43 protein-coding genes are annotated in these 51,915 nt (G+C 52.5%); 21 read left to right on the top strand and 22 right to left on the bottom strand.

Annotated features, from left to right (window positions below; genetic code table 11):
• Window positions 1-329 precede the first annotated feature (329 nt).
• Together O6944_01340 and O6944_01335 are read right to left on the bottom strand one after the other, a co-directional pair.
• Window positions 330-572 carry a hypothetical protein gene (locus tag O6944_01340; protein ID MCZ6717793.1) on the bottom strand — a complete coding sequence of 81 codons (243 nt, stop codon included), beginning with the start codon at window positions 570-572 and terminating at the stop codon, window positions 330-332.
• Between the two features lie 36 nt (window positions 573-608).
• Complete coding sequence (locus O6944_01335) at window positions 609-800, bottom strand: hypothetical protein (GenBank protein MCZ6717792.1); 192 nt, start codon at window positions 798-800, stop codon at window positions 609-611.
• 324 nt (window positions 801-1,124) lie between these two features.
• On the opposite strand from O6944_01335, the gene O6944_01330 reads away from it, so the two are divergent.
• The 4 genes from O6944_01330 to O6944_01315 all read left to right on the top strand — a co-directional run bounded on the left by O6944_01330 (window position 1,125) and on the right by O6944_01315 (window position 4,222).
• Window positions 1,125-1,778, top strand: coding sequence for a site-2 protease family protein (locus O6944_01330; protein MCZ6717791.1), 654 nt, complete (start codon window positions 1,125-1,127; stop codon window positions 1,776-1,778).
• A 258-nt stretch (window positions 1,779-2,036) separates the two neighbouring features.
• Window positions 2,037-2,618: a tetratricopeptide repeat protein gene (locus tag O6944_01325; protein ID MCZ6717790.1), complete on the top strand. Its 582-nt coding sequence runs from the start codon at window positions 2,037-2,039 to the stop codon at window positions 2,616-2,618.
• A 765-nt stretch (window positions 2,619-3,383) separates the two neighbouring features.
• Window positions 3,384-3,620: an FAD-binding protein gene (locus tag O6944_01320; protein ID MCZ6717789.1), complete on the top strand. Its 237-nt coding sequence runs from the start codon at window positions 3,384-3,386 to the stop codon at window positions 3,618-3,620.
• Window positions 3,617-4,222, top strand: coding sequence for a hypothetical protein (locus O6944_01315; protein MCZ6717788.1), 606 nt, complete (start codon window positions 3,617-3,619; stop codon window positions 4,220-4,222). Before O6944_01320 ends, O6944_01315 begins: the two co-directional genes overlap by 4 nt.
• On the opposite strand, the gene egtD is transcribed toward O6944_01315, so the two are convergent.
• Window positions 4,201-5,220, bottom strand: a complete 1,020-nt coding sequence (egtD, locus tag O6944_01310; GenBank protein ID MCZ6717787.1) for an L-histidine N(alpha)-methyltransferase — start codon at window positions 5,218-5,220, stop codon at window positions 4,201-4,203. The genes O6944_01315 and egtD overlap by 22 nt on opposite strands.
• 233 nt (window positions 5,221-5,453) lie before the next feature.
• Window positions 5,454-6,167 (bottom strand): hypothetical protein, encoded by a 714-nt coding sequence (locus O6944_01305; GenBank protein MCZ6717786.1) that lies wholly within the window; start codon window positions 6,165-6,167, stop codon window positions 5,454-5,456.
• Between the two features lie 235 nt (window positions 6,168-6,402).
• On the opposite strand from O6944_01305, the gene O6944_01300 reads away from it, so the two are divergent.
• The 6 genes from O6944_01300 (at window position 6,403) to O6944_01275 (ending at window position 17,577) form a co-directional block, all read left to right on the top strand.
• Entirely contained in the window at window positions 6,403-6,849 is a 447-nt protein-coding gene (locus tag O6944_01300; protein ID MCZ6717785.1) for an Hsp20/alpha crystallin family protein, read from the top strand.
• A gap of 171 nt (window positions 6,850-7,020) precedes the next feature.
• Complete coding sequence (locus O6944_01295; protein MCZ6717784.1) at window positions 7,021-9,744, top strand: PD-(D/E)XK nuclease family protein; 2,724 nt, start codon at window positions 7,021-7,023, stop codon at window positions 9,742-9,744.
• The gene (locus tag O6944_01290; protein ID MCZ6717783.1) at window positions 9,734-13,165 is read left to right on the top strand and encodes a UvrD-helicase domain-containing protein; all 3,432 of its coding nucleotides are present in this window, start codon (window positions 9,734-9,736) and stop codon (window positions 13,163-13,165) included. Before O6944_01295 ends, O6944_01290 begins: the two co-directional genes overlap by 11 nt.
• Before the next feature lie 155 nt (window positions 13,166-13,320).
• Window positions 13,321-15,261, top strand: coding sequence for an acetate--CoA ligase (gene acs / locus O6944_01285; protein MCZ6717782.1), 1,941 nt, complete (start codon window positions 13,321-13,323; stop codon window positions 15,259-15,261).
• 133 nt (window positions 15,262-15,394) lie between these two features.
• On the top strand, window positions 15,395-16,513 hold the full coding sequence (gene phaE / locus O6944_01280) for a class III poly(R)-hydroxyalkanoic acid synthase subunit PhaE (GenBank protein MCZ6717781.1): 1,119 nt from the start codon (window positions 15,395-15,397) through the stop codon (window positions 16,511-16,513).
• Window positions 16,510-17,577, top strand: a complete 1,068-nt coding sequence (locus O6944_01275; protein ID MCZ6717780.1) for a class III poly(R)-hydroxyalkanoic acid synthase subunit PhaC — start codon at window positions 16,510-16,512, stop codon at window positions 17,575-17,577. Before phaE ends, O6944_01275 begins: the two co-directional genes overlap by 4 nt.
• 59 nt (window positions 17,578-17,636) lie before the next feature.
• Here the strand turns inward: O6944_01275 and O6944_01270 are convergent, their stop codons facing one another.
• Window positions 17,637-18,431, bottom strand: coding sequence for an SPOR domain-containing protein (locus O6944_01270; protein MCZ6717779.1), 795 nt, complete (start codon window positions 18,429-18,431; stop codon window positions 17,637-17,639).
• Window positions 18,432-18,797: 366 nt separating this feature from the next.
• Here O6944_01270 and O6944_01265 point away from each other — a divergent pair, with 366 nt between their 5' ends.
• Window positions 18,798-21,206, top strand: a complete 2,409-nt coding sequence (locus tag O6944_01265; GenBank protein MCZ6717778.1) for a DUF1631 domain-containing protein — start codon at window positions 18,798-18,800, stop codon at window positions 21,204-21,206.
• A 145-nt stretch (window positions 21,207-21,351) separates the two neighbouring features.
• Here the strand turns inward: O6944_01265 and O6944_01260 are convergent, their stop codons facing one another.
• The 7 genes from O6944_01260 to O6944_01230 form a co-directional block, all read right to left on the bottom strand.
• Complete coding sequence (locus tag O6944_01260) at window positions 21,352-21,726, bottom strand: phasin family protein (GenBank protein ID MCZ6717777.1); 375 nt, start codon at window positions 21,724-21,726, stop codon at window positions 21,352-21,354.
• A gap of 146 nt (window positions 21,727-21,872) precedes the next feature.
• Window positions 21,873-22,673: an acetoacetyl-CoA reductase gene (phbB, locus tag O6944_01255; GenBank protein MCZ6717776.1), complete on the bottom strand. Its 801-nt coding sequence runs from the start codon at window positions 22,671-22,673 to the stop codon at window positions 21,873-21,875.
• Between the two features lie 72 nt (window positions 22,674-22,745).
• Entirely contained in the window at window positions 22,746-23,261 is a 516-nt protein-coding gene (phaR, locus tag O6944_01250) for a polyhydroxyalkanoate synthesis repressor PhaR (GenBank protein MCZ6717775.1), read from the bottom strand.
• A 33-nt stretch (window positions 23,262-23,294) separates the two neighbouring features.
• The gene (phbB, locus tag O6944_01245; GenBank protein MCZ6717774.1) at window positions 23,295-24,032 is read right to left on the bottom strand and encodes an acetoacetyl-CoA reductase; all 738 of its coding nucleotides are present in this window, start codon (window positions 24,030-24,032) and stop codon (window positions 23,295-23,297) included.
• A 17-nt stretch (window positions 24,033-24,049) separates the two neighbouring features.
• Entirely contained in the window at window positions 24,050-25,231 is a 1,182-nt protein-coding gene (locus O6944_01240) for an acetyl-CoA C-acetyltransferase (GenBank protein MCZ6717773.1), read from the bottom strand.
• Between the two features lie 249 nt (window positions 25,232-25,480).
• Window positions 25,481-26,683 carry a 2-oxoglutarate dehydrogenase complex dihydrolipoyllysine-residue succinyltransferase gene (gene odhB, locus O6944_01235; GenBank protein ID MCZ6717772.1) on the bottom strand — a complete coding sequence of 401 codons (1,203 nt, stop codon included), beginning with the start codon at window positions 26,681-26,683 and terminating at the stop codon, window positions 25,481-25,483.
• Window positions 26,684-26,800: 117 nt separating this feature from the next.
• The gene (locus tag O6944_01230) at window positions 26,801-29,638 is read right to left on the bottom strand and encodes a 2-oxoglutarate dehydrogenase E1 component (protein ID MCZ6717771.1); all 2,838 of its coding nucleotides are present in this window, start codon (window positions 29,636-29,638) and stop codon (window positions 26,801-26,803) included.
• A gap of 331 nt (window positions 29,639-29,969) precedes the next feature.
• On the opposite strand from O6944_01230, the gene O6944_01225 reads away from it, so the two are divergent.
• Both O6944_01225 and O6944_01220 read left to right on the top strand, forming a co-directional pair.
• Window positions 29,970-31,304 carry a citrate synthase gene (locus O6944_01225; GenBank protein ID MCZ6717770.1) on the top strand — a complete coding sequence of 445 codons (1,335 nt, stop codon included), beginning with the start codon at window positions 29,970-29,972 and terminating at the stop codon, window positions 31,302-31,304.
• 13 nt (window positions 31,305-31,317) lie between these two features.
• Complete coding sequence (locus tag O6944_01220) at window positions 31,318-32,298, top strand: malate dehydrogenase (protein ID MCZ6717769.1); 981 nt, start codon at window positions 31,318-31,320, stop codon at window positions 32,296-32,298.
• An 89-nt stretch (window positions 32,299-32,387) separates the two neighbouring features.
• On the opposite strand, the gene O6944_01215 is transcribed toward O6944_01220, so the two are convergent.
• Window positions 32,388-33,041 carry an HAD-IB family hydrolase gene (locus O6944_01215; protein ID MCZ6717768.1) on the bottom strand — a complete coding sequence of 218 codons (654 nt, stop codon included), beginning with the start codon at window positions 33,039-33,041 and terminating at the stop codon, window positions 32,388-32,390.
• A 142-nt stretch (window positions 33,042-33,183) separates the two neighbouring features.
• Between O6944_01215 and O6944_01210 the strand changes: the two genes are divergently transcribed.
• Complete coding sequence (locus tag O6944_01210; protein ID MCZ6717767.1) at window positions 33,184-33,690, top strand: RNA pyrophosphohydrolase; 507 nt, start codon at window positions 33,184-33,186, stop codon at window positions 33,688-33,690.
• Window positions 33,691-33,714: 24 nt separating this feature from the next.
• Here the strand turns inward: O6944_01210 and O6944_01205 are convergent, their stop codons facing one another.
• From O6944_01205 to O6944_01185, 5 genes are all read right to left on the bottom strand, one after another.
• A complete protein-coding gene (locus O6944_01205; protein MCZ6717766.1) occupies window positions 33,715-34,101 on the bottom strand; it encodes a hypothetical protein in 387 nt (128 codons plus the stop codon).
• A 143-nt stretch (window positions 34,102-34,244) separates the two neighbouring features.
• Complete coding sequence (locus tag O6944_01200) at window positions 34,245-35,222, bottom strand: quinoprotein relay system zinc metallohydrolase 2 (GenBank protein MCZ6717765.1); 978 nt, start codon at window positions 35,220-35,222, stop codon at window positions 34,245-34,247.
• 194 nt (window positions 35,223-35,416) lie between these two features.
• On the bottom strand, window positions 35,417-38,641 hold the full coding sequence (locus O6944_01195) for a BTAD domain-containing putative transcriptional regulator (protein MCZ6717764.1): 3,225 nt from the start codon (window positions 38,639-38,641) through the stop codon (window positions 35,417-35,419).
• Window positions 38,642-39,071: 430 nt separating this feature from the next.
• Window positions 39,072-40,142 (bottom strand): PP2C family protein-serine/threonine phosphatase, encoded by a 1,071-nt coding sequence (locus tag O6944_01190; protein MCZ6717763.1) that lies wholly within the window; start codon window positions 40,140-40,142, stop codon window positions 39,072-39,074.
• A gap of 501 nt (window positions 40,143-40,643) precedes the next feature.
• Window positions 40,644-41,054: a CBS domain-containing protein gene (locus O6944_01185; GenBank protein MCZ6717762.1), complete on the bottom strand. Its 411-nt coding sequence runs from the start codon at window positions 41,052-41,054 to the stop codon at window positions 40,644-40,646.
• A 370-nt stretch (window positions 41,055-41,424) separates the two neighbouring features.
• Between O6944_01185 and O6944_01180 the strand changes: the two genes are divergently transcribed.
• Window positions 41,425-43,191 carry a tetratricopeptide repeat protein gene (locus O6944_01180; GenBank protein ID MCZ6717761.1) on the top strand — a complete coding sequence of 589 codons (1,767 nt, stop codon included), beginning with the start codon at window positions 41,425-41,427 and terminating at the stop codon, window positions 43,189-43,191.
• A 99-nt stretch (window positions 43,192-43,290) separates the two neighbouring features.
• Window positions 43,291-44,412 (top strand): AI-2E family transporter, encoded by a 1,122-nt coding sequence (locus tag O6944_01175; GenBank protein ID MCZ6717760.1) that lies wholly within the window; start codon window positions 43,291-43,293, stop codon window positions 44,410-44,412.
• A 13-nt stretch (window positions 44,413-44,425) separates the two neighbouring features.
• On the opposite strand, the gene O6944_01170 is transcribed toward O6944_01175, so the two are convergent.
• Both O6944_01170 and O6944_01165 read right to left on the bottom strand, forming a co-directional pair.
• The gene (locus tag O6944_01170) at window positions 44,426-45,163 is read right to left on the bottom strand and encodes a transporter substrate-binding domain-containing protein (GenBank protein ID MCZ6717759.1); all 738 of its coding nucleotides are present in this window, start codon (window positions 45,161-45,163) and stop codon (window positions 44,426-44,428) included.
• A 183-nt stretch (window positions 45,164-45,346) separates the two neighbouring features.
• A complete protein-coding gene (locus O6944_01165; GenBank protein MCZ6717758.1) occupies window positions 45,347-46,252 on the bottom strand; it encodes a LysR family transcriptional regulator in 906 nt (301 codons plus the stop codon).
• A gap of 237 nt (window positions 46,253-46,489) precedes the next feature.
• On the opposite strand from O6944_01165, the gene O6944_01160 reads away from it, so the two are divergent.
• From O6944_01160 to msrA, 4 genes are all read left to right on the top strand, one after another.
• On the top strand, window positions 46,490-46,933 hold the full coding sequence (locus O6944_01160) for an SgcJ/EcaC family oxidoreductase (GenBank protein ID MCZ6717757.1): 444 nt from the start codon (window positions 46,490-46,492) through the stop codon (window positions 46,931-46,933).
• A gap of 346 nt (window positions 46,934-47,279) precedes the next feature.
• Window positions 47,280-47,450 (top strand): hypothetical protein, encoded by a 171-nt coding sequence (locus O6944_01155; GenBank protein ID MCZ6717756.1) that lies wholly within the window; start codon window positions 47,280-47,282, stop codon window positions 47,448-47,450.
• Window positions 47,451-47,507: 57 nt separating this feature from the next.
• The gene (locus O6944_01150; GenBank protein MCZ6717755.1) at window positions 47,508-48,209 is read left to right on the top strand and encodes an SDR family NAD(P)-dependent oxidoreductase; all 702 of its coding nucleotides are present in this window, start codon (window positions 47,508-47,510) and stop codon (window positions 48,207-48,209) included.
• Between the two features lie 161 nt (window positions 48,210-48,370).
• The gene (gene msrA / locus O6944_01145) at window positions 48,371-48,937 is read left to right on the top strand and encodes a peptide-methionine (S)-S-oxide reductase MsrA (GenBank protein ID MCZ6717754.1); all 567 of its coding nucleotides are present in this window, start codon (window positions 48,371-48,373) and stop codon (window positions 48,935-48,937) included.
• 96 nt (window positions 48,938-49,033) lie between these two features.
• Here msrA and hpnR read toward each other — a convergent pair whose 3' ends face one another.
• Window positions 49,034-50,578 carry a hopanoid C-3 methylase HpnR gene (gene hpnR / locus O6944_01140; protein ID MCZ6717753.1) on the bottom strand — a complete coding sequence of 515 codons (1,545 nt, stop codon included), beginning with the start codon at window positions 50,576-50,578 and terminating at the stop codon, window positions 49,034-49,036.
• Between the two features lie 211 nt (window positions 50,579-50,789).
• The gene (locus O6944_01135) at window positions 50,790-51,326 is read right to left on the bottom strand and encodes an NTPase (GenBank protein MCZ6717752.1); all 537 of its coding nucleotides are present in this window, start codon (window positions 51,324-51,326) and stop codon (window positions 50,790-50,792) included.
• A gap of 231 nt (window positions 51,327-51,557) precedes the next feature.
• Here O6944_01135 and O6944_01130 point away from each other — a divergent pair, with 231 nt between their 5' ends.
• Window positions 51,558-51,788, top strand: coding sequence for a DUF2798 domain-containing protein (locus O6944_01130; GenBank protein MCZ6717751.1), 231 nt, complete (start codon window positions 51,558-51,560; stop codon window positions 51,786-51,788).
• The last annotated feature ends 127 nt before the right edge of the window (window positions 51,789-51,915 follow it).

Below are 51,915 nucleotides of genomic sequence, written 5' to 3'. Positions count from 1 at the left end.
GTACGGCCCTACCATAAAAGCGCACGGCCTAATCTACCAATTTTTTAATAACTCTAGTTTTCTTAAATGCCGATTTGCCAATCGCCACTCCGACTTATCTATAACCTCGTCCAAACTAATCCCCAGCCCATGCCGCACTAGGTACAGCATGGGAATCATCCTCTCACACCAACCCTTCGTTTTAATCAATTCTGGGGCTGCTCTACTTTTCCTAAATGTCGTGGCACCAGGCAAGTTATTGCCTAATTCGAAAAATTGGGACAGATTTATTTTTGGGTGCGGGCGGTGCCTGGGTTATCTCTGACTATCCCGCTTGATGTGATGGAAGATTACTCGCTCGGGCTTACGTCCTGTCTTGATGTGCGATGAAGTAGCTCATCCAGCTTTGTTTCCAGTACGTCGAGACGCGGGGCCAGTGACGCTTCCAGGTCGGCCATGACGCAGGTCGTGGAGTGCACATCATTTTCCATATCGCCGACGCGCTTCATTAGCCCCGTCAACTTTTGATGCAACCATCGCCAGCGGTCATTCTCGGTAATGGGCTGTGGGATTTCTTTTGTTGTGTCGTGCATAGTTGAGTCCTCGTTAGTGATTAAGTGTGTGAATGGTTATGCGGACCAAGTGTAGGTTTTGCCGAGGTGCCGCCAGGGTTCGGTGTAGTCCGTTTCTATCTCATCCGGTGGTGCCGGTGCGTCCGAGGTTTTGAAGACAACGTAAAGAGCACTCACCAATATCGCCACGACCACCAAGCGCAACATCCAAGCGATACAGAATTCCATGAATTTTATGTAGGCTTGCACGGGTTCACCTCGCGATGCCTGTGACGCATGTGAGACAACCGCGCATGCTTTTGTGTGCTTTCAGATGCTTTAGGCACCTGTAAGGCATTGGATATGCTGTTGATTTAACAGCGATTAGCCATAGTGCGGCTGCTGAATTATAAGCAGTACCTACCAGGTTTTCTGAGAAAGTAGCCGCTCAGCCGTGCGAAAGAACCAAACGGAATTTGAAGAACGTTTCGATTGACGGCGGGGGAATTGATCGGTCTCCTTTTTTCGTGTTGGGTGCAGAACGCTCTGTCCGACTAACATCGTCTATGCGGTGAGCGGCGGTATAATGACTCTGTGAACGAGCTCAGCCTCCTTCAGAAGATCCTCGTTTGGGCGCCCCCGGTGCTATTTGCCATTACTTTTCATGAATTGGCCCATGGTTGGATGGCCCGTCGGCTCGGGGACCCAACGGCTGAGATGCTTGGTCGCCTGACGTTGAACCCGATTAAACACGTGGACCCCATTGGCACGGTTTTGGTACCGACGGTACTGCTCCTAGCGGGCGGTTTTATTTTTGGGTGGGCAAAACCGGTCCCGGTGACCTGGGAAAACCTCAAAAACCCAAAGCGCGATATGGCGTTGGTGGCAATAGCTGGGCCTGCCGCGAATCTCTTGATGATCATTTTCTGGGCAGCACTCGTGAAACTCGCAGTCATCCTGGCAGGTTCCCTGGACTGGGTAGCTCAGCCGTTGGCCTATATGGGACGGGCTGGCGTTTTCATCAACAGCATTCTCTTGATCCTGAATCTGTTTCCCCTGCCGCCGCTCGATGGCTCTCGCGTGTTGTCGGCCATGCTACCGGGCCCAATGGCCTGGCAGCTCAGCCGTATTGAGCCGTATGGCTTGATTATTCTGCTCGTCCTGCTGATCTCCGGCCTGCTGGGCAAGTGGCTGTGGCCACTCATCCTGGGCTTTCAGCAGCTTGTCTACCATTTTGTGGGCCTCTGAGGCGCGGGGTGCGGGCGGCTGCCCCAGCCGCCCCTGAACTGGGGATTCCTTGACGGCTTTGGGACCCATTGCATTGTTCTTCCCCGCGGGGCAGGGGATCTTCCGACAGCGATATCCTAAGCATTTGTTTTTGCGTGATAATTTTGGTACAAGCCCACTGACGATGCAGCCGCCTTAGCTGGCCTCGGATAAAAAAATTGTGCTAAAATACGCTGCTCAGCCTCGGGGGAACAAACCCGAGCTGATGGAACGCCAAGAATGACCAAGCTTTTGCTTTCAACGATTTTACTCTTTGTACTAGCCGCCGGCTCGTCGGCAAACTATGACACCGCCATTGCCGCGTATGAGAAAGGCGACTACGCTGCTGCCATTGAGACCTTCAGGGGATTGGCCGAGGAAGGCGATCCACGGGCCCAATGCATACTTGGCCTTGCCTATGCCTACGGCGAGGGTGTCCCACAGGACCATGCCGAGGCAGGTCGATGGTACTGGAAGTCTGCTGAACAGGGGTATGCCGAGGCCCAATACAATCTCGGCGTTGCCTATACCTTTGGTGAAGGCGTCTTACAGGACTACGCGATGGCCGTCGAATGGTTTCGAAAAGCGGCTGTGCAAGGGGTCCCCGAGGCCCAACAGGCGCTGGGATATATGTACAGCGCAGGCCGCGGGGTAGAGAAGAACCCGGTATACGCTTACGCATGGTTCCATGTCGCCGCAGAAGCCGGAAACCAGGCGGCACAACAAGATCGAGACATCGCCGCAAGAGACCTGACCCCCACCCAACGCCATGAAGCTGAACAACTCTCCCAAGAACTCTTAAAGAACTACGCAATAAAATAACCCACACTCATCACCCCACCACTCTCTACCCAAACAACTAAATTACCCCGCCTCGCCGCACGCATCTAAGACGTTAGCGAACGGCCCAAGCCCGTCACTGAACACCTCGTCGACCATCAGGTCCCCGATTGGCGTGATGGCTCAATCGACCGTTCATCACGCAGTGGTGAAACGGGTCCAAACGAGCTCCCTCGATGCCCGTGCCCTGCCCTTGGTGCCCCACCCCTCACCACCGCCCGATAGGCGTATAAAATGATTGTAAAACAATAAGATATGATGATTTCTTGATAATATCTATTAGATAGACTATATTAGGAAACTAGCCTAAGCTATTAATTTTAATCTATTAAAATAAGTATTCACTGTGTCAGGGGGTACGCGACCATGGATTCGAATGGGATGGAAAAACTGAACATAGCCATACGGATGGTGTGGATCCTGTTAACGCTGTACGGGTTGATGCAGGTACTCAGCGTGCTCTAAGGGGTGCTGTTGGGCCCGATCTGCCCCCCCGCCCGACGCCTCGATCACCGAAGCGCCCACCCATCAAAATCACCTGCCCCGTGAGAGGGCGTCTGGGAAGGACGTTGCGTCGATAACTCCCTTCCTTGGCATCCGCGACGGTGGCCAGCGGCTGTTGCCCGACCTATCCTTGCGTTGATCGGACACCCAGGTCTGAACCGGTCAATGTCTGGGGGTTATTATCACGTGAGCGTGATGGACATTCGCACGCTGAGGCGCTGTTCGAAGAGGTTCGAAATCACTATGAAGATCTCGTCCCGCCTGCTTGAGGCGCTTCAGAAAGAGCTTGATGGGGAAGTACTCACTGACTCTGTGTCCCGCGCCCTATTTGCCACTGACGCCTCACCATATCAGCAACTCCCAATTGGCGTGGTACGACCCTTTCACCGGCAGGATTGTGTTCGCATCATGCAATTTGCTGCGAGACACCGGGTGCCGCTCATTCCTCGGGGCGCTGGCACCAGTTTGGCAGGGCAATGATTCGAGATGCCGTAGTCGCGATTTATCCATACGCCAAAGAAGGTATGTCCATTGTTGGACTAGAACCGTCAGAGAGCCTGACCTTTCGAGGTGAAGCGATTGATTTACTAAATAACGATTTAATGCATGCGAAAGCTAGGTTGGTTGCAAAGCAAAGTCTGTTATTTGAAGAATTCATGCTTGATCAAGCCAAGGCTGGAACGCTAGACGTTAGCATTTTTGACAACATGCCACGCCGGATCTTGCTACATGGACATTGTCATCAAAAAGCGCTGGGCGGAATGCAACCAAGCATCGACGTGCTCAGGATGATCCCCAACACGAATGTGATCCCGTCAGGCTGCTGCGGGATGGCAGGGGCCTTCGGTTATGAGGCTGAACACTATGACATCTCCCGGCAGATCGGCGAGTTGGTGCTTTTCCCTGAAATTCGGGCGGCCGCAGCAGATACTCTCATTGTTGCAACGGGGACAAGTTGCCGGCATCAGATTGTCGATGGGACGGGCGTATCCGCGCTACATCCCGCGGAGCTAATGCAGGTCGCGCTGAAATCGACAGATAGAATTGGAGGGGGCGCCGATCAGTTCGGCCCAGGGTCATGAAGAAGTTGTGCCAGTATCAGCGAGAAGTAGCGGTTTTCAGGTTCATAGTGCTTGATAACGCAGAGCCCGGCAGCTTCAATCATCTCGTGTAAACCTTTGGAAGTGAACTTCCGACTGATTTCAGTCAGAATTTTTTCCCCTTTTTCAAAGGTAACTTCTTTGGCTAAATCCTTGAACTGAACGCACTGTGACTTGTTTGCAACAAGGAACATTTCCACTTGTTCAAGGACATCATTGTAGACGGCGTCATGCGAAAAGCCTTTCAGATCAAAGTTTGCGTTCAATTCACGATTCAACACCCTTAATACATTGAGGTTGAATTCCGCTGTAATTCCCTGTTGGTCGTTATAGGCCGCATGTAATACGCGCGGGTCCTTTACTCGATCAGCACCGAGCAGCAACCAGTCGCCGGGGCGCATGCACTCGCGAATTTCCGTAAGGAATTGAATTGCAGCATCTCCCTCAAAGTTGCCGATTGTACTTCCCAAGAATGTGAAGATCCGTGTCCCGATAGCTCGAGGTAGGTTTGCAAGGCCTGCGTGGTAGTCGCCCAATAGTGGTGTGACTTCGAGCCAACTGTATTCTGACCGCAAAGCATCGGCCGCCTGAAGCAATACTTCCTCACAGACGTCAAATGGCGCATATGAACAAATGTGCTGTTGCTTTTCGCAGGCGTCAAACAAATGCCGGGTTTTCCGGCAGTTACCACTTCCCAGCTCGAGAATCTCGTCGCCCTTTATCATGGAGACTATTGGTTCCGCGAAGCGGACCAAGAGCTCTTCTTCCGTGCGCGTCAGGTAATATTCAGACGTGCCGCAGATGCGTTCAAACAATAGCGATCCGTAGCCATCATAGAAATACTTAGGTGGAAGTGATCTGGGAGGTGTCAGAATGCCACAAAGAACATCCTCGGCTAGCTCCGGCACCTCTCGAGTGGGTGGAACAACGACGCAACCAGGATAGCCGACATCCCCGGCGTAGTGCTGAGATACTTGCATAACCTCCCTCGTAGGCCGCTTCAGCTTTTTCGTTAGGCTAACATCGACGTCGCAGAATTCCAACGGCCAATTATCAGATGCGTTTTGATCGCGAGGCTAGGGGACTGCCGTACTACCGTGCGCCTACCTGTTTGATAGTCAGCAAAAATGGAACAGTGTGTCAGAGGGCGGCCGACGTGATTATCGCCGGTGTAAGTACTCACCTTTTAGTCGTTGCGCCTGCGGCTCCCTTTTCAGGCTTGAACCAAGGACTCTTTCGGGGCAAACAGGTAGTTCCTGGCAATATCGTTTAGCGTCGCTTTGTATGATTCGAACATCATTGCAAGACGCAAGAAAACATCGTCCAAGTGGAACTGGCGTGCCATTGGGTGTTTGGCGGCAAGCCCGTAGTAGGTACGACCAAAATCGATATAGTATTTCGAATTGATCGGTCGCTTCTTATAACGGTGCCGGTATTCAATCCATTCCGGAAAGAGTCCTGAGATGAACAGCGAATAATTACCGATATGTGAATAGATCAAGAACTGCCGCCGTGACTCCGATAATCGCGCCTCCTGGATCATATCAACGAGGTATTCATACGTGGCTTCGTCGTGTGGTCGTATGCGATGGACCCGGTCTGCATGGACAAAAATGCTCAGTAGGTTGGCAATGTAATTAACGATTTTTCTGTCGTTTGATGTGCGATGGCCGGACAAAGTATGGCGCAACAATACATTAAATAACAGGAATGGTGAGATATCCAAAAGAACCACGCTTTTATCACAGACCTTCTGATAAAGAAACTCGCTGTTTAGGAGCGATTCAAACGTTGTGGGAAGCTCGTGCATCACCCGGGCAACCTCCTCATAACTTCGTCCTGGTTCAGGGAAGTTCTCGATGATGAACTTGAGATCCCGATCTCCAAGTCGGCTGAGGTCAGTTACAGCGAAATCCAAATGTTGCATCGTTAGTGCCTAGTCGTTCAATACTGCCTATTTCAGTGTAGCGGAATCTTTGGAATTCAACAGGTTAATCTTGTCAACATGTGCACAAATCTGGACCGGAAGATGGACGTACGATATGTGCCCCGTGGCCTGCTCTCGGTGAGGTGATCACGAATTTGCACTTGAAAATGGCGAACAGTGGCCCCATTTTGGAAACAAAGTGGTTCAATTTAACTTGGATAGGAGGAAAGTTTCCATGAATCTGTTAGTTAAACGGCCCTGGACACTGTGGAATGATGCCAGCAGCGACTTTGATAAACTGTTCGAGGGACTCTTTGGTAAGTATCCGGAAGATAACGGAAACGTAATTACCAGCAGCTGGAGCCCGGCTGTGGATATCAAGGAAGAAGAAACCCAATATGTCGTAGTGGCGGACATCCCGGGGGTCGACCCCCGTGAGATCGACGTTACGACAAAAGATGGTGTGCTGACCATCAAGGGGGAGCGCGTCAAGGAAACGCGGGATGAGGAGAAGGGTTACACTCGCGTTGAACGTGCCCATGGCATGTTCCATCGTCGCTTCACCTTGCCAGAGAGCGCCGATGCCGAGAAGATCAGTGCGAAGGGTAAGGATGGCGTCTTGGAAGTCGTGATCCCGAAGCGGGAGGAATCACAACCGCGTCGGATTACAGTAAGTCACTAAAATAGCCGCAACCGGTCCCGTAGACGGGACCGGTTGCGGGCCCGTCTACGCGTCGTAGCACGACGCCTTGCGTTTGGGAGGTCCTTTGGTGACCGTAATACGGGTCGCTGGGATCAGTCCTCAGTCCTCAGTCGTATTACAGCAGCGTCGCCGATGAGGGATAATCGTCGCATGCGATCGGAGCTGATGCATGCATTGGAAGATGGCGCGACTCTGGTCACCGTGAATCGGCGCTTGGCGCGTCATTTTCACTCCCGCTTTATTACCGCGATGCTCGCCAGGGGGCACGTCGTGTGGGAGACGCCGGACATTCTTCCTTGGTCGACGTGGCTTGTGCGATGCTGGTCCCAGATTCTGCCGGCCGGGGAACAGGATGCTTCTCGGGTCCAGACGCTGCTGAATTCATTTCAGGAGCAAGCGCTCTGGGAAAGGATCATTAGCGAATCCTCTGAAGCCGAGTTGCTTTTGCAGGTTCCAGCCACAGCCAAGGCTGCGCGCGAAGCTTGGAAGCTCTTGAATGAATGGCAAATACAATGGCCTTTCCCTGACTCCTTGATGAATGAGGATACGCGCGCCTTTACTCGATGGGCGCGCCTTTATGTGGACCGGTGTGCTGTTCACGGTTGGCTGGATACCGCACAGCTCTCGCCTATTCTCGCCGAGCGCTTAACCCAAGAAAAGAATCTCATAGCAACGCACGTGTTGCTTACGGGTTTCGATGAGTTCACGCCCCAGCAGCTTGAGCTGCTCGATGCGCTGAAACGCTGCGGCACAGAAGTTTGCGAGGTCGAGTCAGCTCAGTCTGCAGGGCGTGCTGTGCGGACGGGACTGGCGGACGTTACCGCAGAGATCAATGCAGCCGCACTTTGGGCGCGCGCTCTATTTGAGCAGGGGAAGATGACCCGCATCGGAGTTGTCGTCCCAAACCTTGCCGCCTTGCGCCCTCGCATTGAAGCGATTTTCGATGATATTCTGTTACCGGAGACAGTGCTCCCAAGAACTCCCGTTTTCGATCGACCCTATAACATCACACTGGGTCTCCCACTCTCACGATATCCCATTATCCATACGGCGCTGCTGATCCTGGAGCTGGTCCGGGGTTCCCTGCCTCTTGAGAAACTGAGTGTGTTGTTGCGCTCGCCCCATCTGGCGGGCGCGGAAGAAGAGGTGGCTAGGCGGGCGCTCCTCGATGAGCGTTTGAGAAAGCTGGGTGGATTGCGGGTCCCGATCGACGTTCTCGGCCGCTTTGTCGGCGCCCTCGATACGGCCGGCAAGCTGCAACCTTTTGCCTGTCCGGTACTCGCCGAACGTCTCACCCACTGGCGCGATGCGTTGGGCACCTTGCTAACCCGCCAGGCACCAAGCATTTGGTCGGCGTCTTTTACTCGCCTTCTGAAGGCTCTCGGTTGGCCAGGTCAGCGCCCCTTGAACAGTCATGAGTACCAAACGGTCGCGGCATGGCGTGAGCTACTCGAAGACTTTGCCACGCTGGATGCTGTAGTCCCTTCGTTTGATCTTGTCGAAGCCTATACACGCTTCAGAGGCTTGGTTTCCGGGCAAGTATTTCAGCCAAAGAGTCCTGATGTCCCGGTGCAGGTACTGGGCACGTTGGAGGCTGCGGGGCTGTCCTTTGATCACTTGTGGGTCATGGGCCTGAGCGACGATACCTTTTCAACCATGGGGCGGCCGAGCCCCTTCATTCCCATAGATCTTCAGCGCCAGCACGGTCTGCCGCACGCGACACCGGAGCGGGAGGCCGAGTACGCACAGAATCTGATAAGCCGGCTGATAACGTCTGCTGAGCGCGTGATCTTGAGTTACCCGCAAAGCGACGGTGAGCGTCCATTGCGCGCAAGCGCATTGATCGGGCATGTTAGTGAGCTCGACAAACCGCCACACTCCAGCGCAGGCGCACCGAACTATTGCGCGCGCATCTACGGATCCCGTTGGCTTGAATCGCTCGAGGATTTCAAGGCGCCGCCCGTGCCCAAAGGCGAGCGCGTAAGTGGCGGCGCGAGCCTCTTCAAAGACCAAGCCGCCTGTCCATTTCGTGCCTTTGCCGTACATCGGCTGAGGGCGAATGCACTTCCTACCAGCCAAGTGGGTTTGGACGCGGCCACGCGGGGGAAGCTTGTCCACCGCGCATTGGAGTACCTCTGGGCAGAGCTCAAGAGTCAGGACCAGTTGGCTAAGACTTCCGGCCGGACGCTCGAGCGGTTGGTTACTCATGCAGCAGCGAGGGCCGTTGCAGCCTTTCAGGCGGAATACCCCCACGTCATCACCGATCGCTTTGCGGCGCTGGAAATACGGCGGCTGGCGAGATTGAGTCGTAAATGGTTGTGCGTCGAGCGTGAGCGCGTGCCCTTTACGGTAGTCGAGCGTGAACTCCAACACAGAATTTCAATGGGAGGCCTTGAGATCAGGACACAGGTCGATCGCATCGATCGCTTATCCGATGGACGCACGATTGTGATCGACTATAAGACAGGTAAAGCGAGCCCCGATGATTGGGTTGGTGAGCGGCCTGCGGACCCACAACTTCCGCTCTATGCCACCGAGGCGGGGGAAGATATTTCGGCTGTTCTGTTTGCCAAGCTAAGTACCGGCGAGATGCGTTTTGTGGGTTTCTCCCGGGAAGCCGACATCGTTCCGGGCGTTCAGTCATTCTCACAGACCCGATACTCCCAAAAATATACTTCATGGGAGGCGCTGTTCGAGGCGTGGCGGGACGTATTGGAAAGACTCGGTGAGGCCTTTCAAAGCGGCGACGCGCAGGTTGACCCCAGGGCCTACCCGGCCACGTGCCGCCATTGCTGGCTGGGGACGTTTTGTCGGGTCAACGAGTTACGCGAGCAGCGCAACGTAAAAGTAAGGGAGGCGGTCGGTGGCGGCTGATACGGTGCAGGTCGCCGATGAACAGGTGCGCAAATGGGCGCTCAATCCGGCTGACTCTTTTATCGTTCGCGCGCCGGCCGGCTCAGGTAAGACTGAGCTGCTCGTCCAGCGCTACCTGACACTGCTCGCACGGGTCGAAAATCCCGAAGAGATCATCGCCATCACCTTTACGCGCAAGGCGGTCGCGGAGATGCGAGACCGGATTGTTTCCGCACTGCGATTCGCACGTGCTAAGCCAGCACCGCCAGCGGGATACGAGCGCATGACTTGGGACTTGGCGCGCACGGTGCTGCAATGGGAGAGTCAACGAAATTGGCACATCGAGGACAACCCCGGTCGGCTTCGCATTCAGACGATTGACTCCCTGTGTGCTTCGTTGACCCGACAGATGCCAGTGCTGTCACGCTTTGGTGTGCAACCGGCCGTGATTGAAGGTCCAGAGGAACTCTATCGTCAAGCCGCGCGCAACACAGTGGCTGAGCTTGAAAATGACCAGATTTGGTCGGGCGCCATCGAATGCTTGCTGATGCATCAGGATAATGATCTTCAAAAGGTTGAGGACCTGTTGGTGCGGATGCTGGCCCGGCGCGATCAGTGGTTGCGCCATGTCGCGGATCGGGATAATCCCCGCATTGAGCGGGGCACTCTTGAGAGAGCGCTGCAAAATGCAGTCTGCGATGCCTTACAGGCGCTTCGTGATAGCGTACCCGAGGAATGCGCCGCTGAGATTCTGGCGCTTGCCGGCTATGCGGCAGCACACCTCGAGCGGGAAGGGCGCGATTCACCAATACGAGTGTGGTTTGCGCGGGAGCGCTTTCCGGACGCAGGTATCGGTGCCCTCGACGCTTGGCGAGGCCTGGGCCGGTTGTTTTTGACTAAAGAGGGCGCCTGGCGAAAGAGTGCAAACAGTGAAATCGGTTTTCCTGCACCGAGCGATGTTAGCGATCCCGCTGCTAGGGAAGCACGTGAACGGATGAAGGACCGCTTCCATTCCTTGGTGAAGAGGCTTCGGGACTCGGAGGCCTTTCGGCATGCGCTTCAAGGCTCGCAGTTACTTCCGCTCACGGGCTACGCCGACGCACAGTGGGAAGTGATGGAGGCGCTGTTCGAGTTGCTGCCGATGGCGGTTGGGCAGTTGCGCCTGGTATTCGCAATGCGAAATCAGGTGGATTTTGTTGAGGTGGCCGAGGCCGCGATCACGGCACTGGGTGCGGCCGACGCGCCGACCGATTTGGCACTGGCACTTGATTATCGCATTCGCCATTTACTGGTCGACGAGTTTCAGGACACCTCGGTTACTCAATTTGAGTTATTAACCCGACTCACGGCGGGTTGGGAGCAGGGCGATGGGCGCACCCTGTTTTTGGTCGGCGATCCCATGCAGTCAATCTATCGATTCCGCCAGGCGGAAGTCGGTCTTTTTCTGCGTACGCAGCGCCTCGGCTACCTAGGGACTGTGCCGCTTCGACCGCTTAGCTTAAGCGTAAATTTCCGCTCGCAGGGAGGGATTGTCGACTGGGTCAATGCGGTCTTTGCGAAGATTCTGCCGGCCTCAGAGTCGATTGCCACTGGGGCCGTGCCCTATTCAAGGTCCGATGCCGTGAAGCCGGATATGGGCGGCACGGCTGTTGACGTCTATCCCGTGCCAGGGAAGGACCTGCAAGTGGAGGCCGATCGGGTCGTGGCACTCGTCGAAGCGGCGCGACGGAAGGATATGCAGGGTTCTGTGGCGATCCTTGTACGAAGCCGCTCTCATCTTGCGGCGATTGTGCCCCGCCTGAGAGAGGGGGGCCTTCGATTTCGTGCGATCGAGATCGAACCACTTTCAGATCGACCCGTCGTCCAGGATCTGTTGGCCCTTACCCGGGCCTTAGTTCATGTCGCTGATCGCACTGCCTGGCTCTCTATCCTGCGAGCCCCCTGGTGCGGTTTGACGCTGGCGGATCTCTTCGCGCTGGCTGGCGACGAACACGAGCGCGTCCTATGGGAACTCATTCAGGATGAGTCCCGGACGGTGCGCTTAAGCCGAGACGGCCAGCGACGCTTATTGCGCGCGCGAAAGGTCTTAAGTTCAAGCATGAGGGAGCGGCATCGACGCTCACTCAGCCGCTTCGTGGAAGGAACATGGTTAGCACTGGGGGGGCCTGCCTGTGTTGACAGTGAAACCGATCTGGCAAATGCTCGCGCCTACTTTTTGCTGTTAGACGAACTGGACGACGGCGGCAACCTCTCGGACCTTGATACCTTGGAAGCGGAAGCAGGAGCGCTCTATGCGGCGCCCGACGTGGCGGCGGATGAACGCCTGCAGATCATGACCATCCACAAGGCAAAGGGACTTGAGTTTGATACGGTCATTGTGCCGGGGCTTGGTAACGTTCCTCCTGCAGAAGAGGCTCGTCTGCTGAACTCGATGGAACGTCCCCGCACCTCAGCTGAAGAGGACCTGCTCCTTGCGCCGATCAAGGAGAGCGGCGCAGCGGAAGACCCTATCTATCAATATCTGCGATCGTTGGATAACGAGAAGGCGCGCTGGGAGGCGGGCCGGCTGCTCTATGTGGCCGCAACGCGCGCCAAGAAGCGCCTGTATCTGTTAGGGCATTGCACAATCAGGGCGGAGAACGGATTAAAGCCTGCAAAGGGCTCTTTACTGGCAGTGCTCTGGGCTGCTGTCTCACACGATGTGACCAGCGCTCCGGGTGCATCCGGATTCGAAGGGTTCGATGAAACGAAGGGGACTGAGGCAGTAAATCCTCAAGTGACGCGGCCTAAACTTCAACGGCTCAAACTGAACTGGAAGTTGCCAGAGCCACCTGCGCCGGTTGCTTGGAATCGGGGCTGGTCACTGCCGCACGAGGTGAATGCTTGGCATGAAGCGGTTGAGTTTTGGTGGGCACATGAAACCCTCCGCCATGTCGGCAACGTCGTCCATAAGATCCTACAGTGGATCGCAGCCGATGGGGTTGAGCAGTGGAATGAAGTGCGCCTCAACGCCCTGCAACCGCAATCCAGAGCGATGCTCGCCAGGTTGGGCGTATCGGAAGCTGGGCTGGACCAAGCATCAGTGCGTGTGCGACAAGCGCTCATTAACACGCTGAATGATTCCCGTGGTCGCTGGATACTGAACCGGCACCATGAGGGGCGTAGTGAATACGCGTTGACGGGCGTCTACCGTGGCGCGGTGGTCAATGTCGTCCTAGACCGCAGCTTTGTAGATGAGGATGGCGTACGTTGGATCATCGATTACAAGACCGGTCACCATGAGGGTAGAGATCTTGATGAGTTCCTAGACCGGGAACAGGAACGTTACCGTGATCAGCTCGAGCGCTACGCTGAGCTGATGGCTCAGTTCGAACCGCAGCCGATTCGTCTGGGTCTCTATTTTCCTCTCTTGTGCGGTTGGCGGGAGTGGCGAGCTCAATAGCCGGAAAGCCAACTCGCACCAGCTCTTTCCAAGGTGGGTCACTGTTCATGTGTGCGGCTTCATGCTTAAATTCCAATCGTTCGGCGGCAGGATATTCATCAGCAAACTTGAGCACACATTAGATGAAGAATATTGAGCTCTAGAGGAGGGAGATCATGTTGGCCAACAAAGTTTATGAGGTGCCTGAGTCAATCACGAAAAGCGCACACATCAATGCCAAACAATATGAAGCGATGTATGAGCGTTCCATTACCGACACGGACGGGTTTTGGGCGGAACAGGCAGAGCAGTTTGTCAGCTGGTTCGAGCGATGGGATCGGGTTCAGGATTGGGACTTTGCTAAGGGTAAGATCAGATGGTTTGAAGGTGCCAAGCTAAATGCATCATACAATTGTCTCGATCGGCATCTCGATATCCGTGGCGATCAGGTGGCTATCATCTGGGAAAGCGATGATCCGGCTGTCGATAAAAAGCTTACCTACCGAGAGCTGCATGAGCAGGTTTGCCGGTTCGCCAACGTGCTAAAGGCCCATGGAGTTAAGAAGGGCGATCCCGTGTGTATCTACCTGCCCATGGTCCCAGAGGCAGCCATCGCCATGCTCGCCTGCGCCCGAATTGGTGCAATTCATTCCGTTGTATTCGGCGGTTTTTCACCGGAGTCTTTAAAGAACCGCATTCTGGATTCAGATTGTCGTACTGTGATTACTGCAGATGAAGGAATTCGTGGTGGCCGAATTGTTCCATTGAAGTCGAATGCCGATAAGGCGTTGGAATCATGCCCGAATGTTCGCACGGTTGTTGTACTGCAACGAAGTGGTGGGGAAATCGAGTGGAAAACGGGCCGGGATGTTTGGTACCACGATGAGATGGCAAGCGTGTCAAAAGACTGTCCACCGGAAGAAATGAATGCTGAAGACCCGCTGTTTATTCTTTACACCTCGGGCTCGACTGGGAAACCGAAGGGCGTTTTGCACACCACGGGCGGTTATCTTCTTTTTGCCGCGATAACTCACAAATACATCTTCGACTATCACGATGCAGATATTTATTGGTGTACTGCTGATGTGGGCTGGGTGACGGGACATTCCTATATCGTGTATGGACCGTTGTGCAACGGGGCTACGACACTTATGTTTGAGGGTATACCAACCTATCCCAGCGCTAGCCGCTTCTGGGAGGTGGTGGACAAGCACAAGGTCGAGACCTTTTATACTGCGCCGACTGCGATCCGTGCCTTGATGGCTCAGGGCGATGAATATGTCGAGCGCACGAGCCGTAAAAGCCTCCGGATCCTTGGTACGGTCGGCGAGCCAATCAACCCGGAGGCCTGGGAGTGGTATCACCAGGTGGTTGGTGAAGGACGCTCTCCCGTGGTTGATACGTGGTGGCAGACGGAAACGGGTGGTATTTTGATAACGCCGCTGCCTGGTGCTACTCCTTTGAAACCAGGCTCTGTCGCACGGCCCTTTTTCGGCGTCGTGCCGGCCATCGTCGACGGCGACGGTAATATTTTGGAGGGCCCTGCCGAAGGCACGTTGGTCATTACGAGGCCGTGGCCTGGTCAGATGCGGACTCTCTACGGCGACCACCAGCGCTTCATTGATACCTACTTTAAGATGTTTCCGGGTAACTATTTCACTGGGGATGGGGCCCGCCGCGATGTAGATGGGTATTACTGGATAACCGGGCGTGTCGATGATGTCATCAACGTCGCGGGTCACCGCATGGGGACAGCCGAGGTTGAAAGTGCTTTGGTACTTCATGAAGCGGTGGCTGAAGCCGCCGTCGTCGGATATCCCCATGACATCAAGGGGCAAGGGATCTATGCCTATGTCACGCTGATGTCAGGATTTGAGCCGTCGGCTGCCTTGCGCTCCGAGCTGGTCAAACACGTGCGAAAGGAGATCGGCCCAATCGCAACGCCCGATGTCATCCAGTGGGCGCCGGGCCTGCCCAAGACACGTTCCGGTAAAATCATGCGCCGGATCCTGCGCAGAGTGGCGGCCAATGAACTGGACCAGCTGGGTGATACCAGCACCCTCTCCGATCCGTCGGTAGTCGAGCAACTCGTTGAAAATCGGGCAAATACCTCGTGAGCAGGGCGGGGGGCCGGGACCTTATGTTGCACTGCAATATAAGCCGTGGTAGGATGAAATTTGACGTGTTAGCTAAATAATACCGCCGCCGATGGGCTTCGTTGCCTGAAGCGCGATTGTGGTTTCTTCGAAAATGGACGAAAAGACGACCTTGCCGTTTTGGAACCCCGAATGGCTGGAAGCGCAGCGCCAGTACTGGGACGCGTGGGCTTCGCTAAGCCAAAAGGCCCGTGAGGAACAGGTGCCGGGCGGCATGGCGGGCGCCGCCTGGGCTGAGGCCCTCGATCACTGGTGGAAGGCCGTTGCCCCGGCGGCACCTGGCGAGTCGTATGATTTTTTCACTCACGTGATTGATCAGGCCAAGGCGTTCTTTGCGATCTCAGACGAGTTCACCAAGTTCTTGCATGATATGGCTGAAACCACAGGGTCATCTGAGTATTGGGTAGAGCAATTGGATTCCAGATTTGCCCAGATGACAGCGTCCATCGAGAAGTCCCACGCGGGTGTGAGTGATGCCATGCGCGGAATGGACGGATTCTGGACACTGCCATTGGATACCTGGCGACGGACGGTATCGTCCATGTCCGTGTTACCGGGCGACATCTTGAAAGGGCTAAAGCCCGAGGGCGTGAGAAGCGCTGCGGACCGATTTCTATCGGTGCCCGGTGTCGGCTACACGCGCGAGTCGCAAGAGCAGGTGCAGGAATGGTTGCGGCTAGGCGGTGAGTATCAAACGGCGATGTACGAATATGTCAATGCGTTTGGCAAGGTCGGAATCGATGCCCTAGAGCACCTTAAGCAAAAGATTGTGGACATCGCGGAGGAGGGCAAGGATCTAAAGAGTCTCCGCGAGGTCTATGACCTCTGGGTGGACTGCAGCGAAGCGGCGTATGCTGAGTTTGTACTTACTGAAGAATACGCCGAGCTTTACGGTCGGCTGGTTAATGCACTGATGGTACTGAAGCACCGGGGCCGCTCTATGGTGGATGAGGCGCTTGGCGGAATGAATATGCCAAGCCGGACCGACTTTGACACCGTCCAATCTCGACAGCAGGAACTGCGTCGGGAACTTAAGGCCGTGCGGGCCGAACTGAACGCCCTGAAGGCCGAGCTTCAAGGCAGCGCCGGAATCACTCCCAAACGCCGGACCCCAACGCGAACCGAGCCGGTAACGCGAAGCAGGTCGGGCAGGAAGAAAGCGACGGTCAAGAGAAAAAGACGGGTGACCAAAAGCACGGGGCGCACATCATGATGCCGTTTCAAATAAGACCGGACCAGGCGCTCCAGGAGATCCAAGAATTTAACACCAAGCTCGCTCATGGTCTGAAGACGCTTAGCGAGATTGGGGAGATCGATGTCGGCGTCACCCCCAAAGAGGGAGTGTATTTCGAGGACAAGCTCGCCCTTTACCGGTTCAAGCCGCGCGCCGAACGCGTGTGTAACCCGATACCCGTTTTAATTGTCTATGCGCTCGTCAATCGCCCCTACATCGCCGACCTGCAGGAAGGCCGCTCCATGGTCCAAGGACTACTCGATGCGGGTCTTGATGTTTATCTGATCGACTGGGGTTACCCGGACGGGGCAGACAAGTTCCTCACACTAACCGACTACATTGATGGCTATATTGACCGTTGCGTAGATGTTATCCGCAAACGTCATAGCCTGGAGGCGATCAATCTGCTCGGCATCTGTCAGGGTGGCACCTTCAGCTTATGCTACACCGCCCTGCACATGCAGAAGGTCCGCAACCTCATCACGATGGTGACGCCTGTCGATTTTCACACGCCCATGGATCTATTGAGTCATTGGGTCCGAAAAGTGGATGTCGATCTTATGGTGGACACCATGGGGAATATCCCCGGGGAATTGCTTAACTGGACGTTCGTGTCCCTGAAACCTTTCAGACTAATGGGGCAGAAATACATTGACCTGGTTAATATGTTGGATGATCCAGAGAAGGCCAAGAATTTTATGCGTATGGAGAAGTGGATATTAGATAGTCCTGACCAGGCGGGCGAAGCCTTTCGGCAGTTCACCAAAGATTTCTATCAACAGAATGGCCTCATTAAAGGCACCGTCAAGATAGGTGATCGCAATGTGGATCTTAAGGACATCACCGTGCCGGTGCTTAATATCTATGCCGCTGCTGACCACTTGGTGCCACCCGCCTCTTCCATTGCGCTTAAGGAGTATGTCGGTACGAAGGACTATACAGTGCTGGAGTTCCCGGGGGGACACATCGGGATCTATGTGAGTGGCAAAGCCCAGGGAATGGTACCACCCGCCATTGGGGAGTGGTTGGACGAACGGACTTAAATAAAGTCTAGTTGGGTTTGCATCAGGCCCGCCTTCACCATGAGCCTAATGACCTTGTACTAGAGCGCAAGCGCTACCCGCATTGAGGATAGCGAAATCTTGGTGGGCCAGCTGTCGGTCACCCCGGCCGCAGCGAGTTGCTTTCGGACCTGGCGAAGTTGTTTGGCGTCGTGTGGACCAACGACTACCCGATAATGACGTTTCCCATTTACTTCTGCGGTCGTGATAATTGGATTGAAGTTCGCATAGCGATCATGTTGATCCGCTGCGATGTCAAGTTGACGAAAACTGCCGATGACAAGATAAAGCTTTGGTTTAGCCGCTTTTGACGGATTTTGTGAAGGCATGTGCACTTCGACAACCCTGTTATCGGTAGGTGGCTTCTCCATGGGTATGTTATTGGGCTGAGGGGGCATCACCACCGGCGTCGTTGCTTCCATTGACTGTTCGCTTTCGACAGGCGCAGCGGCATGATCCGCTATTGCCACGGCTGTAGCATCTTCAACTGGCTCCTCAGTGTCGCCCAGCGCAGTGTCATTTTCTGTTGTCGCTACGGCTGTTGTGTCTTCGCTTAACGGGTCATTCTCGGCGAGCACCGTACCTTCTTCCGCGAGTTCCTCCTCGTCCTCCTCATATGGCACGCATATGGTTTCTCCGTCCAAGATGCGGAATAGTTTGCAATCTTGTTCCGCTATATGGGAGATCACGTGATCGATTGGGCCTTTGCCAGTCTTGCTGTAGGAAATGCTGCTACCCACGGTGGACGCCAACTGGACGATAAGGGGCGCTGCGCAGCCGCCGAGACTAAAGCAGATTGCGACAATAGCGATGCTTGCCTTTAGATTCGCCATCATGAGTACCCACCGGGTTAGAGCTTTCTACCAGTAATAAACGTAACCTACGGGCAGGTCGCTCGCTGATTTGAGTCGTAAAATTGTGATGTTGATCACAGTTGGGCCCGGCGAGGGCTTCAGCCCGGGAGAGCGGTGGCGTGACGGCGTGGTTGGCAAGGATCGACAGACAGACTACCCGCTCAGCTTGTGCCATTTATAACGTTGTTTGAATGTTGAAGGCCTGTCGACCTTTTGGCGTTTTGTGAACTCGATCACAGTCGAAAAACCATTATTGTGATCAGGGTCGCACAATCAGATTCATGAATTATTCAACATTTTCCTATACTTAGCTTCGGATAACTCTGTCTTCTCTATGGATAACTGACCATGGCAGCTAGAGCGCAAGAGAATGTCATCCGTATGGATGACTACAAGGACTCGGTCCGCCGACTGAGCCCAACAGAATCGATTAGCCTGTTGCACGACTGTCGGGACATGGCAGTGGAACGCCTTCCGCAGTCCATCAGAAGCATACTGGATAAGGTACAGGATGCTCTCTGCGATCTCGGTGATAAGACGCAAGATGACGCGTTGCGAAGGGTGTATTACGATGCAATGCAGGAGCTGCGAGCAAAACGGAATGCCATAGAGGAGGAGTTTAGGCAACACTACCTCGATGGATTTAATAAAGAGGCCAAGCGCAACAGAAACGGCGAAGAAGGATCTGATGAGGCCAGCTCAGATGATGATGAATTGGAACTGAGCTTACTCGAGGACGATGACCTCGAAGAGGCTCTTGCAATAGAGAACATGATCGCGTCGATTAAGACGAGCTGCAAACAGGAATTATTTGGTCTGAATAGAAGGATGGGGCTTCTGCTAAATGATCCGGGGCTTGAAAAGGCCGATCATCCAATGAGCCCGGAGGTTATATGTTTTGCGTTGAAAGAAGCCTGTAAAGAGATTGAATCAAGGACCGACGTGCGGATTGTTATCCTCAGGCTGTTTAGTAAATACATTGCGAACGAGGTGGATGGGGTTTACCAACAAATTAACGATCACCTTGTGAAAAAGGAAGTCCTTCCTTCGATTCGCCCGCGGCTTAGCAGCCGTTCGAAAAAGCGCGGTTCCGAGCAATCGAAAACGCAGGATCATTCTTCTGCCAGTGGTGGGCAGGCGGGTAGGTCGGGACCGAGTGAACACGATATATTGAGTACTTTGCAACAGTTGATGTCAGCCAATATCGCAAGGGGCGAGGCATCTCAGCATGGAGGCCAGACGCATGGTCAAGGTGTGCCCATAGTTGATGTCCTAACGAAGCTACAGCATGGGAATGCTGAATCCGTAATCGGTGAGAATGATGCATTTGATCTGTCAGCACTTGAGAATGGTTCAGTCAATATTCTGAGGGATCTCAAAGCGATCAGCGCAGCAAACAGCATAAGCCATGCAGATGATATGACCATCGATATCGTGGCTATGCTGTTTGATTACATCCTTGACGATGAAAGCGTCCCGGATACGATGAAAGCCTTGATTGGTAGATTGCAGATACCTGTTTTAAAGGTAGCTTTGCTCGACAAGGCGTTATTCTCAAAGAAATCCCATCCCGCACGCCGGCTGCTCAATACGCTCGCCGATGCGGCCATCGGGTGGAGCGAGGACCATGATCAGGATGACAGTCTCTATAAGAAGGTCCACAGTGTCGTCCACCGTATCCTTGATGAGTTTGATGACAACGTCAATATATTTGCTGAGCTTGCAGACGAGTTGGATGAATTTGTTGCCGACGAGGAGAAGAAAGCAAGAGAGAGAGCTGAGCAATCGGCAATAGCTATTCACGCAAAGGAGCAGCTTAACCTCGCAAAAGCTTTGGTGCGCGATGAGCTAAAACGAAGAATCAGTGAAAAGGATGTCGGTGAATTCGAAAGACAATTCTTAGCGAATCACTGGAAGCAGGCTTTATTTGTAACGTGCGTCAAGAAAGGTGAAGACAGCCCTGCGTGGAAAGCAGCTATTGAGACCATGGATGAGCTTATCTGGAGTATTTCACCCAAACGCACAGCAGAGGATCGAAATAAGCTGGTCAAGCTGCTGCCGCGCTTACTTAAGCTCTTGAATTCCGGGCTGAATCTAACGTCCATCGATCCAACAGATCGCAAGCGGTTCTTTGGGAGACTGGCAAGGCGCCATATTGCGGCGGTTAGGCTCATATCAAACACTTCTGGATTAGGCAGGAGTCAAGCTAATACGGCGAGGGGACAGGTTGAGTCTGCACTCGACGAGATGTCAGCAGCACACACGGATAAAGTTGAAGATCGAGAGAAAAAGCAGGCGCAAGACATGGCAGCCCACCAAGCGGAAGAAAAGGCTGTTAAAGGAAGTGAGTTTGACTTATCCGGATTGCCACCCGAGATGACCGAGCTTCTGAAAGAAGGGCAGGTCGAAGTCGAAGAGATTGTGCTTGGTTACGATACACGGGATGATGCAACCGGCGCCATCGAGGAACATTATATTGACATGGTTACGGGACTGCAGGTCGGCACGTGGCTTGCGTTCTTCGCGGAAGACGGTACGAGTAAACGAGCGCGGCTCACCTATGTCAGCCCCGACACGGGTGAATACCTGTTCACCGATCGGCAAGGTATGAAAGTGGCCACCAAGACACTGTATGGACTTGCAATCGAGTTTCGTCGTGGGAGCGTCACGATCATAGAGGCGCCTTCCAACTCCTTATTTGACAGAGCCGTGACCAACATCATGGATCGGTTAAGTGACGACGAAACACTAAACTGATCCAGTATCCTAGGCCATCACCTCCAAATCCAGCTCAACCCGATCAGGCTCGAATAGGGTTCGTATCGCCCGCGGCTAGTCTCGCCTTAAAAAAACCCGTATCCTGAGGAAGGATACGGGCCCACACGGAGGTCAGGTGGTTGACTTAAGCAGCCTTCTTGGAGGTAGAAGGCTTGGTGAATGGATTAACCGTCGCGCTCTCCACACCTTTTTCGACCCAAGTGGTGAATTCATCCTTGGATTCAGTCAGGGCGTCTGCAGTCTTGCGGGCAACGCCCAATAGTTTATTGCTGTACTCGGCGGCAAGCTCGGACTGGCCGGCAAACACGTCATTGTAGCCCTTGGCCTCACCCAAAAGCGTGAGCTGCTTAACGCTGCCTTCCGCCCAGGTAGTCACCAGGGCGAGCTGCTGCTCGGTGAGTTTTTCGATGGCCTTGGCGTTGATTTCACCCAGTTCTTTAAGGGCGCCAAATGAGGTCTTGCTGAACTTGGTCCACTGGTCAAATAGTTCGGTTTGCATGGTGTAAACTCCTAAGTTATTGATAATAAAGGTATTATTTCTCTAACATGTTTGTGCAATGCACCATTGCTGCAATGCACAATAGCCCACTCAAATGGCAATGTCAACGCTTTTTTTGCTTGAGATTAATAGGGCGAGGGACCTGCTCAGACCATAAAGAGGCCGCCATTTACAGCGATGTTTGCGCCTGTAATGTAGGTGCTCTCCTCGGACGCCAGAAAAGCCACCACCCAGGCAATCTCTTCCGGCTTCGCGAGGCGGCCCATGGGGATCTTGCTGACGATATCTTGGCGGATCGGGTCAGGAATGGCCTTAAGCAGGTGCGTGTCCACGTAGCCTGGGGACACAGTGTTTACGGTGATACCGCAGCTGGCGACCTCCCTGGCCAGCGACTTGGTAAAGCCGTGCATTCCCGCTTTGGCCGCGGCATAGTTGGTTTGACCGAACTGGCCCTTTTGGCCGTTGACGGACGAGATGTTTACGATCCGACCGTAGCCTCGACGTATCATTCCGTCTATCACATTCCTCGTGACGTTAAACACACTGTCAAGGTTCGTATCCAGCACAGCATGCCAGTGATCCTTTTCCATTTTTCCCAAGGTCTTGTCTCGGGTGATCCCTGCACAGTTAATGAGTATGTCTACCGATTCATAGCGTGATTCAACGGTCTCGGCCATCCTGGCACAGGCATCGAAATTGCTCACATCGCATTCAACCAAGTGAATATCGCACCCTGCCGATCGGCGTGCGCGTTGCCAATCCGTCGCTTGCGTTTCTTCTGACCCCAAGTAGGTCGCAATCACTTGGTTTCCGAGCTCTGCCAGATTTTTGCAGATTTCCGTACCGATCCTACCGGTGCCCCCGGTTACGAGCGCAACCCTTACCGTAGAGCGCCTAACTCCAGCCGCCGGTTCATGGCCGTTTTCCCGAGTGCTGCGTTCCAGCATAGGTTGTATCCTCGTTAAAATAGGGAAATAGAATAGATAGTCGCTATCGCGCAACGCGCCGCTGTCAGCGCGTTATTTGGTGTCATTGTGGGCAGGCGAATCTATGCTTTCTTCAGCAGGAGTACTTTGTGTCAGGTCTGTGGACATGCCAGCGGCTTCAAAGAAGGATTTTTGCATTTGTTTCCAGAGCGCAAGGTTTCGCTCCGTCAGTTCCGTCATCGCCGCAATTGGATTGCTGGTCACGGCGTCGCGCAGCTGCTCCTGGTAGCGTTGTTGCTGTTCAACGAACATTGTAAGGCTTCGTTGCAGGAAATCCGTGGCAAGCCCCTGCACGGCGTCGCCATAGAAACGGATGATCTTTGTAAGGATGTCAGTCGTGAAGATGGGCTCTCCGTCTTCTTCTTCCTCCATAATGACCTGTAGCAGGGTATTCCGAGTGATATCCTCATCAGTCTTCGCATCTCTTACTGTGAAGTCGACTTGATCAAGTACTAGCCGTCTAATATCGGCTAGCGTGATGTACTTGCTGATTTCGGTGTCGTAGAGACGCCGATTTGGGTATTTCTTTATAACGCGTTTGTCGCTCATGATCTGGCCTTCTGTTTAATCGTGTATGGGGCCTCACATCATGTGGTGACCGCCGTTGACTGAGATATCTGCGCCGGTGATGAAGGCTGCCGTGTCCGATGCCAAAAAGTCAACGACAGCAGCGACCTCTTCGGGCTTACCGAGGCGGCCCACAGGGATCTGTGCAACGATCTTGTCTCTGATTTCATCGGCAACCGCCATCACCATGTCTGTTGCAATGTAGCCAGGCGATACAGTGTTGACAGTGACGCCCTTGCGCGCAACCTCCTGGGCCAGCGCCATTGAGAATCCGTGCATCCCGGCCTTGGCCGCAGAGTAATTTGTCTGTCCAATCTGCCCTTTCTGTGCGTTGATGGATGAGATATTGATGATCCGACCAAATCCCCGCTCGGTCATCCCCTGCACTAAATGGCGGGTGACATTGAATACGCTGTCCAGATTGGTGTTCAGTACTCCGCGCCATTGTTCCTTGGTCATCTTGCGCAGCGTGGTGTCCATAGTGATACCAGCGCAGTTCACCAGGATGTCAATGGGACCGAGGGCTTGTTCAATCTCCGCGACCATATTTCCGCATTCGTCAAAATCGGTAACGTCACCTTTAAAGATAGCAAGCTCGTAACTTTCCGCTTTCAAGGCCCGTTGCACGGTGTGGGCCTTCCCTTCATTACGATAGTTGGTCGCAACACGTGCGCCGGAAGCGGCCAACTGCTTGCAGATGGCAAAGCCGATCCCGCCAGTGCCGCCCGTTACTAACGCCACTTTGCCATCCAGTTTGGTTTCCATTCTGACTACCGCTCCAGCGCTATTGCTATGCCCTGGCCACCCCCAATGCACAAGGTCGCCAAGCCTTTGCGTGCATCTCGCCGAGCCATTTCATAGATCAAACTGACTAGAATCCGGGCACCGGACGCGCCGATGGGGTGTCCCAGGGCGATAGCACCGCCGTTGACATTTACTTTGTTGGTATCCCAGCCGATTTCTCTGTTTACCGAGATGGCTTGGGCAGCGAAGGCCTCGTTGGCCTCGATGAGATCTACCTCATCTACCTTCCAACCTGCCTTATCGAGGCACTTCCTCGACGCGGGGATGGGGCCCGTGCCCATGATAGCTGGATCGACGCCTGCGCTGGCGTAGGCCGTGATGTGGGCAAGCGGCTTAAGACCGAGTTCTTTGGCCTTCTTTTCAGTCGTGACGATAACCGCTGCTGCACCGTCGTTGATCCCGGAGGCATTGCCTGCAGTGATGGTTCCTGCCTTATCAAACGCAGGACGCAGTTTGGCTAACTTCTCTGCCGTTGTACCGTGACGGGGAAACTCATCAGTGTCAAAGATGATCGGATCGCTCTTCCTCTGAGGAATTTCGACAGCGATAATTTCGTCTTTGAAACGTTCTGCCTTCTGAGCGGCCTCAGCCTTCTGCTGGGAGCTTGCGGCGAAGGCGTCCTGCTCTTCGCGGCGAATATCATACTTTTTGACAATATTCTCGGCGGTGATGCCCATGTGGTAGTCGTTAAACGCATCCCACAGACCGTCCACGATCATGCTGTCTTTGAGCGTCCAGTCTCCCAATTTGGTGCCGTCGCGCGAGGATGGCAAAAAGTGGGGCGCCTGGTTCATGTTTTCCTGTCCGCCTGCCACAATGATCTCTGCATCACCACAGCGGAGAGCCTGTGCCGCTAGGTGGACGGCCTTAAGGCCGCTCCCACAGACTTTGTTGATGGTCATACACGGGGTGGTCACTGGCAACCCAGCTTCTATGGCGGCCTGGCGAGCGGGGTTTTGCCCTACACCCGCAGTCAAAACCTGTCCCAGGATGACTTCATCGACCTGCTCCGGTTTGATGCTCGTTCGGTTTAGAAGGGCTGTGATTACCTTGGCGCCCAGGGTGCTCGCGGGCAGGTTTGACAACGCGCCGCCGAAGGCACCGACAGCTGTTCGGCCCGCTGCGACGATGACGATGTTTTCAGACATATCCTGCTCCTCGCCCGGCGTGGGTTGCTGATCATACTGGCCTGATCGATTTCTTATGGCTGCGGCTAAATGGTGCGATTACGCTGCAGCGCACAAAAGGCTAACAGACTTTACCGGATTGTTCCAGCCACGTAATTGGCGCCTTTGAGGCGAGGCGAAAATTGATCCGGGAGACCGGGGTTCAGCACACGGGCCCGCGATCGGCGGGTCCCACCGTTGACTAGGGGGGTTGTCTCCAGGAGGGCTTGGTCAGATCCCCAGAGGAAGCCGCGCCGGATCCTCGATCTGTTCCTTGATCGTGACGAGGAACTGGACGGCCTCGCTGCCATCGATGATGCGGTGATCGTAAGAGAGTGCTAGGAACATGACCGGCCGGACAACCACTTGATCCTCTTCGGCAACGGGGCGTTGTTGGATCTTGTGCATACCCAGGATGGCACTTTGTGGCGGATTGAGAATGGGTGTGGACAACATCGAGCCGAATATGCCACCGTTGGTTATGGTAAACGTACCACCGGTCAATTCCTCGATGTTGAGTTTGGACTCACGGGCCTTCTCGCTGAACTCAATAATTCTTGCCTCAATCTCGGCGAACGAAAGCACATCCACGTCGTGGATGATGGGCACGACCAGACCGCGCGGAGAGCTGATGGCAATGCCGAGGTCGTAGTAGCCGTGGTAGATGATGTCATTGTCATCGACGGATGCGTTGACGATTGGGAATTTTTTTAACGCTTGCACTGTGGCCTTGGCGAAGAACGACATGAGTCCCAGTCTGACCCCATAGGCTTCTTCAAATGCCTCACGGTAGCGCTTGCGCAGGTCCATCACCGGCTGCATGTTGACTTCGTTGAAGGTTGTCAAAATGGCGTTTTCATGCTGGGCCGCCAGTAGCCGTTCGGCCACACGACGACGGAGCCTCGTCATCGGCACGCGCTTCTCAGGCCGTTCTCCAGAGAGCACCAGCTCTGTCGACTCCACACCATGCTTTCGTTTACTACCTGGTGCCGGGGCCGACTTACGATCCTCGACGTAGTTCAGTACATCTTCTTTGGTTAAACGGCCACCCTTGCCGCTTGCGAGAATAGCATTGGCATCGAGCTCGTGTTCTGCAACCAGCTTACGTACCGCCGGACTCAATCTGGGTGCTTGCTTGCCGGTCGGAGCAGGTTCAGCAGTAGATGATTTTAGGGCTGTCTTCGTGGCGGGCGCCGCATCTGTGTCAATGAGCGCAATAACCTCGTCACTTAACACTGTCTGGCCATCACTCTTCACAATCTTTTGCAAGACACCATCGTTCGGTGCTGGGATCTCAAGAGTTACCTTGTCGGTCTCGATGTCGATGAGATTATCGCCTCGTCTGATCGCATCACCGGCTTTCTTATGCCAATTCATTAGAGTCGCTTCGACCACAGATTCGGCTAGGATGGGAACTTTAACTTCCACCAGCACGGCATTCTCCCTAGTACAAACAGCTATTACTCAGCGTGACTCTGAGAGGAAATGCATTGAAGCTCGATTGAAATGGCGCATCGTTTCTCGCCGGAGACCTCACTCAAAACCGGATAGTCACGCACTCTTCTTGCGTGAGTCTTGCAGCTTATCAAGTTGCAGTGCATCTGCAACCAGCGCCTTCTGTTGTTCCAAGTGTTTCGCCATGTAACCGACGGCAGGAGAGGCAGAATGGGGTCGTCCTGCGTACGTTAAAACCTGTCTGTCGAGGTGACCCAGCACCGTGCGCCGCGGCATGTAGTACCAGGCCCCCTGGTTCTGAGGCTCTTCTTGTACCCAGACTACTTCTTTTGTGCCCGGATATCGATTCAATACCGCTTCTATGTCCTCGTTAGGGAAAGGATACAGCTGCTCGATTCGAGCAATGGCAATGTTCTCGATTTCATGTTCTCGTCGTGCTACGAGAAGGTCATAGTAAACCTTACCACTACAAAATAAGAGGCGATTAACCGCATTCGGATCGATGGGATCTATCTCATCGATCACGGTCTTAAATTCGCTACTTGTTAACTCGTCTAGAGTCGAGCTCGATAATTTGTGTCGTAGTAGGCTTTTGGGGGTCATAACGATGAGTGGCTTGCGGTAAGGACGCAAAGCCTGGCGTCTCAGCATATGGAACATCTGAGCCGGCGTGCTGGGAACGCATACTTGCATATTGTCATCCGCGCACAGTTGCAGGTAGCGCTCTAGGCGGGCAGAAGAGTGTTCCGGGCCCTGTCCGTCATAACCATGCGGCAACAACATCACCAGACCACAATAACGCCCCCATTTTGCCTCGGAGGAGCTGATGAACTGGTCGATAACGACCTGGGCATTGTTGGCAAAATCGCCAAACTGGGCTTCCCAGATCACAAGTGAATTTGGTTCTGCGCTGCTATAGCCGTACTCGAATCCCAGCACGGCTTCTTCGGACAGGATCGTATTAATGACTAGGAAATTAACCTGGTTTTCCTTTATGTGTTGAAGGGGTAAGTAGGTATCGCCCGTTTCCTGGTCGTGCAATACGGCATGCCGGTGAAAAAATGTACCGCGGGCACTATCCTGCCCGGATAGCCGCACAGGGTAGCCATTTTCGATGATGCTGGCATACGCTAGGGTTTCTGCGAAGCCCCAGTCTATCGGGATCGTTCCTTGGCCCATCTGGTGCCGGGCTTCAATGATTCTCTCGACACTTGGATGGAGTTTGAAACTTTCTGGTATCGTCGTGATTCGTTTAGTCAAGCGCTTTACTGTGCCGGGCGATACCGCAGTTGACGCCGGCGTAGTCCAGTCGGTGTTGCGGTACGGTTCGTAGTTAATGAGATACTCGCTCTTATGGTCCAGCGCCAGTGTTGACGAGACGGAACGGTTGTCTTCCAAGGAGTTGACGTAGGCCTTGGCGATTGCCTCAACATCTTCGGGCGTGATCACTCTTTCGGCGATCAGTCTTTCCGTATAAATTTTCCGTACACCTGAGTTCTTCCGAACTTGTTTGTACATAATCGGCTGCGTCACCGCGGGTTCATCAGCCTCGCTATGGCCATGTCTACGATAGCAAACCATGTCAATGACAATGTCCTTATTGAACTCCATTCGAAAGTCCAGCGCTAACTGGGAGATGAACACGACCGCTTCCGGATCATCCCCGTTGATGTGGAGAATCGGCGCCTGGACCATCTTGGCAACATCTGTACAGTACAGAGTTGAGCGTGAGTCTAATGGATCGCTAGTGGTAAAGCCGATTTGATTGTTAACGATTATGTGTATCGTGCCGCCGGTGCTACAGCCCCGCGTCTGGGACAAGTTAAAAGTCTCCATGACAACGCCTTGACCCGCAAATGCGGCGTCACCGTGGATAAGAACCGGGAGTACTTGATTGCGTCGGCGATCCCCGCGCCTTTCCTGCCGGGCGCGCACAGAACCTTCAACAACCGGATCGATAATCTCTAAGTGTGATGGATTAAATGCTAGCGCCACGTGCACCGCTCCACCAGGCGTCATAATGTCGGACGAATATCCAAGATGATGCTTGACGTCACCGGAGCCATCATCTTCGCCGTGTCGGCCTTCAAATGTGTCAAAAAGCTCTTGCGGAGATTTCCCTACCGTATTAACGAGCACGTTCAATCGGCCACGGTGTGCCATGCCAATGACAACTTCTTTTGTTTGTTGCACTCCTGCCGACTGGATTAGCTCATCTAGGAGCGGAATCAGACTTTCTGCACCTTCCAAGGAAAAGCGCTTTTGACCAACATATTTTGCGTGCAAGTATTGTTCGAGAGCATTTGCAGCGATCACCCGTTCAAGAATATGCCGTTTCTTTTCTGGCGAGAACTGCGGACGTGATTGATTCTCCTCAAGGCGCTGCTGGATCCAACGCTTTTGCTCCGTGTCGTTAATGTGCATGTATTCGGCACCAATGGTTTGGCAATAGGTCGACCGAACGATATCGAGAATTTCCCGTAATGTTGCTTCTTGCGGTCCGTACAAAGACCCAGTGTTGAATATCGCATCCATGTCGGATTCGGATAGTCCATGGAATGCCGGATCCAGATCCAGCACCTCGGGCCGTTCGTATTGCCGCAATGGGTCGAGGTCTGCTTGTCTGTGGCCTCGAAAACGGTACGCGTTGATCAGTTGTAGGACGGCTACCTGCTGTTTCTCAGTGGAGGAACGCTCTGCCTCACTCGCCAATGACAGGCTGCCCCGCCGTTTCTTTGCTGCAGCAATGAAGGCCGCTCGTATGGCAGAATGGTCAACATCTTTCCCTGACGCTTGATCCATTTCCTGAAGTTGGTCGAAATACGACCTCCATTCGGCCGAGACGGTCAGCGGGTCTTCTAAGTAGGCTTCATACAGGCTGTCTATAAAGGAGGCGTTCCCGCTGTAGAGCCAGGTGTAGGTGCGACCGGTCATCTCAATTTCCTCTCGCAGGCCTTATATGGGTCGCGGCGAAATACTGTTTGTATGTGGCTGTTCATATTGGCTTTTTAGCGTTGAATCGCCGAATAATTCAGTATCGTCAACAGGGTGTCGACGTTACTTTATGTAATTTTACCAAATCCTCTTACAAGTTTAGACGATAAGACACTTTTGCTGATAAAAAAACGCGAGTTTGGCCGTTTTTACATCCACCAACGTTGTTGCGATACAATGCGGGGCCTTATGCTAGAAAAAAAATCAAATCATTATAATAGCCGACCTAGGGGACCTAGGAACTTTTGAATCCCACTGTGGAGGGGCAATGATGAAAAAAACGGTGACCATCATTGATAATATCACGGGCAAAAAGATTGAATGCCCGCTGTATCAGGGTACCTATGGGCCCCTGGTTATCGATACCCAGGCCTTATATCAAGAACTCGGCATGTTTACGCTCGACCCGGGTTTCGTCACGACGGCCAGTTGCCGAAGCGCCATCACCTATCTTGACGGAGAGGAGGGGATCCTTCTGTATCGCGGGTATCCTATTGAACAGCTCGCTGAGCAGAGCACCTACTTGGAGGTGTGCTATCTGCTTTTGTATGGTGAATTGCCGACGGCCGACCAGATGCTCGTATTTGAGGAAGCTATTAAGGGTCGCCAACTTGTGCACGAACACCTGACCCAATTTTACACCGGTTATCGATATGATGCCCATCCGATGTCGATCATGGTCGGCATCACCGGGGCGTTATCCTCTTACTACCACGAGGCACTCGATATCCATGACCCCGATGACCGTGATCTCACTGCCAAACGCATCATCGCCAAGATGCCGACAATTGCCGCCCAATGCCACAAGCACTCCTTGGGGCATCCTTTTGTCTATCCAGATAACTCATTGGGGTATGTGGAAAACTTTATGAACATGATGTTCTCTGTTCCCGTTCGACCTTACGAGTTGCACCCCAAGGCCGTTCGTGCACTTGATTTGCTGCTAATTCTGCACGCCGATCACGAACAAAATGCGGGCACCTCCACGGTCCGGCTCGCAGGTAGTGCTGAGGCGAATCCGTTTGCTTGTGTTGCTGCGGGGCTCGTCACGCTCTGGGGACGGGCGCACGGTGGCGCAAATGAAGCAGTTATTCGTATGCTTAATGAGATCGGGGAACGAAAAAATATCGTGAATTTCGTTAAGCGAGCGAAGGACAAATCCGATCCATTTCGTCTCATGGGCTTCGGCCACCGCGTGTATAAAAACTATGATCCGCGGGCGAAAATTATTCGACAGGTATGTCACGACTTGCTTCAGGAAATGGACACTGTTGATCAGCCGTTGTTCGAAATTGCTATGGAGCTCGAGCGGATTGCATTAGAGGACGATTACTTCATTGAACGCAAGCTCTATCCTAATGTGGATTTTTATTCCGGTATTATTTTGAATGCACTGGGGATCCCTTTGCCGATGTATACAGTGATGTTTGCTGTAGCAAGATCAGTTGGCTGGATATCCCAGTGGATGGAGATGGTGTCGGGACCAGACCATCGAATCGGAAGGCCGCGGCAGCTTTATATAGGGCCCGAACAGCGGGACTACGTTCCCGTCGAACAGCGAGGTGATGCAACCCCAAGATTGAGAAAAATCCGGGGAATAGATTAAGGGGGAGCTGGGTGTGAAATCGCCAATCCGGGTCGCAGTCACGGGCGCCGCCGGCCAGATCGGATACGCGTTAGTGTTTCGAATCGCCGCGGGCGAGATGTTAGGGCGTGAACAGCCCATCATTTTGCAGTTATTGGAGATCACACCAGCACTGAAGGCGCTGGACGGTGTCGAGATGGAACTCCAAGACGGTGCGTTTCCCCTGCTAAAAGATATCGTAACGAGCGATGTTCCGGACGTTGCCTTTAGAGACGCGGAGTGTGTATTGCTCGTCGGTGCCAAACCGCGTGGTCCCGGCATGGAGCGTAGTGATCTATTGGAGAGCAACGCCGCGATCTTTCAGGTGCAGGGCAGGGCGCTAAACGAGCACGCCAGCCGTGATGTTAGAGTCGTCGTGGTTGGAAATCCCGCCAATACGAACGCGTTGATTACCATGCGGAATTGCCCAGATTTGGAGTCTTGGCGGATCACGGCGATGACACGACTGGATCACAATCGCGCGTTAGCTCAGCTCGCAGCCAAGACCGGGGAGACTGTATCGGGCATCAAAAGACTGATCATCTGGGGCAATCACTCCAGTACACAGTATCCCGATATCACGCACGCTACCATAAGCGGTCAGTCAGCCAAAAGCCTCATAGAACAGGACTGGATTGAAAACGAATTTATTCCAACAGTGGCGAAACGTGGCGCAGCGATCATTGACGCCCGCGGGGCCTCTAGCGCCGCGTCGGCGGCCAATGCTGCGATAGACCACATGCGTGACTGGAACATGGCCACGTCCGCGGATGACTGGACGAGCATGGCGGTTCCAAGCGATGGAAGTTATGGGATCCCCGAAGGGCTCGTCTATTCATTTCCGGTGATAACCCGTTCCGGCAAATACGAGATCGTGCAGGGCTTAGAGATTGATGACTTTAGTCATGCACGGATGCAAGCGACGCAGACGGAGCTTGAGGAAGAACGCGATGCCGTCGCTCACATGCTAAATTAGTTTTCATTCACCCTGCGCATGAGCGCATCAGGAATGCTTGTGTTTTGCTCGTCACTGCACAATGATTTCTCGTCTCTTGTGACACCTCGTTAACGCAAACTGATCGTGGGCCAATTCCGCTTTGAGGCCTCAATAGCCAGCTTTTCGTCTGGATCAACGGCCACTGGGTGCGCGATGTGCTCAAGCAAAGGCAGATCGTTATGTGAGTCACTGTAAAACCAGCTATCCACGAGATCGAGACTCTGATCTTGAAGCCATTGGTTAAGGCGTGTGACCTTTCCTTCCGCGAAAGACGGTGTGCCAGAAACCCGTCCAGTGTACCGACCATCAATAATTTCCGGTTCCGAGGCGATGAGATGCTCAATACCGAATACCTTGGCGATAGGTTCCGTTATGAAACGGTTGGTTGCCGTGATGATCAGCAGAATGTTCCCCTGAGTTCGGTGTTGTTCTAAAAGCTCCTGGGCTTTTGGTAATACGATGGGCTCTATCTTTTCCCGGAGGTAATCGGTCCGCCAGCGATCTACGGTTTCAATAGGATGCTCTGCTAGTTCCCGCAGTTGAAAGCGTAGGAAGGCGTGAATGTCAACGGTACCAGCAAGGTACTCTTCGTAGAAACGGGCGTGTTCACGCTCGTGCGAAGGGGCGTCTACATAGCCGTGCTCTGCGAGAAATTGGCCCCATAGCACGTCGCTGTCGCCGTTTATGAGGGTGTTGTCCAGGTCAAATATGGCGAGGCTCAAGAGATTGAATTCCTTTTGGATTTGAGAAAAATGGCTAAGTGTATGGTGTTGTAGGCCGCGCGTAAAATCGACGTGATGTGGAATTTGCCGATACCGGCCCCTTTATGAAAAAATCTATGTGGATCTTTGGGTGGCGATGGCAGTGATTGATTCAAAGGGTTACAGGGCCAATGTCGGGATTGTACTGAGCAATCGGGATGGTCAGGTCTTCTGGGCGCGACGTGCGGGCATGAATGCCTGGCAATTTCCGCAAGGCGGCATCAGGCCCAACGAGACACCAGAGACGGCGATGTACCGGGAGCTGCAGGAAGAAATTGGGCTCTCAACCGAACATGTGGAAATCATCGGTACTACACGTGGCTGGTTGCGCTACCGCTTGCCCAGACGCTATATCCGTTACAACTCCCGACCGTTGTGTATAGGCCAGAAACAAATCTGGTACCTACTACGCCTGATAGGGGATGACAGCAACGTTCAGCTGGACCAGTCGCAATTCCCCGAATTCGATAGCTGGCGCTGGATCAGTTACTGGGATCCCATTCAAGAAGTCGTTGCTTTCAAACGCGGCGTGTATCGGCGCGCTCTGCAGGAGTTTGCCCCGTTGATCCTGCCGGAAGGTAGCGTCGAACGGGACGACTTCATGCCGTGATGCCAGTTGCCCTGGCGTTGATCGTCAATCCGTGAACAGTGCCTGTTTTACCTCCCATCGTTGTTCCAGGCCGTCGATCATCGTGCACCCAAGTCGTTCAGGTTCGCCACCGGGTTCAATCGTGCCGACGGTGAAGCTCGGTTGTCTCTTGTCAGCGAGATAGCGCACCATTCGGTATTTGATCGTTTTCGATGGGTGGGTGTTCGACATTAATCGTACGTCTGCCTGCCACAACTGACAGGTGGCGTCGAATCTTGATTCGAATTTCAGGTAGTCCGCAGGATCTCCCGTGGCTTCATCCGCCGCTTGAGTGCTCGCCGTGGCTGGGGGATCGCTCGCCATAGCGTCTGCCAAAAGGATGTGTGGTAGTACCAACGTTAATAGATAGAAATAGCGTTTTGTCAATGTCATGGAGTACTGATCCTTATCTTTAAATTAAAAATCGCGAGAGTACTATCTAAGCGCTGGCATCGAGCATAGGCGGCTGGCCGCATCTATTTAGAATAATTCCAAATCAGCGAACAGTGCAAGCATGCCTTCCAAAACAGTGCTTGCTATTCCCACTCCAATTCAGCGAAGGATGAGGTCACGTTGCGTCGGTGATAGTGATCGAACAACAGCCACTCGTCACCCTCGCTATAGCCCACCTGTTCAACCGCCTGCTCTAGCAGCCCGCCGTCTTGAATGAATTCCCTGATTTCCCTAAGCAGTGTTCGAAGGTAGCGTTCTTGGGCCGAAAGTGATTCTGGCCACTCGGCGCTCACCGGGCCGTGGCCGGGAACCACGCGCTCGGCGTCGACGGATTTTAGTTTGTCTGTGACCACAAGCCAGCCTCTAATGCTGCCATCGATTGCGGGAATACGTTCGATAAAGAGCAAATCGGACAGCCACAAGGTTTTAGTTTGGACGTCGTAGATCGTGAGATCGTTGTTTGTATGTGCTGTGGGGTGTGCAGCGATCAACAATTGTCTTCCACCGAGGTCAAGTTCGAGAACGTCAGCAACGGTGCGGTCGGGTGGAACGACTAAGGCCTCGGTATACACACTGTCACTAAGGCGTGAAAGGCTCCTAATATAGTAAGGGGCACGCTCGGCCAATGCGTCTGGAAAGTTTACGTGAGCAATATATATAGGGTCGTTTTCCTTAAATGCCAGATTGCCGAAAATATGGTCCGGATGGACATGTGTGTTGATGACATAGCAGATAGGGCGGTTCGTCGTGTTGCGGATGGTCTCCCTTAGCGCGTGCCCGACTTCAACACTACCGCCCGTATCAATGATGGCGACGCAGTTTTCCCCGATGATGAATCCGATATTGGCGATGTCGTAGTGGTTGATTGGGGTGGCGTCTTCATGGAGCCCCTGGTGCACATATATGCCCGAAGCCACTTCTGTGACCTCTAAGGGTGGAAGGTTGGGTTCGGCCACTGGGTCAACCGTAATGCTGAGCAAACACACCGCGAGCGCCGGCTCAAACCAGCGGCGGCCCGTCGCTCTGCCTTCCACATTACGTCTTTGAACTGAATCTGCCATTAATACTTTCAGCGATCTGTGTCGGGGGAATATCCTGGGATTGCAGGCCATTATTAGTTGTCATGTTGACTTATAAAGGCGCATGCGTCGATAGGGAAAATAAAGCTTTTCCCTGATTGATGTTGTTAATGATAAGGGAAGGCGTTGTTTTCTAGAGAAGTGGTGTCGATACCACGGTGCTCTCTGAGGCCAAGTTATATTTTATGCAACAATTTCTCATAAATGGCCTTCGTTTTGGGGGATGGTTCAATCTTCAAGACGGCTAAAAATGTCTTTCTGCAGCGGTTGTAGACGTCGACTGCGTCGGCCCCGCGCCCAAGTTCTCGATAACAAAGCATAAGTCGCTGATAAAATCCTTCAGCCAGATCATCGGCTTCCAGACTCCTTTGGTACACTTCAACCGCCCTGTCCAAATAACCATTTTCTTCCCAATATCGCGCGAGCTCACCCATGTAGCGTAGAAACTTATTGCGCAAGCGCTCGCGTAGGGTAACGTACCAGGGTTGTTCTCTCTCACTCGCCATAAATGGGTCCTTATATAGAGTGAACACCCTCTCGGTGAGACTTGTTATCGTCTCGGGTGAGATATTTTTCTGCGGTTTCTTAAAGACGTCATCAATTTTCTCTAGCACTTGCTCAAATGCCCACGTGTCGATCCAAAAATAAGATGGATTGAGGCTAAGTCGTCCATCCTGCAGCACGATTGCCTTATCTTCGCCTAATAGCTTGCGTAGGCGATGAAGCGTGGTGGTCAATGAGCGATGGGCATAGTCTGCATCAATTCGAGGCCATAATGCCTCTGAAAGATGATCCTCATGAACCTCTTGGCCACCAAAGGCGATCAAGGCCTTGAGCAACTCGATAGGCTTGCGCTGGAGCTTTGCAAAGAAGCCCAATGGTCGTTCATCCTTCAATACTTGGAAACGTCCAAGCGTAAAAATCTTGAATTGCCATGGCCAGCCATCGGCAGTGACAGGCAGGTTCTCCGGCACAAGTCCACGTTTTTGAATAAGGCTTTGAACGTAGCTCACTTCAATGTCGGCATCCAGCGCGTAGGCACAGAGTTGTGCCATCACAGATGGCCGCCACCAAAGAAAATGTCGGTACCCGTATTGCCTGCCCAGCTCCAACGCATAGCGCAATGAATTCAGCCCTGAACGTTGTCGCCCGTGCTCTAACGCCATTTGGGCGTAACTCAATAGACACATAAATTCCAATAAATGGCTCTTGATGTTGCGCGCAATGCTGTGTACTTGCCGAAGGTGCGCAATAACCTTGCGTTCCTCTCCAAACTCGACTAGCACTTGAGCAGATGCCAGGCGACAGAGCACCTCGAAGTATGGAGAGCCGAGGTCGATGGCCAGCTTAAGCGCCACCTTTTGATGTTCAAATGCTTTTAGCGTATCCCGGCGGAGCATCGCGTACCACGCCGAATAATAGTGATAAAGACACATGTCCAAGCGGCTTGCGCCTTCATGGTGGGATTCAACTTGGCTCAATAGCTGCTCAGCTGTATCAAGATCACCCGCACCCAGTGCGCCACCTGCACCAGTGACCAAAAATTGATATCGCCACACATGAACGCCGGTCGCGTCAGCAATTTCTAATCCATGCTTGACAGCTTTTAGGCAGCGTTCACCTTCGGCGTTTAGCATGTAATACATCGATTCAACGTATTTAAGCGTCGTTAACGATAGGGGAGACACCTCGGGCGATTCAGCCAGTTTTCGCATGGAATCAATGACCTCCGATGCATCCGCAAATGCGCCTACCCACATGTAGCTCACCGCAACATATAATTCCACAGACATTCGCAGGTTCGGGTCGCCCTGGGCCCGGGATACTGTAAACGCTCGATCAAGCCAATATCCGATGTCGGGATGATCGGGTTGCCTTAGGATGAGCGACCAAAACATGCTGCAGGTCACTCTTGCTTCAACGCCTTCGGACGGAAAGTCAGGATAGGTCTTTAATAGTGCATCAAGCTCTGTAATCCAGCGGTCAAGCAGTGCGAGGTCATCCAATTCATGGAGGATGGCATCCATAGCGCCGGAGCAAGCAAGAAGTAGTCCCTTAGGGTCTGGGTCTTCTTGCTGACTGAATAACTCGAAGGCCCGTACAAAAAGGTTCCGGCTTTCACGTGGGGCAAATGGAAGACGACTAGCGCCCAGCCAATACAATGTCCAAGGGTGTTTTTGCAGCTCTTCCTTTGGAAGGTCCTCTAGCCACTGTGCAAGCGTTTCTCCTCTTCCATGGTCCAACATTGCAACGGCATGTGTGTTAACGATGCGGGTCATTTGCTGCCAGTCACCAACCTCGCACAGAAGGGCGACCGCATCCTCTACGCGTCCGGCATCCTCCAATAATGCTGCGGCTTCGCGCTGTAGCTCGGTGCGTTGGTTCTCATTGAAAACTTCCGTAATGTGTGATAACAGAAATTCCTTGAATAATGGGTGATATTCATAGATGGGTTCTGGGTCACTCGGTCTGACGCTTGTGAAGTAGTTGTTGCGGCTTAGCTCAGCCAGGATAGTTCCTGCGTCGTTTTGCGCTGTCAGTTCTTTGGCCATTCGCGGTGTCATTTGAGAAAGGAGGGCCGTTTTAAGAAGAAATTCTTGGGTTCTCTTGTCGGATTTTTGAAAGATCTCGCCTGCTAAGTAGTCAAAGACAAGTTGCGGTGTGGATACATTTAGGGATTGGGCAATCGCACCCTCCGTTTTTGCTTGTTCTAGCATCAGGACAAGCCCTGCGGCCCAGCCCTGGGTCTTGGCATACAGATCAGTGAGCGCCTGTTCAGACAGGTCAAGGCCCTTTAATTTAACGATCGCGTTTGACTCGCTTTGCGTGAGGCGCAGATCCTGCCATCCTAATACCTCCATCTCACTATTGGCTCTTAGGCGAGCCATCGCCGGTGGCGGATCACTGCGGCTGATGACGATCACGCATGTTTGGGGAGGCACCTCTGATAACGCATCGCGCATTACGTCATGAAGCGCCGATTGAGACGGAATATCGTGGTAGCCATCGAATACGAGGGCAAAGGGAGACTCGATCTGCTCGTAGACGGTCTGAAAGTATCGACGCGTGAAGGTTGTCAAGTCCCGCTGGTATTCCGGGGTGAAAAGGGGTAGTCGTTTCGTTTTTGCGTCAATCTGGTCAGCTGTTGCTAGGCCCATGTAATAGAAGAATGTGGCTACATCTGAGTCGCCGTGATCAATTTGATACCACGTGCACCGGAGGTTTTTGCTGTCGATATAACTTGCAATCAGTGTGGTCTTGCCTGAGCCGGGCGGCCCTGTCACCCAGATAACCGGGCGCTGGCGCCCCCGGTCTAGGATGGAAAAAAGCCGTTTTCTGGGTAAGACCCTGGCAAGGGTCGGTCGCGTCGTCTTAGCTAGAGAAGCCGTTATGTGCTTCATTTCGGGTCTTCGTCATTTGGCCCGCCAGGCACATGTTTTACCTGTCGGGCCGTTCAGCCAGTTCACCGCTTTATTGAGCCACCGTTGGTGAGGGCTCTCAGTCAAGGTCCGCCAGCCCGATGACATAGGGGCCCGTTCCTCCTGCCGATATCCCTTATGGCTAATTCTAGCCCTTCCTCGGCCTATTTGTATTGCTGTAAGCCATTTGTAAGGGATCTGTAAGCGGCATGTCGTTTTGCTGGATCACCCGTAAACCAGCCTGTTGTGTGGCAAGCCGTGGAATTCCTGACCGAGAAATGAACGGGTGTTTCGCCTTGGTTGGCCGGTCCGGAATTGCCAAGACGCCTTTGGGGTTATGGGGACAAAAAAGCGGGTATTTGCGGAATCTGATTAAATGTCGAATCAGGCGAGTTCCGTTTCATAGACCGTCTTAATGTGTGTATTCCTGAAACTCAAGACACAGCATTGTTAGATCATCTCCGCACTCTCGCCCCTGTGAAAAGCCCTTTAGATGGGCTAATAGCTTCTCTAGGATCTCATCTAGATCCATCTTCTTGTGTTCTTCTAGGAATGCTATCAAACGATCTATTCCGAACTGCGCCTGATCAGGGTTCTGCCATTCAATCACGGCATCGGTATAAGCGAAGATCTTGTCACCGTGTGCGAGCTGGTATGACTCTTCAGTATAAGCCAGGGGCTCCTCTGAGAACATGCCGAGTGGACAACCCCCTTCTCGGAAAATGATCCCTTTTTTGCGGGAGACTGGAAGAAGTATCAATGAAGGGTGACCGGCGTGCGTCACGGTGAGCAATCCTGCCGGTGTGACGCGGAAATAGACACCGGTAATTGATTTTCCGGTTTCGCGCGATGCTAACAGGGCATTTAGCCTGCGTATAACCTCGTCGGTTGGTAAGTCACGCCTGATGCTGTCTAACCCTAAATGGACCATCATTGTCATGAATGCGGCGGCTACCCCATGGCCTGTCGCATCACCGACGAAGACACTCATTTCGCCCTCGCGGTTGAGTAGAAAATCATAAACATCTCCCGAACATCTAGCATAAGGCAAGTAGCGCAATGCCATCTTAAGGTAAGGGACATCGTGGAACTTCGGTAGGACGGCATGCTGAAATTCTGCAGCAAGCTTCAAATCTTCCTGCATTTGCTCATTGCTCATTAATAGCATGCTTTCAATCCGCTTGCGCTCCGTGATCTCCTTTTCGAGTTTTTCGTTAGCAACGACAGCCGTCCTCACCGTGACATCTTCACGCCGTTTACCGTGTTTATCGTGTAATTGCTGGGCGAGCCCGTTGGCTGTCATCAGATCATCCGGTGGGTCTTCGCTTGGACCTATAGCTGCGAGATGTCCTAAACGAACCGCTATGTAGATGGAAAAAGCCGCCAGGACTAAGACGAAGCCTATTAGCGCTGGGGATAATGGTTTATTGCCCATCGCCATTAACCCAATGATCGCAGTGTATGCCAATAAGATAATAACCATTAAATAGATCAATGACTGGCAAAGCTGGATGTGACTGCGTTCGTTCAGTCGTCGCAATAGGCGTCGGGTGCTCAATATGGACAGAAAGATTACCACTGCACCGATAAGTACCATTATGCTGGTGAGTAAATCCCCGGTTTGAAACATGCTTACTGACTAACGCTTACTTGTAAGCTCTGCATGGTAAAATGGAAGCATGGATTGGGCCATGCAGGCCGTACTCTCCCATGTTATTTTCAATCGTATCTGTCCTGATCATACGTGTGGCTCGGATGAATTTGGCGTAAAGGGGAGATGAATGAGCTAATGCAGACCAATATTCAGGATCCCATCCAAATACGACAGGGAAGTGTGATAGTAAACATCCATTAATCCCGGGGGCCTATGCGAATCAGATTGGGATGTTGCCACACATAAGGCGGGGCCAGTATCGGCGGTACGCGGGGGTAGAGCCGATCTCATGCTGCCTTTCATAAGGGCGCAGCCAATGTGACAAGAAAATTATTCTGCTGTTCTACCCCATTCCTGCACTACCATCCTGAATATATCAGATTCCGTAATAATCCCAGCCAACTTGCCGTCCGCGTCAACTACCGGGAGCCCACTCACTTTGGTTGATAACATCGTCTGAGCTGCCAGGGCGATTGTTGCATCCTCGGAAATCGTAATGGGGTCGCGGGTCATAATTTTTTTTAATTTAACTGTTCCAGAACCCGAAAAAGTATTTTTTGATGACTTGCCTTCTCTCACATCGCCGAGACTGACGATGCCCACTAGTTTGTCGTTCTCAACAACCAGGAGACGTCGAATCTGCCGTTCTGCCATAAATTCGTCCGCCTCTATCACACTCATGTCGGACGAGGCAGTTAAAACGTCTGCGGTCATCCAATCCTTAACTACATCATCTCTCATGTCAATTGTGCCTAGTGGAAGTTATCACCTTTCAATGCCGAGGTGATGCAATACAGCAAACCACAGCATTACCCAGTCATATAACCCAATGCTAAAGTTTCTCAGTTTTTTTACTGAAAGACGTATATCTGTTTTTACCGGCGGGAAGCAATGACCCCCATGGGAAATGCCATCGTCTATTATTCGTTTTCGTTGTTCGCCTGCCGAAACAGCATGGAATGTACGACTTATTTGTGGATTTTTCCACCCCAAAATCGGGAGGATAGTCATTTGCGTTGGATTTGGATTAACTCGAGGCGGGTGTGGCGCGGTATAATTTGTTGGAAATTTAGGTTTGGAATCGAAGGAATTTCGGCAATGGTCGGCGTGTATGCGTGATCTAGCTCAGTCGTTGCAGCTCGCAGTTCAGCACCATCAGGCAGGCCAATTGCAGCAGGCAAAGGCGATTTACGCGGAAATTCTGCGAGTCTATCCGAACCACCCGGATGTCGTAAATCTACTTGGCGTGATCGCGGGCCAAACGGGGCAGTACAGTGAGGCGCTTGATCTCATCAACCGGGCGATTGAGCTAAACCCGGTTTCTACGGATTATCACAACAATCTCGGAAAGGTGCTTGAGGGGCTAGGTCGGGTAGAGGCCGCGATTGATTCTTACCAGAAGGCGCTGCAGCTTAAAGCTGATCATGTTGATGCCCATTTTAACCTGGGTAATGCCTTCAACAGCCAGGGGCATTTCGACGCAGCCGCATCGTGCTATGAGAAGGTGCTGCAAATCAAACCTAACTATGCCGAGGCTCACAACAATTTAGGCAACGCATTAAAGGAGCAGGGCAAGATTGATCCAGCAGTAACTGCATACCAAGCAGCGTTGCAATGTAACCCCAATTATGCACAGGCTCATTATAACCTCGGGGTTATCCTAGAGATGCGAGGGAGAATCGAGGAAGCCGTGTCTTGCTATGAAGAATCTTTGTGCCACAAACCTGATTTTTCTGAGGCGCATAATAACCTGGGTAATGTGCTTGGATCGCTGGGTAAGCGCGACGCCGCAATCAGTTCTTATGAAAAGGCGTTGGTTTATAAACCTGACTATGCACCTGCCCATCACAATCTTGCATTGATCAAAAAGTATGATTCTGTTAACCACGAGGATATTCAACGGATTGAGTCGCTTCTTGAGCGCAACGGCCTCAAGGACAACGATTCGACGTATTTGCACTTTGCGTTAGGCAAGATGTATGACGACTGTGGAGCGTATGATAAAGCGTTTGCGCACTATCAACAGGGAAACGAGCTCAAGCGTAAGACGGTCAAGTTTGACGCAACGGTCTTGGAAGATTTCGTTACTAATCATATACGCACGTTCACTCGGGGATTTTTTAAAGAGCGTGCGGGATTCCAGAATCCTTCCGAGATCCCCGTATTTATCGTTGGAATGCCACGCTCCGGTACCACTTTGATTGAGCAAATTATTGCCAGTCATCCTCAGGCCTATGGTGCTGGCGAGTTGATCTATTTTGAGGGATCTGGCCGGATGATTCCGAAGCAACTGCAAACGTCCTTGGCCTATCCTGAATGTATGACACTGATTGATCAAGCGACTTGCCAATTGATGGCGGAAGGATACTTATACGTTCTTAGTACGTATTGCAATACAGCGCTTCGAATCATAGATAAGTTGCCGAGTAATTTCTTACACTTTGGCTTGATTTCACTGCTTTTTCCGAAGGCCCATATTATTAATTGCCAGCGTCAACCATTAGATACTTGCTTGTCGATTTATACGCAATGTTTTAGGAGTAACATTTCCTTTGCGTATGAATTATCTGATATTGTGAGTTATTATCGTCAGTATGAACGACTTATGGCCCATTGGCGGGAGACGTTGGAGTTGCCGATTTTAGATATAAGCTATGAGGAAGTTGTAAAAGATCAGGAGCGGGTGAGTCATCAGATCATCGAATTTTTGGGATTAGAATGGGATGATCACTGCCTATCATTTTATAAAACGGACCGGCCAATATTGACGGCTAGCAATTGGCAGGTACGGCAACCAATCTACTCAACTCCCATAGGCCGATGGAAGAACTATGACGCGTTTCTTGGCCCGCTTAAAGAACAGCTGAACACACAATAATTTACTGTAATCGACATTCTTTACAAGATTAAAACTCCAGGAGTTTTTTAGGTCATCTTTGCTGGGCAGATAGGCAAGGATATTTGTTAAACCACTAGCGTGATCCTTGACAGCACACAATCAGTAGGCGTACGTATTCTGATTATCGCAGCAGCGTTTGTGATCGTCGTTGCGGGGATGCGTGCTTCCAGTGTCATTCTCGTGCCGCTCCTTTTGTCACTTTTTATCGCAATCATCAGCGCCCCGCCCTTATTCTGGTTGCGGCGGAAAGGCTTCCCCAACTGGCTGGCCATGATCGTTGTGATTGCAGGGATTCTTGGGATTGCATTTGGCATGGGCGCAATGGTCGGCACTTCAATGGATGATTTTTCTAAGTCGCTTCCTGTTTACCAGGCTCGTCTCCAAGAGGATATGGCGGCATTGATTGCGTGGTTTCAGGCAAAGGGTGTCACCCTACCCGCGCAGGCGTTCCTGGATTCCCTGGACCCGGCGAAAGCGATAGGCTGGTTTGCCGGTATGTTGAATGCCTTGCGTAGTGTTTTGACCAATATATTCCTTATCCTGATTGCGGTGATTTTTATTCTATTCGAGGCGTCAAGCTTTCCCGCGAAGTTGGATGCCGTGTTGCGTGGTTCACAAGCGTCGATTGCGCAATTCGGCAAGGTCATCACGAATATCAAACATTACATGTGGATCAAGACGTGGACCGGTCTCGCGACGGGAATCGCCGTTGCCATTTGGCTTGCGATCCTTGGGGTTGATTTTGCTGTGGTGTGGGGATTGTTGGCATTTTTGCTCAACTTCGTACCCAACATCGGTTCCATTATTGCTGCCGTGCCAGCCGTACTTTTGGCATTCCTTCAGCTTGGGGTTGGTGCGGCGCTGTGGAGTGGTCTCGGGTATGTTGTGGTCAACGTAGTAATCGGTATCGTGATCGAACCGCGGGTACTTGGACGCAGCCTCGGTTTATCAACGCTGGTTGTGTTCTTCTCACTCGTGTTCTGGGGATGGGTATTGGGACCGGTCGGTATGTTCCTATCCGTGCCGCTGACGATGGCTGTTAAGATTGCGCTGGATAGCAGTGAACATACGCGGTGGGTGGCAATCTTGCTTGGATCGGAGACCTATGGGGACGCAGCCTCAGCCACGCCAGCTGAAGGCCCACTTCCAGATGGGAGTGAGGCTGATGTAGCCACGCCATCGCCTGGGGATGTTCAGTAATTCGGCCTTATCATCAGAATCCGTGCTTTTTCATAATTTCCATGTAGGTGCCGTCTTTCTTCATGGCGGTGATCGCTGAATCAAAATCAGAAACGATCTTTGCATGATCAGGACGTCGCTTACTTACAGCGATGTGTAAACCCTTTGCGCTCAGTGGCTTCGGCAGAAATGCTAATTCACTCATATCCCCACTCATGTATTGCCTTAATTCATACCGCGCGACACGTTTGTCAGCTAAGGTTAGATCGATTCGGCCTAAAAAAAGATTGTTCAGGTTTTGAATAACGTGGTTTTGTGGCACTTTGATTAAATAGGTCGCGTTGTCGAATTCGGCCCCATAGGCATAATCCCGCACGATCCCAATCACCAAGCCGCGCAAGTCCTCCAGGGTGTTGTAAACAATAGGGCGACCTTTTCTCTTGATAAATTTCACTTCGTTGATGATAAAGGGTTGACTAAAGGCGAGATACTCGGATCGCTCATCGCTGTACCAGGCCCCTGCGATGAAATCATAGATACCTATTTTTGTTCCTTCTAAAGCTCGCGGCCAAGTGTCAAACGTGACAGTAGTCGTATACCCAGCTCTTGTTAGGGCTACGTTTACAATATTGATTACCAGGCCACTCTCAGGGAGCTGTGGGTCGACGTATGGCGGCCAAGTGCTCGCAGTTACCTTCAATTCGCTGGCAGACGTAACGCTCGCGCTTGAGAGAACGAGGAATATGACGAGGATCGCAATAATTTCTTTCATTCTGCATTGCTCCTGACCGCTGTAGCATCTTTGTCTGCTTGTTGAGATTATTTGAACGTACGATCAATACGCAAAAAATCCCACCGCCGAGAAGGAGAACGACCAAAGATATAGCGTAGTCTCCATTCGGACGGCGGTTCAACGAATGGGTTCGAAAAATTGCAAGCGCCAATAAAGTTAGATTTACCATTCGTCCCAGTACGGGGTTGGCTGAAAGCGCGCTTGCAAGAAATCCACGAACGTGCGCACCTTTGCAGATAGGTGCCTCCGGTGTAGATAGACGGCATTTATATCCTTTGCTGTGGGCTCATAGTCAGCCAGTACAGCCTGCAGTTTTCCCGAGCGTAGATCTTTTCCAACCATATACGTTGGCTGAAGGATCAAGCCAAGTCCGTGAATGGCTGCAAGGCGTAGGGAATCACCGACGTGTGACTTTAGATTGCCCGATACGCGGACCGAACACTCATGCCCGGAGACATTGAATTGCCACTCATTTTGCGGCGTTCGCAATGAGTAAAGGAGACAGTTGTGATTTTTGAGGTCATCCGGATGTTGAGGCACACCGCGGCGCTTTAGGTATTCAGGGGAACCACAGACGATCATGTGGGCGGGCGCAAGCTTCCGTGCGATTAAACTGGAATCGGGTAGCTTTCCGACTCGGATGGCGACATCGAGCCCTTCTTCGGCCAAGTCAACGGCGCGGTCAGTGAGGGTTAAATTAACTTTCATGTCTGGATAGAGGTGTATGAACTCCGCGATCGCAGGTGCCAGGTGGAATGTGCCAAACGACGTTGGCGAATCGATATTAAGTGTGCCCCTCGGTTCCGAGTTCAGCTGGGTCACAGCAAGCTCGGTCTCTTCGACCTCAGCAAGGATCTGAACACATCGCTCGTGATAGGCGGTTCCAACCTCCGTGAGGCTGAGCCGCCGTGTCGTGCGGTTTAGTAGCCTCACACCGAGACTATTTTCTAACCGAAGCACATGCTTCGATACCATGGCTCGCGACATGCCAAGTTGCTCCGCTGCCCCAGCGAAGGTTTTCGCCTTGGCGATCTGGGTGAAGACCTTCATGCTTGTCAGCTTATCCATGTGTCCACCTTATGTGTGCACCTTTCAGCGTTAGTTCCCTTCCCAATAAGAAACAATCTATTAACCAACATGGTGTTGTTCGGTGCTTGGCCAGACCCTATGCTTTGTGCCTTGTAGCAGTGTGAATGGTGCATTGCAACAATTCTAACATCAGCCCTGATGAAGCGAAAGCTTGGAAGGTGGCTGTAGGGTCCTTCCGAAGGGCAGATTCCGATAGGCAAATCTTGGAGAGAGATTATGAAACGACTGCTAAGTGTCATGTTCTTACTCACGTTTGCGGCCGTTGCTGAAGGCTATGTCGATGAATCTGAGGATATCCGCAAAGTCGCTGAGGCTAATATCGTCAAGTGGAATAGCGCCTTTAACCGTGGCGACGCCTCGGCTTTAACAGCGCTGTATGCTCAGGATGCGATCCTGTTAACGTCGTCGGGTTCCGCACGTCTTGGTGCTCAGGACATCCGCGGCTTCTGGGAGGCCCTGATTAATATCGGATGGGGCAATCACAGTGTCGAAATCGTTGAAATTTACGGAGATGGCGACTTGATTTACGTCGCCGCGACATGGTCGGCGTTCCGTACGCCGAGAGACGGCCGCAGCTATTATTATGAAGGGAATCTTGTCAACGTTCTGGAGCGTCAGGAAGACGGGACCTGGAAGACGCGACTGCAGAACTGGAACTAATAAGCGATGTTGATGGCTTCGTAGCCCTACGCTGCATTAAGGGCAGGACGCCGGCACAAGTGTGCCGGCGTTTTTTATTCTTCTGGCTACGATTATTTCCTGTTCCCAAGACAGGTGTGGTGAGATTCTGGCTTCGAGACCCGATTGGCAGATCGTGTTGAAACATCTTTGTCGGGCTCAATGTGAGTACAGGCAGCGTACGCGATAGTCGGACAATGTGGATGATATAATGTGATTTTGGGAAAGGGTTGTGAGCAGCGAACAATCCACAAACTCGGAGCTCCCTGCTGAAGTCATTGATTTACTCCATGCTGGGCACAAGATTCAAGCAATAAAGCGATTAAGAATGGCACGAGGCATTGGTCTAAAAGATGCCAAAGAGACTGTCGATGCCTTTATTAATGAGAATCCGCATGTTTATCGATTAAAAAGGCGCTCGAGCGGATCGCCCAGAGGCTTGTTATTCCTTGTCATCATCATTGGGTTGATTGTGGCAGCCTACAGCCATTTCAGCTAACGTAAACATTTTTTGGGACATCGATTAGCAAGTGAGAATGAATACGAGGAACTCATAATAATGAGACCGGTCTGCGCGGTGGTGGGCGTTGGGCCCGGGAACGGGGCTGCATTCGCACGAAAGTTTGCCGCGGAAGGACACAACGTAGCACTTCTAGCAAGGAATAAAGATTTTCTCGCGGGACTTGAAAGAGAGATAGACGGTTCCAGGGCGTACAGATGCGATGTCACGGATTTGAATAACATTCAAGATGTTTTCGGCCGGATCAGATCAGAGCTCGGGTCGGTTGATGCGCTCATCTACAACGCGGGCGCAGGTGATTTCACCGATTTTGATAACACGACAGCCGCTGGTTTCGAAAAGGCGTGGCGTATAAACGCATTGGGGTGTCTAGTTGCGTCGCAGCAGGTCGTGCCGGATATGCGCGCTGGCGGAGGTGGCAATATCGTCATCATTGGGGCGACAGCCTCATTAAGAGGTGGTGTGAATTTCACACCGTTCGCCTCGGCGAAAGCCGCACAACGAAGCCTGGCCCAATCGATGGCACGTCTTTTAGGCTCCGACAAGATCCACGTCTCCTATGTGATTATCGATGGGGTGATAGACCTTGAAAAGACACGAACCTCAATGCCTGATAAGCCTGACGAATTTTTTATGAGTCCCGAGGACATTGCGGAGTCGGTTTACTTTCTTACCAAACAACCAACATCAGCCTGGACGTTTGAGCTGGATCTCAGGCCTTTTCGAGAAAACTGGTAACGTTCGTGGGCCGATGAACGCATTTCTGGTGGTGAAAAACTAAAAGGGTCGGATGCAGTCTAATCTGGCATGATGAAGAGGTGGAGAATGGGATGATGAAGAAGCTGGGTATTTTTGGGGTGCTCGCGGTGGCTGCGCTCCTTGTGGTGAGTTTGTCCGGAATGGCTGAAGGCGATCCGGTTAAGCCCCTCGATAGTGCAAACCTTGCTAAGGCCACATTCGCCGGAGGGTGTTTCTGGTGCATGGAGCCGCCCTTTGACACGCTCGACGGCGTTATCTCGACGACCTCAGGTTACACGGGAGGTCATACTAAGAATGTAACGTATAAGGAGGTTTCGGCGGGTGGCACCGGGCACGCGGAGGCGGTTGAGATTGTTTACGATCCGGAAAAGATCAGCTATGAGAAGTTGCTGGAAGTGTTCTGGCGTAATGTCGATCCTACGACCCCGGATAGGCAATTTTGCGATACAGGGAGGCAGTACCGCACCGAGATCTTCTATCACGACGCAGAACAGAAGCGTCTCGCCGAGCAGTCAAAAGACCGTATAGAGCAAACCAAGCCGTTTCAGCAACCTGTTGTCACTGAGATTACTCCTGCGACTGAGTTCTACGCCGCACAGGAATATCATCAGGATTACTATAAAAAGAATCCCCTTCGTTACAAGTTCTACCGATACCATTGTGGCCGGGATCAACGGCTTGAGGAACTGTGGGGCAATGCGGCGTAATAGCTTCTATAGGCGTTAGCCCAGGCGTTTTTAGGACGCTGATCAACTAAGGGGTATTCTGTTGTATTGCGTGACTGCCAGCTTTGGCTTGCTGAATTAGATACTTGTTCCCATTCGAGTCTGATTGACGAAATCTTCAGTTGCTTCATCAATCGACCGACCCGCGCGATCCCGTGCAGCGTGAACATAGAGCAGTTTCGGATCGACTTTTTCTTTCGCTGGCGGTGGAAGTCTCATTTCATATTCGACCGCCATCTCGTGGTCAGCCAGCTGAAGCTTGGGATTGTAGATGCTGTTAAATTTCCAGAGCATTTTGACGAAGTTGGTTTGACCACGCAGCACATGCCCCATTGCAAGCGCGGCGGTGGATTTCAGCGCTTGCCAGCCTAGGTGTTTCTTATTTAATACATCCTGAGTCTTGACGAGCTCCTCATAGAACTCCGGGAGCGATAGTTTGGTCGGAAGGACGCAGTGTTGAATGTCATACAAGCGGTAATCCCGGCTTGTTACTCTGCGCGATTCCGTGTGCCAGGTTTCCGTGCCTGGGTATGGCGTATTTACCGAGATGTTTACAATCTCCGGGATCTCTAAACACCATCGGCGTACTACATCGAAACGTTCGCGGTCCCAGTCTGGATCGGCGATGAGATTGATGGCGACCGTGATCCCTAAAGAGCGAGCATATTCTAACGCAGCAAAATTGTCGTCCAACGTGGCGCGTTTGCGATACTTTTTGAGTCCTTCGGAATCGATTGCCTCCAGTCCCAGGAACATGTATTCAAGGCCAAGTTCTTTCCAGAATTTGAAAACATCCTTGTTGCGCAGTAACACATCCGTCCGGGTTTCCAGATAGAATTTTTTCTTGATGCCTTTCCGTGCGATGGCTTCGCCGATTGCAAAACCGTGCTTGGCTTGAATGAACGCTACGTCGTCAACAATAAAAATGCCGGGTTCTTTTATATGGGCGAGGTCTTCGATGGCCTTTTCCGGAGTGACCATTCGGTAGCTTCGGCCGTAGAAGGTCCATGCACTGCAAAACGAGCAGTCCCAGGGGCAACCTCGAGTGAACTCAATAGAGGCTGCTGGATCGAGCAAACCAATAAAGTATTTTCGCCGGTTGCGCAACAGGTCACGCGCCGGTTGAACGTCATCAAGACTTTGGACGAACAGAGGAGGCGGGCCATTCCCGTGCTCGGAAACAACCCCCGGAATCTGGCCGATTGCAGAACGGTCGTAGCGTATGGCGTCCACAAGCTTAACGACCGACGCTTCACCTTCACCCTTTAAAACGCAATCGATGGCACCGCCGCCATGTTCGATGAACTCTTCAGCAATAAAGGATGCACTGTGCCCACCTACGAAGACAAAACTATTGGGGCGTTTCTTTTTAGTTGCCTTCGCGAGATCGACAATTTCCGGAACGTTGGCGAGGTAGTTGCAGGAGAAAGCGATGATATCCGGCCGCCAGTTATCCACAATTTTAAAGTAATCCTTGTAGGTTTCCGCCTGGAGATCGATGAGCCGCACGTCGTGCCCGGCACTTCGAACAACCTGAGCCACGATTTCCAATCCCAACGGCTCAAGCCGAAGGAAGATTTTCGTGTACATGAGCGCACTTGGATGAACGGCGAGAAACTTCATAAGATTGTTTTCCTTCTCCTATCTTGGATGATTTTATGGGGCGCGCATGATGTTCCGAACAGCCTCGCATTTTTGGCAACTTGGATGGTTGTTGACGCGAGGTGCAGATTCCATGGTCGGCAATTGGATGCTCTTCGTCAAGGAGATTTGGAAGGTAATTCATTTGGCGTTGGAATGAGGCTCGCGGGCCGCTGGATGGGTGGTGGAGGGTTCATTTTCCAGCAGTCCAAGCGAGGACGGCATCGAGAATATCCTCTCGGTTATCCCGGGTGAGCTGAAGTAACGCCACATTCGGTCGCTCTTTGATTTTTTGTATGAATCCACTGCCTTTTAGTGCAATGGTCGCGATAATTGGCGCGTTGGACTCAAGCAGATGGGTTATGGCGAGTTGAAATCTCTGTGAGAAGCACTCCATCTTTCCGATCTCATCGATGAGATAGAGATCCACACTGGGGTTTGGTTGTAATGCATCGTTGACGATGCTATCGAGTGCCACCACATCGACGCCGTAGCGACCGAGCCTGTAGGTCGACTGAACGTTGGTATGGGCAAGAATGATCCGCTGCCCATCGAAGGCCTCGAGATGGAATCCTTGTCGACGCCCTTGTGACCGGATCTCCTCGGTGAAAAAACCCTGGATCCTACGCCCGATAAGGGCACAGGCGACCTTTTTGACGAGCGTCGTTTTGCCGATGCCGGGCACACCAGTCACCAACAGAGTACGTGCATTTTTCGAGATACTAGCCATGATCTGGAACGAGGCTGCAGGGCGTTGTCGATAGACTAGGCGGTGAATGATACATTGGAGAGGAGTGCACGTCTGCCGGTAGGCAAACAAGCGCGATTGTGGTATCACGCTTATCCCAATTCGGCTGCGCCGAGTCAACCGCAACCCGCTTAATGAATTTCTCTCCCTGTGGCCTGGTTGCGATTTACCGCCGGGAGAAACCCATGATCGTCCACCATGTGGGGGTTGCCGATGCAGACGAGCTTAGCAAACCGTATACTGTTCGCCATCATCATGGCACTCGTTACCACGTCTTTGGTTACTGGTGTCGTCATTGCATATAACCTGGGCTTTGGTCCCGGCTTTTTTAGGATCTGGGGGCTGAGCTTTCTCCTGGCGTACATCATCGTTGTTCCCTTTATTTTGATCGTTGGCCCCTTGGTGCAGCGTTTAGTCGATGTCATTATCATCTCAGTTGGATGACAGTCACTGCCTTGAGTAGGCAATGATGAAGCGCTTCGCATTCGGCGCAGTGAAACATACGATAAGGGCACTCGGCTATGGGATCGTGGGCGGCGTAGTCGTGCTCGTCGTCGTGTTTGTCTTGTAC

This window comes from Gammaproteobacteria bacterium (genome assembly GCA_027296625.1).
In the GTDB taxonomy this organism is placed as follows: Bacteria; Pseudomonadota; Gammaproteobacteria; order JAKEHO01; family JAKEHO01; genus JAKEHO01.
This window is presented reverse-complemented; position numbering and strand designations above follow the sequence as displayed.

Bases quoted from the DNA above. Each gene is read 5' to 3' on its own strand.
- O6944_01340 (MCZ6717793.1), bottom strand. From the start codon at position 572: ATGCACGACACAACAAAAGAAATCCCACAGCCCATTACCGAGAATGAC.
- O6944_01325 (MCZ6717790.1), top strand. From the start codon at position 2,037: ATGACCAAGCTTTTGCTTTCAACGATTTTACTCTTTGTACTAGCCGCC.
- O6944_01320 (MCZ6717789.1), top strand. From the start codon at position 3,384: ATGAAGATCTCGTCCCGCCTGCTTGAGGCGCTTCAGAAAGAGCTTGAT.
- O6944_01315 (MCZ6717788.1), top strand. From the start codon at position 3,617: ATGATTCGAGATGCCGTAGTCGCGATTTATCCATACGCCAAAGAAGGT.
- egtD (MCZ6717787.1), bottom strand. From the start codon at position 5,220: ATGCAAGTATCTCAGCACTACGCCGGGGATGTCGGCTATCCTGGTTGC.
- O6944_01305 (MCZ6717786.1), bottom strand. From the start codon at position 6,167: ATGCAACATTTGGATTTCGCTGTAACTGACCTCAGCCGACTTGGAGAT.
- O6944_01300 (MCZ6717785.1), top strand. From the start codon at position 6,403: ATGAATCTGTTAGTTAAACGGCCCTGGACACTGTGGAATGATGCCAGC.
- O6944_01295 (MCZ6717784.1), top strand. From the start codon at position 7,021: ATGCGATCGGAGCTGATGCATGCATTGGAAGATGGCGCGACTCTGGTC.
- acs (MCZ6717782.1), top strand. From the start codon at position 13,321: ATGTTGGCCAACAAAGTTTATGAGGTGCCTGAGTCAATCACGAAAAGC.
- phaE (MCZ6717781.1), top strand. From the start codon at position 15,395: ATGGACGAAAAGACGACCTTGCCGTTTTGGAACCCCGAATGGCTGGAA.
- O6944_01275 (MCZ6717780.1), top strand. From the start codon at position 16,510: ATGATGCCGTTTCAAATAAGACCGGACCAGGCGCTCCAGGAGATCCAA.
- O6944_01270 (MCZ6717779.1), bottom strand. From the start codon at position 18,431: ATGATGGCGAATCTAAAGGCAAGCATCGCTATTGTCGCAATCTGCTTT.
- O6944_01265 (MCZ6717778.1), top strand. From the start codon at position 18,798: ATGGCAGCTAGAGCGCAAGAGAATGTCATCCGTATGGATGACTACAAG.
- O6944_01260 (MCZ6717777.1), bottom strand. From the start codon at position 21,726: ATGCAAACCGAACTATTTGACCAGTGGACCAAGTTCAGCAAGACCTCA.
- phbB (MCZ6717776.1), bottom strand. From the start codon at position 22,673: ATGCTGGAACGCAGCACTCGGGAAAACGGCCATGAACCGGCGGCTGGA.
- phaR (MCZ6717775.1), bottom strand. From the start codon at position 23,261: ATGAGCGACAAACGCGTTATAAAGAAATACCCAAATCGGCGTCTCTAC.
- O6944_01240 (MCZ6717773.1), bottom strand. From the start codon at position 25,231: ATGTCTGAAAACATCGTCATCGTCGCAGCGGGCCGAACAGCTGTCGGT.
- O6944_01230 (MCZ6717771.1), bottom strand. From the start codon at position 29,638: ATGACCGGTCGCACCTACACCTGGCTCTACAGCGGGAACGCCTCCTTT.
- O6944_01225 (MCZ6717770.1), top strand. From the start codon at position 29,970: ATGAAAAAAACGGTGACCATCATTGATAATATCACGGGCAAAAAGATT.
- O6944_01205 (MCZ6717766.1), bottom strand. From the start codon at position 34,101: ATGACATTGACAAAACGCTATTTCTATCTATTAACGTTGGTACTACCA.
- O6944_01200 (MCZ6717765.1), bottom strand. From the start codon at position 35,222: ATGGCAGATTCAGTTCAAAGACGTAATGTGGAAGGCAGAGCGACGGGC.
- O6944_01195 (MCZ6717764.1), bottom strand. From the start codon at position 38,641: ATGAAGCACATAACGGCTTCTCTAGCTAAGACGACGCGACCGACCCTT.
- O6944_01190 (MCZ6717763.1), bottom strand. From the start codon at position 40,142: ATGGTTATTATCTTATTGGCATACACTGCGATCATTGGGTTAATGGCG.
- O6944_01185 (MCZ6717762.1), bottom strand. From the start codon at position 41,054: ATGAGAGATGATGTAGTTAAGGATTGGATGACCGCAGACGTTTTAACT.
- O6944_01180 (MCZ6717761.1), top strand. From the start codon at position 41,425: ATGCGTGATCTAGCTCAGTCGTTGCAGCTCGCAGTTCAGCACCATCAG.
- O6944_01170 (MCZ6717759.1), bottom strand. From the start codon at position 45,163: ATGAAAGAAATTATTGCGATCCTCGTCATATTCCTCGTTCTCTCAAGC.
- O6944_01165 (MCZ6717758.1), bottom strand. From the start codon at position 46,252: ATGGATAAGCTGACAAGCATGAAGGTCTTCACCCAGATCGCCAAGGCG.
- O6944_01160 (MCZ6717757.1), top strand. From the start codon at position 46,490: ATGAAACGACTGCTAAGTGTCATGTTCTTACTCACGTTTGCGGCCGTT.
- O6944_01155 (MCZ6717756.1), top strand. From the start codon at position 47,280: ATGGCACGAGGCATTGGTCTAAAAGATGCCAAAGAGACTGTCGATGCC.
- msrA (MCZ6717754.1), top strand. From the start codon at position 48,371: ATGGCTGAAGGCGATCCGGTTAAGCCCCTCGATAGTGCAAACCTTGCT.
- hpnR (MCZ6717753.1), bottom strand. From the start codon at position 50,578: ATGAAGTTTCTCGCCGTTCATCCAAGTGCGCTCATGTACACGAAAATC.
- O6944_01135 (MCZ6717752.1), bottom strand. From the start codon at position 51,326: ATGGCTAGTATCTCGAAAAATGCACGTACTCTGTTGGTGACTGGTGTG.
- O6944_01130 (MCZ6717751.1), top strand. From the start codon at position 51,558: ATGCAGACGAGCTTAGCAAACCGTATACTGTTCGCCATCATCATGGCA.